We start from the raw sequence: 57,252 nt of genomic DNA on the forward strand, positions 1-57,252 counted from the left end.
TACAGCGCGAAGGCGTGCTCAGCCGACAGGCCTTCGACCTCGGCCTGATCTGGCACTACCCTCCCGATACCCGCGACCCCACTCACAGACGGCGAGATCCCCGAGCAGGCGAAGTCACGCCCACGCCTTCTCATGCCGAGATTGGTGCATCCGATCACGCCCAGGAGCGTGCGTAGACAGACGAGGCATGAAGGTGCCATGCTCTCAGTGGATCTCGAACCAACGGCGTTCGTAGAGTCGCGTGGCCTTACCTATCGGTCAACGGGTCCCCCCGTTTGCAGGCTGGTGACGATTTGTCGACTCCGGGCCTCGACCCCGTCGAAGTTCCGCCTGGATGCAATCACAATCTTGAGATCAATTAGGGCGTCGGAGTCTGCGCCAGCCTCGGCCAACCATTCAGCACGCTGGAGCCGTGCTGCCATCTTCTGCTCCGTCGCGATGTCGTCCATTGCCAGGATGGAGATAATGTCCTCATAGGCGCGCCCTTGGTCTCCTTGTTTCCACCATGCCTGAGCTCGCCGGACGAGTGCGATGAACCGCCGGTTGTACGTTGTCTCTGCCAAATCAAGTACGGCGGTGCGGTCTGCGATAGCGGAATCGGTATCGTCTTCGGCGTCGAAGACGTCGGCTCGGTTGTTAAGCGCGCACGCGCGAACTTCGTCCGTCGCGGACGCTGTCTCGATGACCGCGGCAAAGTCTGCCATAGCGCTGCGGCGGTCGTTAAGCTTCAGCCAGGTTATACCGCGGTTGTTTAATATGCTGAAGCGAACCTCCCAGCCAGGCTTGCAGGCCGCTAGCGCGTCCGTGTAGAGCATGTTGGCGCGGTCGGTGCTGCCCTCGTTGAGGACGAGGTTGGCAAGCCGGAAACGTGCGGTCGCCGAAATTTCCTCGAGCGCCTGCATGGGGTTGGATTGGCGCGCGGAATCAAGGCGGGAGAAGATCCAAACGAGGGTGGGGTGCTCGCTACGCTGGAGGAGCGGAATAATATTTACCGCCATGCGTGCGCAGAACATTGGCGAGGCAGTCCAGTCGCCCGCGTCCAGCAAATCTATCAGCTGGGGGTGGTCCTTGTGGTCACCGGCAGCGCGTTCGACGAAGGCACGATACGCCTCTTCGTCTGCTCGCCACGCCAAGCGCAGCAGTGCCCCTGTTGCGAGTTGTTCAACGCCTGTAGTGGCAAGCCGGTCGAGTACATATAGCTCGCCCAGAATATCGGGCCGGAGTCCGTTCAAGAGATCGTCAAGCGATACCGGATGAAAGTCGCTGTATACATCCGGCAGTAGTCCCACTGGCGGGTGGGGGGTATGCATGATTTGGGCGTAGGCGTCGGCTGTAACGCCGCCTAGTGCCGTAGCGAAAGTGCGTACGTTGCGCACGTGCAGAGCGTTCACTGAGTTGGTGACGGTTTGAGCTGTCTGGCCCTCTGCACGTGCGATCAGGCGTCGCAGCGCCGCGTCTCGGTCCGTACTGACGTCCTTTTCGTCCAACCAGTCCATCGTGGCGACCAGCACGAATAGGGGACGGCGCGCAGGATCGATTTTCTCCAAATGGTCGGCAATATCTTCGACGTTCGTCGACGAAAGCGTAGACCCGGCTCGCTCCGCGACGACCTTGACTAGTTTTCGGATCTCTGGGCGGGACAAGCCGCCGAGCTCCCGCTGCAGGGCGTAGTTGCAGGCCTGGATTTGGAAGGACTCCTCCATGCGGTGGGTACGCTGCACCCTATTCCACCACGGGCCGTCGGCACGGCGTTCCAAGATAAGCACACGTACGGGTGCGCTCAGGGCGCGCCTGCTGAGGCGAAAGAGCGCATCGGAGAGCCATTCGCTCCTTTCCGCTGCGTAGTCGACCACGACGAGGGTGGGTCGAGTTGGCTGGATATTTTCGAGGGCGCTCTCTTGGTCCTCGCGCAGGAATCCCGCGTGCCAGCTTGTCGACACCGCGCGGCAGAGCTCGATGGCCAGGCGGCTCTTGCCCGCGCCAGCGGGGCCAGTCCACAACCACCACGAGAAGGCTGATTCCGACTCCAGGAAGGACCGCAATTCCAAAAGCTCGCGGTCGCGACCGACACGCGTGATGGCTGTATTGGCGAAGGCGAGCAGAGAATCGACAGAATCGAGTTCTGGCATGTCAAGCCGAAGGGGCGAGCGGGAGGCCTGACCATCGTTTCGAAGCGTCAGGTGGCATTGGGGCCACAGATCGGCGACAGCCTGATCTATAGCGGTCAGGTCCAGCTCGGTGTAACCGGCCTGGACTTGGCGAGCGATCCAGTTCGCCCCGGCTTCAATGTCCTTGTCCTCTGCAGGTAGTCCGATGGCGCGCATCTGTGCTGCAAGCGCGGCGTGCAGTCGAGGAACCGGGTAACCAGCATCGAACCGGAGAACCTTGAGTAACTCCAGCAACTCGGCTTCGCTCAGGCCGGTGGCCTCTGCCCACCGACGACGGGCCATCCCTTGCGCCGAATTTGGCCCTCCCTCACTGGCTCCGGGCATTAGCAGCATGGTCCGAGCGTCGCATCGAGATACCAACGGATCACTCGAATCCAGACTCCGGTTAGTGATCAGTGCCAGTTCGACAGGAGCGCCATCCGCGGTCAACCGCCGCCACGCCTCAGCAATCTTTCCCAAAACAGACGGGCCGCCGGAGTTGCTCGGTCGGAGCAGGTAGTCGGTGCCGACGGAGGTTCTCGCATCGACCGCGTATTTGATCTGGCTGTACGAGTGGGGCGGCTCCCGCCGGCACCGCACAACATCGTCCAGATTGCCGGCTCCGGCGACCTCCACTCCGACTGCGGTAACGGGGTTTTCCGAGCCGTCCGCTCGATCGGTGAGCGCAGCCACGCAGGCCTCCCAGGCGTGCAGCCACTGATACTTGTCACCCGCGATCCGCACACCGGTCCTAGTAGGTGGCCGCAACAAACCCATGGAAGTATTATTCCGCAACACGAGGCCACCAGACGCTGTCTGTGCAAGCCAAAGGCTGCCTCGTGACCGCCAGCGAATGTGCTCTCATGCCGCCGACCGGGCGCGGCGGGGAAGCCTTGCCGTCTCACGCGCCGTGTCGGTCGTGCCATGCAGCCCTCACCGCTTATCCGGCAGGCTTACCCGTCGTGGTTCGGGGTGTCGAGGAGCAGCAGGAACCGGGCCTTGGCGTTGCTGTCCGCGAGCGTGAGCGTTTCGTCCAGAGCCGCCTGTGCGGCCATCGTCGCTGGTGATGTGGACGTGTGGCGGTGTTCCCAGCCGGAAACCGTCACGGGCACCACCCCAAGGTATCGGGCAAAGTCGTGGACGGTCATCCGGAGCTCCTCACGTAGCGCGCGGGTCCCCTGTCCGGTCCACCGGCCGACGACCACCGTCCCACACCCGCAGTCACCCGTCGCCACGTGAGTGGCCCAGGTGGCGGTCACGCCAGCGCGCCACTGGCGTTCATCGCCCCGCGCCTGCGCCTGCTGGGTGTGGAAGTCCCGTACCAACGCAGCCATCTGATCGAACGCCGTCAGCAACGCCCCTCGAGCGTCGACCGCCCGGTCGACGTCCTGCCAGAACTGGCGAACGCTGGCGTCTCGGCCGATCGAGCTGGTCGAGCTGGCCAAGGAGGGGTCTACGTACGCGCGGCGCGGCCCGCACGACGACGTCGTAGCGCAGAACGATGCGGGCACGGAGCTTATGGGTGTCGGCACCCTGGCGGAGATCGCCCGGGAGCTGGTCAAGTCGATGCAGTCGTCGATCACGGTGGGCTGGTTCTCCCGCGAGCCGGTACACGCCAAGCTCCGCAGCCACATCCGCCGGCTGCTGGCCCGACCGGACCACTACCGCGCCACCGTCGACCTGGTCGTCCGCCAGATGGAGACCTTCACCAACGAGTGGGCCGGCAGGTAAGTCTCGGAGGAATGGCAAGCACTACAGGATCGCGAGGCGGGCTGTATCAGACGATCAGATCTGGACGTGCGATCTCGAAGGCACAGCCCCAGGAGAGAGTGAGGCCAGCCCCGCCATGGCCGTAGTTGTGGACCACCTTCACGTCACCAAGCTGCTCTTCTTCGACCCGGACGTACGGCCGGGTGGGGCGTAGTCCCACCCGGTGCTCGACGACCCGCGCGTTACGCAGGCGAGGCTCGACGTCGGCACAGCGGGCAACGATCGCTGCGGCCGTCTCCGGATCGGGTTCCCGGCTCCACTCACCGGGCTGGGCGGTGCCGCCGAGAACGAGAGTCTCGCCCTGAGGATAGAAGTGCAGCAGGTCCGGTGAGAGCCCGGTGTCCTCGGAGAAGAACTCGGTGATGCCGGGATTCTCGACCACAACGAGCTGCCCGCGGACCGGAGTCAGGTCGGGGTCGGGGTCGGGTACGAGATCACGGGCACCCATCCCGGAGCAGTTGACGATCACCGGGGCCACACCAACGGCCTCACCAAGCGAGCGAACCCGGCGGATCACGATCTCGCCGCCGGCCGCCTCCAGCCGCCCACGCAGGTACCCGAGGTAGACCGGCATATCGACCAACGGGGCGGTGTACCGCCACCCGGTGGCGAAGCCGTCTGGCAGCTCACCGGGCTCGCACATCCGGAACCCGTCGAGCTGGCTGCCCCACTCGGGCGGTTCGACAGGCGTGCGGGACGCCTCGATCCCGGAGACCAGCCGCACCCCGGCCGCCGGGTCGGTGGCGAGGTGCCGCAGCACGTCCAGCGTCTGAGCGCTCCACACCCGTACCCGGTCGACGGGCTCGACAAGGTACGGACCCCACATCGCCCCGGCAGCGTACGAGGTGGTCCGCTCGGATGGCTCGGCTGCCCAGATCTTCACCCGCAGTCCGGCTTCGGCGAGGCACACGGCGGTGGTGAGGCCGGATACGCCGGCGCCGATGATCAGGGCGTCGAGATCGGTACGGCTCATCGGTCGACCGTAGTGTCAGGCCGGTTGGCGCGCGAGCGCGTTCTCAAGGTCGGGGAGCAGGTCGGCGACGCTCTGGTTCCGCTTCCGTCGCCGCAGTTCCTGGGCAAGCGTGATAAGCAGGGCGGTACTGCGAGGCGAACGGACCCGGTCGAGCCGCGGCAGGGCCATCCGGGTCACCGCGCAGGCGTCGTCGAGTTTGCCGTGAGCGGTGTAGCCGAGCGCGAGCCAGGCACCTTCGTAGAGGGCACGGCGTTGGTAGGGGACGTCCGGCCGGCGGGCGTGGGCCCCGGTGCGCAGGAGTGCCTCGCCCTTGCGGAGCAGGGCCCGCCCGTCGGCTCCCCTGCCGCTGGCCACCACCTGGCGGCCGGCGAGGATCATCGCGTAGCCGGCCTGGCAGTCGAGGTGGTTCGGGGTCAGGTAGTACATCCACTCCGGGTCGCGGTCGGGATGCCGCTTCGCGAGCTGGTCGCGGGACTCTGCCCAGGTTCGTTCGCACTGCTCGACGTGTCCGGCGGCGGCGTGGGCGTATGCGAGGCGGGACAGCACGGAGGCCTGGACGCTCGCGGGGGACCGGCCTGCGACCCGGCGGGCGGCGCTGCCGAGGCGCAGGCCGTCGTCGGCGTCGCCGAGTGAGGCAGCCTGGAAGGAAAGGTCGGCCAGGATGTGCGCTTCCATGGCCCGGTATCCGGCGTCATGGGCGGCGCGTAGGCCGGTGAAGAAGTAGCGCTGGGCGAGACCCTGCTGTCCGGCGTCGAACGCCTTCCAGCCGGCGAGTTGGGCGAGGTCGGCGAGGGCGACCAGAAGTCGGCGGGTGGTCGCGTCGGTGTGGCCGCCGTCGCGGAGTACGAGCAGGACCGCACGGACTTGGGCGCCGACGTAGCCGAGGCCGGACGCGCCGCCGCGCTCGTCGTCGAGCAATTGAAGGCGCGGCACGCTGGCTTCGATCTGGTCGACGAGCGGGTCGTCGGGTGTCGCGGTCGGGAGCGCGGCCCCGTCGGCCGGTAGGTGTACGCCGAGGTAAATGTTCACGGCCTGGGTGAGGGCGGCCCCGGAGACGGAGAGGAACATTCTCCGATCCACCAGTCCTCCCAACAGCCAGTCCTCGGCGACCAGCATGGTGCTCGCGAGTGTCCACGGCCCGTCCATGCCGGTGCTGGCCGCCATGACCAGCGTGCCATCCGCGCTGTCGGGCTGCCCAGGCCAGAGGTCCCCTGCGGTCACGATGCGGCCGAGGCGGCGGGAGATGACGTACGCGGTCAGCGCCGGCAGCGGCGGGCGGGGGATGCCGCCCGCGTCGCGCCAGTGGTAGGGCGCGGTTTCGGCGAGCGTGCCAGCCCCGAAGAGGCGGTTGATCTCCCGCGCGAGGGTACGCGGGGTGAGGCCCGCTTCGGTCATGTGCGCGGCGAGGGTCTGGTTGGTGCGGTCGGGTGGCAATCCCATCGACTCCTCCGCAGGGGCAACCGACAGTACCGCGACAGTGCCGGATCGTGTTGACCGCTTCGGCCCACGGAATTGACGCTCTTGACGGTTCCATCCACTGCCCGTGCGGTATCGGTTCGCGGTCTGCTGAATGCGTCCCCGCCGGCGCACCGCCAGCAGGGCTGCGCCGGCGGGTGAATCCCCGACGGGCGAGCGGAGGACCTGATGCGTACTTCGGCGATGACCCAGACCAAACCGCCATGGGACTGGGAGTTCGACTGGCACCTGACGAACCGCTGCAACTTCTTCTGCGAGTACTGCCACCCGCAGATCCGCTACGTGCTCAACCGCAAGCACCTTGACGAGCCGACCCCTGAGCTGGTGGTCCGGCGCTTCGACGAGCTGGGCAAGGTCTGCCTGGTGCACATGTCCGGTGGCGAACCGTTCATGTTCCCCGGCTTCGTCGAGCTGTGCCGGGGGCTGGCCGGCAACCACTTCATCAGCATCAACACCAACCTCGCCTCGGACGATGTGGCGGAGTTCGCCGAGCGTGTCCCGGCCGGCCGGGTGGCGAAGATCGTCGCCGCGATCCACCAGCCCGAACGCGAGCTCCGCGGGCTGGAACTCGACGCCTACGCCCGCAACTACCTGATCCTGCGGCGCGGCGGGTTCGACGTGACCGCCCTGTACGTGCTCTACCCGCCGCTGCTCGGTCGGTTCGCCGCCGACCTGGACCGGCTGCGCGAACTGGGTGTGGACCACGTCCGGGCCAAGGTGTTCAAAGGTGTGTACGAGGGCGTCCGCTACCCGGAGGGCTACACCGACGAGCAGAAGGCCCTGGTGTTGGCGAACTCCGGCGAGTACGTCTTCAACCGGCCCTACCTCGACGGGATGCTCTCCTTCCGGGGCCAGGCATGCACCGCCGGTGTCACCTCATTCAAGGTCACCGTCACCGGTGACGTGCGTCGGTGCGCCTCCGTGCCCACCGGCTACGGAAACCTCTACGACGGCACCTTCCAGCCTGCGGACGTGAACGAGCCGTGTCCCGCCAAGCGGGTGCTGGTCCTGTCGCAGTGCCTGTCCTACCTCGTCTATCCTCCGGTCCGCCCCGAACAGGGCGTCGACCCGGACGACCTCTGACCCGAAGGGCATCCCCATGCGAATCTCGATCCGTCACGCCTGCGTCGACCCCGACGACCAGCCGTTCGACGTCGCCGAACGGAAGGGAGTCGGCCACCCGGACAGCCTCGCCGACCTGGTCGCCGACGCCTTCTCCCAGCGCTACTCGTCCTGGTGCCTGCGCGAGTTCGGTGCCATCCCCAACCACTGGGTCGACAAGGTGAACCTCGTCGGTGCCGCCGCCGACGTGCGCTTCGGTGGCTTCGACATCCTCAAGCCCGCCGACTGCTACCTCTTCGGGAAGATCACCGACCAGGTCGGTGCCACGCAGGTGCCGATCGAGGAGATCTTCCGAGGGGTCGTTCTCGAGATCCTCCCGGCCGCGCTCGGCGATCGCCGCATCCTCGAACACCTCCGCCTGCACATCAACAACACGCGCGGCACCGCCGTCGACCACGACCGGAGGTTCTACCGCCCGGACGCGGCACCGGACATCAACACCGTGCTCGCGACCGAGTCCGTCGCCAACGACACCGTCGTCTGCGTCGGCACCAGCCGGCGCAGCCTCGCCGCCGATCTCGCGATACGACTGGAACGCCGGCTCACCGCCGAAGCGTTCCGGCAGGCCGTGCCGGCTGCCGGGACCGACGTGAAGGTCATGGTGGTCCGGATCGGCTCGGCGCTGGAGGTCACGGCCGCCGTGCCGTTCCATCCCGAGCTGGTCGGTTCCTGGCCGGTGTACCGGGCCTCGCTCGCCGAGGCGCAGAACGTCGTGTCCGCCGAGCTGAAGTCGCTGCTCGACCAGGAGCCCCGAGCCCGGCACGTCACCGGCCTGTCGCTGCATCTCAACACCAAGGACGTCCCCGGTCGCGGCTACCTGGCACCGTTCGGTACCTCTCTCGGTAAGGGTGACTGTGGCGCGGTCGGGCGCGGCAACCGGTACAGCGGGGTCATCGAGCCGCTCCGCCCGGCGAGCGGTGAAGCGCCGGCCGGCAAGAACCCGGTGCACCACGCTGGCAAGATCTACACCGCGCTCGCCGCCGAGGCCGCCGAGCGGGTGCTGGCCGAAACCTCGGTGTACGCCGAGGTCACGATCGCCGCCCGCAACGGTGGCCAGCTCGACGCGCCCGCCCACGTCCTGGTCTCGGTGGACCGCGAGGTCGACGCGCTCACCGTGACCGAGATCGAGGAGGTGGTGCGAGGCGCCGTCGCCGGTGCCCCGACCTTCGTCGCCCGGTTCATCGCCACCGAGCCGCTGGCCCGGTTCCGGGACGGGGTGCCGCTGTGACGCGCAAGGTCCTGTCCAGGGTGCACCAGCGGCACATCGCCGCCCTCCTCGACCAGCCTGCGGTCATCGACGCGGAGGGGCTACGTATCGGCTCGCAGTACGTGATGTTCTTCGCCGAAGCCGACCTGATGGGCGAGCACGTAGCCCACCTCACCGAGGGTTTCAGCCGTCCCGACGTGCTGGAGGTGGGACTCGGCCTGGGTGTGTTCGCCGCGCAGCTGTCGAAGCGTGAGGTCGGCTCGTACACCGCGATCGAACCGCATCCGGGCGTGGCCCTGGCCGCTCGCATGCGGCTGGTCGAAGCCTTCGACACACCCATGCGGGTGCACGTCGACCCGTGGCAGCTCGTGAGGCTACCAACCAGTGCCTTCGACGCGATCATGTACGACACCTGGCCACCGGACGGCCATGCCGACCTGGACTTCGCCGAGTTTGTCGCCAACCTCGCGATTCCCTGCCTGCGCCCCGGTGGCCGGTTCAGCTTCTTCCACAGCGGCACCGCGATCAGCCCGGCCCGCCGCGCGGTCCTCGACCGGCACTTCGCGGAGTGGACCGCCCACCCGCACACCATGCCGGCCGAGCAGACCCCACTGCACTGGACCAAACCCAGCCGCGACTTCCTGATTCCGATCGCCACGAAGGGCGGTGCCCGATGACTCCCCCGATCGCGCCGGCGGTCACCGCGCAGCAGATCGACCGGTTCGCCTCGCACGGGTACCTCGTCCTGCCGGACCTGATTCCGCCCGCCACCATCCAGGACCTCCGCGTCGAGGCCGACGAGATTCTCGGTGGTCGGCTCGCCCGGATGGTGGCTTCCAGGACGCTCGACCCGCGCGTCACCTGGTGGCGCCTCGCCAGCGGCAAGCCGTACGTCCTCAAGGTCAAGCCCGTGGTCGACCTGTCCCCGACCGCCACGACGGTGGCCGACGACCATGCGCTGCGCGCTGTCGTCGCCGACCTGCTCGGTGCGCCCCCGACGCTGATGGACAACAAACTGATGTACAAGCAGACCGTCGACATCGCCGGAGGCTGGGCGGCGCTGCCGGTGCTCGGTGAGGAGGTCCGCAAGCACACCGACGCCGCCTACTACGCGACACGCGGCTACCCACGGGTGCTCACCGTCGCCGTCTGCCTCGACCCCTGCACCGAGAAGGCCGGCGCGCTGCGGGTATGGCCCGGCAGCCACCGGCGCACCATCGAGATGATCCCGACGGACAACCAGGGGCCCGTCGTACCGGACGCCGCCGCGCCCGACACGGCGGCCGTGTCACTGGTCGCCGCGCCCGGCACGGTACTGGTCTGGGACGCCGCCCTGGTCCACGCCAGCGGACCCAACACCTCCGGTCACCCACGCCGGCTGCTCGTGCTCGGGTACAGCCCCGCCCGGCCGGAACGCGGGGCACCGCGATGAAGATCCTCATGCTCGGTGGCACCCGGTTCGTGGGCCGGCACATCGTGGAGGAATGCCTCCGGCGTGGAGACGACGTCACCGTGCTCTACCGGGGCCGGTCACCGTCACCCTTCGCCGGGATCAGCCGCCACGTCCTCACCGACCGGCGCGCACCAACCATCGAAGCAGCCGCCGTCCTCGCCGAACCCTGGGACGCTGTCATCGACACCAGCGCCCGCGACGTCGACGACCTGCGACCGGTCCTGCCCCTGCTCGATGGCATCGGCCGGTACCTGTTCGTCTCCAGTTGCGGGGTCTACCGCAGGACACTCGGCCGGCACGGCCTGACCGAGCGGGCACCCACCATCGCGGCTGACGTCTCCCACCCGGTACGCGCCTCCGCCACCCGCAAGCTCCGCTGCGAGCGGTACCTCCGGCGTCGTCTCAACCGGACCGACGTACCGCTGCTCACCGCCCGCCTCGGCCTAGTCATCGGCCGGTACGACGACAGCGAACGCCTCGCCTACTGGCTCGAACGCGCCCTGCGCGGCGGCGACGTTCTCGTCCCGATGGACGACCGCCAGGCCATCCAACTCATCGATGCCCTCGATGTCGCCCGGTTCCTGCGCGACGCCATCGACCGGCGACGTACCGGCGTCGTCAACGTCGCCGGTGCCCGCACCACCGCCCAAACCCTGGTGGACACGGTCCTGACCAGCGCCGGCCGAGCCGTTGCCCCCTGTCGCGTCGGCGAAGAGTTCGCCCTCGCCCATCGCCTCCAACCGTGGACCGAGATCCCGCTGTGGCTGCCCGCCAGCAGCCCCGAACTGGCTCTCATGTCGGTCGACAACAGCCGTGCCACCGACGCCGGTCTCACCCTCCGCCCCCTTGCCGACAGCATCACCGACGCACTCGGTTGGCAGGCGCTACGGCGCAGTTGGTCACAGCGGTGGCTCGATCATGCCCGTGAGCAGGACCTGATCAAGCGGTGGAGGGGATGACCGCGATGCTGCCCTACACCCAACCAGCGCCGTACCACTCACAGTGGGGCGAGGACCGCTGGCTCGCCGAGAACTACCACCTCCCGGCGCACGGAGTATTCGTCGACGTCGGCGCTGGTGACGGCGTACGCGGCAGCAACAGCCTCTACTTCGAAAACCGGGGCTGGCGCGGACTCTGCGTGGACGCCGACCCCCGCAACCACCAACGCCTCCGGGACCGCTGCTGTGCCGTGGACACCTGCGCCGTGTCCGCCACCCCCGGACTCTGGCCGTTCGGCATGTACGCCCACAAGCCGTCGTGGTCCGGCCTGCAGCGGCGCGGCACCGACTACCAGGAGATCCTCGTCGCCTGCCGGCCTCTGGAAGACCTCCTCGGCCAGTGGTGCATCGAGCAAATCGACCTGCTCAGCATCGACGTCGAGGGCACCGAACTCGACGTCTGGGACTCCTTCGACCACACCCGGCACCGGCCGAGCGTCGTCATCGTCGAGTTCGACGACGAGCACGCCGACCGGCACCGCCACACGATCCACCGCCACCTCGGCCCGGACACCTATGAACTCGTCCACGAGACACCAGCGAACCTGATCCTGCAGCGGACAGACCGACCCTGGCGGCAACGCCGATGACCCACCCCGGCATGTCGATCACCCAACTGCTACCCGACGGCAAGCTGATCGTCCTCTGCGGACGCGCCGACGACGCGGCAGCCTGGCAGGACCTGCTCGGCCCGGCCCGGTGTCTCGCCATCGCCCTGGACGACGCACCGTCCGAGGTCCGGCCCCGGACACTACGCGGCGCGTCCGACCACCTCGCGTGGCAGCACCACACGATCGGCGGGCTCGACGGCTCCGGCTGGCTCGCCGAAGCGGCGGACGCCTTCGACCCCGACCACACTGCGACACTCGTTATGCCCGACCCGCTCGATCCGCCGAGGGCCGGGACCCGGCGACGGTTCGGCGTCAGGCAGCCCGCGTGGCGGCTGTTCGAGGACAAGACCGTGGTCGACACGCTGTGGGACGCCGCCGGGGTGCCCCGGGCACCGTCGGTCGTCGGTGACGGCACCGCTCACCTCGCCGTGCTGGGTGCGATGGTGGACCAGGGCACCGGAGTCGTCTGTTCCTGCCAGCCCAGGGGTGCCGGTCCGTCCGCCGGCGGTGATGGCATCTGGTGGTGGCGCGAAGGCCCACCACCGACGACCATCCCCACCGCCGGATCCGGAACCTGGCGGGTCCGGTTGATGCCGCTCCTCGAAGGGATCCCGGTACGCCTGCACGGGCTGGCCCTCACCACCAGGAGCACCCCGTTCCCGCCCATGGAACTCGTGACGCTGCCCCGCCCCGGGCAGGGGACCTTCCTCTGCGCCGGTGCCGTTCCCCTGCTCGACGATGCCGCCGATCTCGTCACCCATACCGAGCGGATCGGGGTTGGGCTACGTGAACGCCTCGGCTACCGCGGCGGCTTCTCCGTCGACGGCATCCTCACCTCCAGCGGGTTCCAGCCCACCGACTTCAACGCTCGGCTCACATCGGCCATGGAAGCGGCACCATCTGACCGTCGGGTCCTGCTGCACGTGGTCAACCTGCTCGCCCGGGAAGGAAACGAGCCCGACGTCGGCGCGGTCGAGCAACTCGCGGAGGAGGTCTTCTCCATCGGCACCAGCTGCACGATCTTCGGCGCGACCACGCACTCCGACGAGAGGGCCTCCCGGACGGCGTCGGTCCGCTGGGATGGTGACCGACTGGTCCCTGCCCCCAGCGGCCCGACAGACGGACGGCTCGTCATCACCCCGTCGCCGCGCGGCTGGCTGCTCACCGCGACCCTTGCCACCGCCCGGCTCCCGGACGGTGGCCGGGTCGGACCACGGGCACCCGAGATCTTCCGGGTCAGCGACGAGGTCCTCGGCACCGACTTCGGACACCTCGTACCGCCATTCGACACCACGCCAGACGCCTGTCTGCCGGAAGCACGGCTCAGCCCCGAGCCAGCAAGCAGGTAGCCGGGCCGGGCTCGGGTGTGGTCCGGGGTGATGGCTACATGCGGTCCGGGGTGGTGATGCCCAGCAGGTACAGGCCTCGGTGCAGGACCCGGGCGGTGAGGTCGCACAGGGCCAGCCGGCTGTCGCGTACCTCGCCGGTGGCACGCAGAACCGGGCAGTGCTCGTAGAACCCGCTGAAGGTGGCGGCGAGAGTGTGCAGGTAGCCGGCGAGCCGGTGGAACTCCAGGGTCTGCTCGACGACGGTGACGACGGTGCCGAAGTTGACCAGTTCGAGGGCGAGGGCGTGCTCGGCCGGGTGCCCGATCGAGATCGGTCCTGCGGTGAACTGCTCGATGCCGGAGCGGCGGAAGATGGACCGGATCCGGGCGTGGGCGTACTGAAGGTACGGGGCGGTGTTGCCGTCGAGGGAGAGCATCCGCTGCCAGTCGAAGACGTAGTCCTTGATCCGGTCGGTGGAGAGGTCGGCGTACTTGACGGCACCGATGCCGACCGCGCGGGCGACGTCGGCGACGGCCGCTTCGGGCAGGTCGGGGTTCTTCTGCCGGGCCAGGTCGGCGGCCCTGGTCACGGCCTCGTCGAGCAGTCCGACGAGCTTGATCGAGCCGCCGGCCCGGCTGCGCAGCATCCTGCCGTCCGGGCCGAGTATCGAGCCGAAGCCGATGTGTTCGGCCACTGCGGGCGGGCTCAGCCAGCCGGCCTGCCGGGCGACCGCGTACACCATCTCGAAGTGCTGACGTTGTGGCAGCCCCACCACGTAGAGCAGCCGGGTCGCGCCGAGGTCCCGGGTCCGGTGCCGGATCGCCGCGAGGTCGGTGGCAGCGTAGCCGTATCCGCCGTCGCGCTTGCGCACGATGATCGGCAGCGGCTGCCCGTCACGGCCGGTGAAGCCTTCCGGGAAGACGCAGGCGGCGTCACCGCTGTCCCGCAGCAACCCGAGCCGGTCCAGTTCCCCGGTCACCGGGGCGAGCATGTCGTTGTAGTAGCTCTCGCCGTAGAAGTCCCTCTCGGTGAGCAGGACGTCGAGCTGGTCGTAGACGGTCAGGAAGTACTTCTCCGACTCGGCGACCAGCAGCCGCCACAACCGCAGGGTCAGCTCGTCGCCGCCCTGTAGGGCGACCACCCGCCGCCGGGCCCGTTCCTTGAACGTGTCGTCGGCGTCGAACTTCGCCCTGGCCGCCTTGTAGAACGAGTCCAGGTCACCGACGGACAACTCGTGGGCCGCCTCCGCCTCGCCCAGGTCGAGCAGGTGCTCGATGAGCATCCCGAAGGGAGTGCCCCAGTCGCCCAGGTGATTGGCCTTGATCACCCGGTGCCCGAGCCACTCCAGCAGCCGGACGGCAGCGTCACCGATCACGGTCGACCGAAGGTGCCCGACGTGCATCTCCTTGGCGACGTTCGGCGCCGAGTAGTCGACGACCACCGTCTCGGGAGCGGCGCTCACCGCGACGCCGAGCCGGGTGTCGGCGGCCATCCTCGACAGGAGTATGCCGAGAGCCGGGTCGGCGACGGTCAGGTTGATGAAACCCGGACCGGACACCTCCACAGCCGAACAGAGGTCCGCGAGCTCCACCCGGCCGAGGACCTCGGTCGCGATGTCCCGGGGCGGGCGGCCGAGCCGACGTGCCAGGGACAGGGCGGCGTCGGACTGGTAGTCGGCGTGCTGCGACCGCCGTACGACCGGGTCGACGGGCTCGCCGGCCACGGCTGAGAACGCCTGCGCCAGCCGGTCGGCCAGCAACTTTTCAAGATCCATGAAGTGCGCCAATCTCGCTCCGATCCGCCTCGGGCAAGGAGGCGGATCTTCCGGGAAGTGCTCGGGGAGCGGATCGATCGACGACCAGGTTGACCGGCGGATCGATCCGCCGGTCGCGAAGGGGTCAGCTCAGGCGGTCGAGGGCGGCTCGCAGGCGAGCCAGGGTTCGCTCACGTCCGAGAATCTCGATCGACTCGAACAGCGGCAGCCCGACGGTACGGCCGGTCACCGCGACCCGTACCGGAGCCTGGGCCTTGCCGAGCTTGAGCCCGCGCTCTGCGCCGATCGTCTCCAGCGTCGACTTGAGCACCTCGGTCTGCCACTCGCACGTCTCGTACGCCTCGACCACCGCGGCCAGCAGCACCGAGGCCTCGGCTTTCATGGCCTTCGCCCAGGCTGCCTCATCGGTGACCGGCTCGTCGAGGAACAGGAAGTCGACCATCGGCACGATCTCGGAGAGCACCGCGATCCGGGTCTGCGCCAGTTCGGCGACCGCAGCGAACACGTCAGCGTCGTACGCCTCCGGCCGCCAGGGCGCGGCCTCCGCACTCAACCAGGGCTGACACGCCTCGACGAACGCCTCCACCGACAGCGCCCGGATGTAGTCACCGTTGAAGGCCCGCAGCTTCTTCACGTCGAAGAACGCCGGAGAGGGGTTGACGTCCTCCAGGCGGAACTCCGCCACGATGTCGTCCCAGGGCAGGATCTCGCGGTCACCGGACGGTGCCCACCCGAGCAGCATCAGGTAGTTCCGCATCGCCCCGGCGAGGTACCCCTCGGCGCGGAAGTCCTCCAGGGCCACCCGGTCCCGACGCTTGGACAGCTTCTGCCGCTTCTCGTTGACCAGGATCGGCGCGTGCACCCACACCGGGGGCTCAGCGCCCAGCGCCTCCCACAGCAGTTGCTGCTTCGGTGCGTTCGGCAGGTGCTCCTCCGCCCGGATCACGTGGGTGATGCCCATGACCATGTCGTCGACCACGTTCGCCAGCAGGAACACCGGCGACCCGTCGCCACGGGCGATCACGAAGTCCTCGATCAACTTGTTGTCGAAGGTCGGCTTTCCGCGTACCAGGTCGACGATCACCGTCGAGCCGTCGTCCGGCGTACGGAAGCGCAGCGCACGACCTTCCCCGGCGCTCTGGGCACGGTCCCGACAGAAGCCGTCGTAGCCCTTGTGCTCGCTGCCCGTACGCGCGATGACCTGGTCCCGGGTGCAGTCGCAGAAGTAGGCGCGACCGGCGGCGAGAAGCCGGTCGATGGCCTCGCGGTGCTGCGGGGCATAGTCGGACTGGAACAGCGGACCCTCGTACTCGCTCGGGCCGATGCCGAGCCACTCCATCGCATCGAGGATGCCCTGCACCCACTCCGGGCGGTTCCGCGCCGCGTCCGTGTCCTCGATCCGCAGCACCATCGTTCCGCCCGACTGTCGGGCCAGCACCCAGTTGAACAGGACAGACCGGGCATTGCCCACGTGGAACATGCCTGTCGGGGAGGGTGCGAAGCGGACGCGGAGATCGAAGCTGGTCACGGATAGCAGGCTACCGAACAACCGATGGTCAGCCTCACCGATATCCGGGCCGGAGCTTCCGAGGCGAGACGGGGTGCCCCCGATCTGCGCAGACCTGCTGTGAACGAGGTGCTCGAAGAGACAGTCGCGCCTACGCGGAATGGCGCGCACCCGACTACGTATTCGGCCTGAGCCTCGACGACTACCCGAGCGAGTACCGAGCGTGGCGCAGCGAACGCCTTCGTTATCCGGATTCAGCTCTCCATGGTGGGGAGAGCCTGACCACGCTACGGCAACGCGCGATGGAAGCCGTATCGCGCGCCCACGAGGCCGCCCAGCAGGGCGTACCCCTCATCGTGTCGCACCGCGTCTTCATCGGCGCCGTAGCCGCCTGAACGGTGCCCGCAGCCCGCAAGACACGTTCCAGGCAGCCCGCGACTTCAGACTCGGGCCGGCGATGGTCTGGCCAGCCTGCCCTATACGGAGAGCAGGGCCTCCTCGTTGGAGATGATGAAATCTTTCAGCGCATCCGGCTTGAGATTCACCGCAGGTAGCTTGTCGATCGTCACCCGGTCGAGCTGGTAGCCACCACGCGACGGATCAACGAACTCCTCCCCCGTCCGGGCGTCCTCGTTCAGCTGACGTAGCCGACAGGCGAAGAAGTGCTGGACGGAAACGCCCTCACCAGCGGGGGTGGTGAACAGGAACACCTGGGCGAACCGGTCCGCCCCAGCACCGAGTTCTTCGTGCAACTCGCGGCGAAGCGCCGCCTCCAGGGAGACATCCGTCGACTCCAGGCCACCACCCGGCGTCGTCCAGTACGGTGCCTGGCCAGGCTTGATCCGCTTGATCAGCACGAGGCGGTCGTCCTCATCGAGAAGAACGGCCCGCACCGACCTACGTACGATCTGACGCACGACTTGCCCCTATCCGCGCCCGGAATCACTACCAGTAGGTACCTGTCGCATCCCTGGAGGCACAACGAGCTACCTGATCCAAGCCGCACCCACCGACGCGGCGCGCCAGGCAGTCGATCCATCTCTCCACCGACACGCCACCCGTCCACCGAAAGCCCGAACGGTCCAACGGCTCCCGAGCACCCACCGAGCAACCGACCACCGACGCGGAAACGAGAAAGGCTCCGACCCGGGAGTATCCCCAGGTCAGAGCCTTGCTGCTGGTGCGCCGCCAGGGACTCGAACCCCGAACCCGCGGATTAAGAGTCCGCTGCTCTGCCAGTTGAGCTAGCGGCGCTCGTTGGCAACGGGGAGAACACTAGCACGGCCCGTGAACCGCGTTCCAATCCGATCCCCCGGTCGTACCTTCGGCCGAGCTTGCCGGACATTTGGCGAGAAGGGTGCACAAGGCTTGGGACGGGTTGTTGCGGGTGTGCTCGCGTACGGCACGATGTCCGCCAGGTGCGCGAGACAGGGGTGGGGATGGTCAGGTTCACGCGGGCCGGGGCGTTGCTGGGCGTTCTGGGCCTGGTGGCGTCGTTGGCGCTGTCGGGGTGCGGTGACGAGCCGGGAGGCGCCACGTTCGTGGAGGGCGGGCAGCCGGGGGTGACGGGTTCGGCGACGCCGGTGCCGCCGGACGGGCCGAGTGGGCCGCCGCTGGTGGTCACTCCGGCGAACGGTACGAAGGACCGGCCGGTCAGCGCGGAGATCGGGGCGAAGCTGCCGGACGGCGCCACGGTGTCGCAGGTCACGCTGACCACGGCCGACGGCAAGAAGGTCAAGGGGAAGCTGCGCAAGGACGGTTCGTCCTGGGTGCCGTCGGCGCCGTTGAAGTGGTCGACCAGCTACACCGCCACGGTCACCGCGACCCGGCCGGACGGCACCCTGGGCGAGGGCAGCAGCACGTTCACCACGATGGCCAAGCCCGGCTCGATGATCACTTCCGGGTTGTACCTGTTCGACGACCGGACGTACGGGGTGGCGATGCCGGTGGTGGCGGAGTTCCACCCGGGCATCCCGAAGAAGGACCGGGCGAAGGTGCAGCAGCGGATGTTCGTGCAGACCGATCCGCCGCAGCCGGGCGCCTGGCACTGGGTGGCCGAGGGCACCCAGGCGTACTACCGGGCGCCGGAGTACTGGCAGCCGGGCACCAAGATCTCGGTACGTATCGCGTTGGCCGGCATTCCGCTGAGCAACGGCCGGTACGGCAACGTCGACCGTACCGCCACTGCCAAGATCGGATCGGCCTTCGAGATGAAGGTGACGAACTCCGACAAGCAGATGCGGGTGTACGAGGGCGGGAAGCTGATCAAGACGCTGCCGGTGAGCCTGGGCAAGAAGAAGACCCCCTCCTCCAGCGGCACGCTCGTGGTGATGGAGAAGAAGGAGGCGACCGTCTTCGACACGATGGACGACCCGGATCCGGAGAACCGCTATGTCACCGACATCCAGTTCGCCCAGCGACTCACCTGGGGTGGCGAGTACATCCACGCGGCGCCCTGGTCGGAGCACGTGCAGGGGCGGGAGAACGTCTCGCACGGCTGCGTGAACGTCTCGATGGCGAACGCCAAGTGGCTCTTCCAGCGTACGAAGATCGGCGACCCGATCACCATCACCGGCACCGAACGCAAACTGAGGGCCGGTAACGGGTGGACGCCGTGGGATCTGAGCTGGGCGGACTTCGTCAAGGGCAGCGCGCTGCCGGTTCCGGACGGTGGTGCCGGTCCGGCCCTGTGACCGGGCCAGATATGTCACTATCCGGACATCCCCGCGCCACGTGTTTCGGTTCACCTTCCGCAACGGGTACGTGAGCCGGTGCGTCAGAGTGTGGACGGGTAGCGAACCACGACTGTGAGGACACCATGCGAGTTCGGGACCAGCGCAACCGGCGGCGGGGGGTGCTCGCCGCGGGAATGCTCGCCGCGGCGTTGGTGCTGACCTCCGCCTGCACCGGCGGTAAGGGCGGCGACAACGCGCCGGGTTGGCAGGGTGGGGCGGACCAGCCGGCCGCCAAGGCGTCGGTGAGCATCAGCGAGCCGGCCGCCGACGCGAAGAACGTGCCGGCCGCCACGGCGATCACCTTCGCCGCCGAACAGTCCGAGGAGACCACGGTCGAGTTGACCGACGCCAAGGGTGAGCCGGTCGAGGGCGAACTCACGGCGGACGGCAGCTGGTTGCCGTCGAAGGCGTTGACGTACGGCGAGTCGTACACCGCCACCGTCACCGCCACCGGCGACGACGGCCGCCCGGTGAGTGCGACCAGCTCGTTCACGGTGATGAAGCAGCCGAGCAAGCAGGTACGGATCACCAGTTACCTCGGCGACGACCAGACCGTCGGGGTGGCCATGCCGCTGATCGTCAAGTTCGGCCGGGCCATCCCCGAGCAGCACCGGGCCGAGCTGGAGCGGCGGATGACGGTGACGTCGACGCCCGTCCAGGAGGGCGTCTGGCACTGGGTGAGCGCCACCGAGGTCCGCTACCGGCCGAAGGAGTTCTGGCAGGCCGGCAGCAAGGTGTCGTACCGGGTGCAGGCGGGCGGGTTGCCGCTGGGCGACGGCTGGTACGGCCGGGCCGACCTGACCGTGGACATCAAGATCGGCCCCAAGTTGGTGATGACCGTCGACAACAGCACCAAGCGGATGGTGGTCACCCGCGACGGCGAGACGATCAAGACGATTCCGGTGAGCCTGGGCAAGAAGAGCACCCCGTCGTCGAGCGGCACGATGGTGGTGATGGAGAAGCTGCGCAAGACGGTCTTCGACACGTACGACGAGCTGGGCCCGGAGGACGGCTACCGCACGAAGATCGACTACGCCCAGCGGTTGACCTACGGCGGCGAGTTCATCCACGCCGCTCCCTGGTCGGAGGGGCAGCAGGGCACCACCAACGTCTCGCACGGCTGCGTGAACGTCTCGATGGCCAACGGCGCCTGGCTGTTCGAGAACACCCGGGTCGGCGACCCGATCGTGGTCAAGGGCACCGAACGCAAGCTGCAACTCGGCAACGGCTGGACCGACTGGAACGTCAGCTGGGACGAGTACGTCAAGGGCAGCGCTCTGCCGTACGAGCAACCAGCGACGGACGACGCGGCCGACCCCGACGCCACCGCCGTCCCCTGATGCCGCCGCGGGCCGCCACCGCGTCCGTGCCGATGGAGCCGGTCAGTCACTGCTTCTCGGCACCGGGCCCGGTGGCGGGTGCCCACGCGCCCCTGGTGTTCACCGGGCCGGGGACGGATCCCCTCCCCGACTGATCCGCAGGGTAAGCACATCGGTGCGGACCGTGATGTGGCCGTGGAAGAGAGCCGCGTCATCCGTCCCGTAGCCGATCTGGGTGCCGGTGATCAGAGGGTGCCCGGCCGCCACGCCGAGCCGGGCGGTCGACTCCTCGTCGGCGAGGACCGCGGTGAGTTCGATCTCGGCCCTGCGTACCGGCATGCCGGTCGCGCTGGCGAGAAACTCGAACATGTCCAGGTCGATGCTGACCAACCCGGACGGGTCGAGGTCGCGGCCGTCGAAACGCAGCGGCAGGTGGTCACGGATCCAGGCCGCCGCGACGCCGTCCACGGCGAAGAGCCGGTCGACCCGCCAGACCGTCGAGTCCGGTTCCAGCCCGAGCAGCTTCGCGCAGTCGGCCGGGCACTTCGCCCGGCTGACCGCGGCGTCCTGAAGCGTCGGGCGGTGGCCCGAGGCGGTGATCCGGTCGCGCAGCGCCGTGACGTCGCCGATCGACACCGGCACCCGTTCGGCGCTGTCGTGCACGAAGGTACCGATCCCCCAGGTACGGGTCACCACGCCCTCGGCGACGAGTTGGCCGAGCACCTCGCGTACGGTGGCCCGGCTGACCTCCAACCGGTCGGCCAGGTCCCGCTCGTTGGGCAACTTGTCGCCCGAGCGGAACTCACTGCCGATCAGCCCGCGTAGCCGGCCGTGCGCGGTTTGTAGCGCGGTCTCGCGCCGAGCCATCCGCCCTCACCTCTTCGTTCCCCGCCGCGGTAGACGGTGTAGGGAGTGTAGTTCCTCGCTGCCGTTCTGGCCGATGGCAGAAGGCCACTACCAGACCTGTTCGAGTACCCGTAGGGTGTTGCCGCCGACGACCTTGGCGATCTCGTCGTCGGAGTAGTCGTGCTTGACCAGCCAGCCGACGATGTTTCCGAACGCCTCGCCCGGGTTCTCCAGCCCGGACACGTACTCCACCCGCGGGTGCTCCGGCCGGTTGCCGGCATCGTGGGCGTAGTTGCCGGCGTAGGTGTTGTGCACCCCTACGTGGTCGCCGAACATGGTGTCCGGGCCGAACGTGACGTGGTCGATGCCGACCAGCTCCACGCAGTAGGTGAAGTGGTCCATCACCGACTCGATCGAATGGTGCTTGTGCGCCTCGGAGAGGGTGGTGTGCGGAGCAGCCTCGATGCCGATCACGCCACCCCGCTCGGCGCAGGCCCGGATCACCTCGTCCGGCTTCATCCGGGAGGTGTTCCAGACCGAACGGGCACCGGCGTGGGTGATGAACACCGGCACCCGACTGGCCTCGATCACATCCAGCGAGGTCTGATCGCCGGAGTGCGAGACGTCGATGGCGATACCGAGCTTGTTCATCCGGTCCACCGCACGCCGCCCGAAGTGGGTCAACCCACCGTCGTGCCGCTCGGACAGGCCACCGCCGAGCATGTTGGCCTGGCTGTACGCGATGCCGAGTTGGCGCACGCCGAAGCCGTAGAGGATGTCGATGCGGTCCAGCTCGTTCTCGATCGGGCTGCTGCACTCCAGGCCGGCGACCAGGGCCAGCCGGCCGTCCCGCTTCGCGGTGTGGATGTCGGCCAGCGACGTGGCCAGGAAGACGTGGTCCTGCTTGTAGAGGTCACTCATCCGCATTCCGAGGGCGTAGATGAGATCGTTCCACTTCCAGCCGTTCTCACTGGTCACGCAGGAGGCGCCGGCCATGAAGTTGTCGAAGATCGCGGTCAGGCCGGAACGGGCCAGGCCCTCGTAGCCGGTGCGCTGACGCGCGGTGCGGTTGTAGGCGCGCAGTTCACGCACGTCCTCGGGCAGGACCACGGGGTGTTCGTGCAGCGAGATCGCGATGTGCTCGGTGATCAGCCGGGTCACCCGTCGACGCTGAGCGTCGGTCAGTCCGAGGTCGTGCTCCGGTACCCGACCAGTCTCCTTGGCCAGCGTGAACACCCGGTAGTCCGAGTGCGGCTCCAGGTACGAGTAGGACCTGTGGCCCTGGTACCGCGGGGCGGGTTCTAACAGCAAGACACCTTCTCCTTCGGGACGGTCGCCGGCCCTCACGCGGCCAGCGGGTAGTGGCAGGCAACCGGGTGCTGACCGGCGGCCAGCGGCGGTTCGGCGGTGGCACAGGTATCGGTGGCCTGCCAACAGCGGGTCCGGAACCGGCAACCAGACGGCGGGTCCACCGGGCTGGGTGGGTCACCGGCCAGCAGAATCCGCTGTCGCTGCCGCCGGCCGGCCGGATCGGGCACTGGCACGGCGGAGAGCAGAGCCCTGGTGTACGGGTGCCGGGGCGACTCGTAGAGGTCGATCTCCGGACCGGTCTCCACCAGTTTGCCGAGGTACATCACGGCGACCCGGTCGGAGATGTGGCGGACCACCGACAGGTCGTGGGCGATGAAGACGTACGCCACGCCCAACTCCTCCTGCAGCCGTTCCAGCAGGTTCACCACCTGGGCCTGGACCGACACGTCCAGGGCGGAGACCGGCTCGTCGCAGACGATCACGTCGGGGTTGAGCGCCAGCGCCCGGGCGATGCCGATGCGTTGGCGCTGGCCGCCGGAGAACTGGTGCGGGTAGCGGTTCAGGTGCAGGCTGGGATCGAGACCGACCAGGTCGAGGAGTTCCTTGATCCGCTCGATCCGCCGCCGGCGGTCCAGCACGTCGGGGTGGATCTCGAAGGGCTGGAGCAGGATCTCCCGGATGGTCCGGCGGGGGTTCAGCGAGGTGTAGGGATCCTGGAGCACGATCTGGATCCGCCGGCGCAGCGCCCGCAGTTCCCGCCCCCTGGCCCGGTGCACCACGGCGCTGCCGAAGCGCACGGCGCCCGAGGTGGGCTGTTCCAGGCCGACCAGCATTCGGGCCAGCGTGCTCTTGCCGCAGCCGGACTCCCCCACCACGCCGAGCGTCTCGCCCCGACGCAGGTCGAAGGAGACCCCGTCGACGGCCTTGACCACGCCGCCGGAGAGGAACGGGATCCGCCCCTTGACCGGAAAGTGTCTGGTCAGGTTCTCGACCCGTAGCACCACGTCATCGCTGGGTGGCACCGAGCACCTCCTCGTGGTGGTGGCAGGCGCTGGCCCGGTTGGCCGGCAGTACCCGAAGCGGTGGCCGGCTCGCCAGGCACTCGTCGGTGGCCCGGGGGCAGCGCAGGTGGAAGGGGCAGCCGGTGGGCAGCCGGGCCGGATTCGGTGGGGCTCCCGGGATCGCGTAGAGCTGCTCGTCGCGCCGGTCCACCCGGGGCATCGAGGCGAGCAGCCCTTCGGTGTAGGGGTGGGCCGGTCCGGCGAAGATCTGTTCGACGGTGCCGCGTTCGACGATCCGGCCGGCGTACATCACCGCCACGTCGTCGGCGACCTCGGCCACCACCCCCAGGTCGTGGGTGATCAGCAGCAGGCCCATTCCGCTGTCCCGCTGGATCTCCGCCAGCAGCTCCATCACCTGCGCCTGCACGGTCACGTCTAGGGCGGTGGTGGGTTCGTCGGCGATCAGCAGGTCCGGTTCCAGGGAGATGGCCAGCGCGATCATGATGCGCTGGCGCATGCCGCCGGAGAACTGGTGCGGGTATTCCCGGATCCGGTCCTTGGCCGCCGGGATGCGTACCCGGTCGACCAACTCGATCGCCCGGCGTCGGGCGTCGGACCGGGACATGCCCCGGCGGACCCGCAGCACCTCCGCGATCTGGTGGCCAACGGTGAAGACCGGGTTGAGCGCGGCCATCGCGTCTTGGAAGACCATGCCGATCTCCTCGCCGCTGATCCGGTCGCGCTGTTTGCGCCCGAGGGTGAGCAGCTCCCGACCGTGCAGCCGGACCGAACCGGTGACCGTGGCGGGCGGTACGTCGAGGATGCCCATCACCGCCTGGGCGGTGACGCTCTTGCCGGAGCCGGACTCGCCGAGGATCGCCAGGGTCTGTCGGGGGTCGACACCGAGCGACACTCCGTTGACCGCGTTGACCGGTCCGCTCGGGCCGGGGAACGCGACCTTCAGGTCGGCGATCTCCAACAGGGTCATCGCAGTACTCCGACTCGGCTGAGGAACTCGCGTACCACCTGCTGGAACAGCTCGGGTTCCTCCAGTTGCGGCGAGTGGCCGGAGTTCTCGAAGACCACCAGTTCGCCGTGGGGTACCAGGTCCGCGATGGCCTGCGAGGCCGCCACCGGAGTACGCCAGTCGTGACGGCCCACGGTGACCAGGGTCGGACAGGTGATCGACGGCAGCTTCGGCTTGAGGTCGTAGCGGGGCATGTTCTGGCCGAAGGCCGCGTTGTGGGTCCGGTAGTGGAAGCGGGTGGTGGCCAGTCGTGCCTCGTCCTTGGCCGGGTCGTGATGGTGGTCGTAGAGCGGCAGGATGGCCCGCCAGTACTCACGCAGCTGCTCGTTGCTCTCGAACCGGCCGGTGCCGATCCGGTCGATGACCCACTCGGGGATGACCGAACGGTCGGTGTTGCGGGCCCGCTCGACCGCCAGGTGGTCGTGGGCGGTGTCCGCGGCGGTGTCGCGCAGCACCAGCGCGCTGACCCGGTCCGGGTGGGCGATGGCGTACTCCAGGGCAATGAATCCGCCGTACGAGCCACCGGCCATGACGATCTTCTCGTAGCCGAAGTGCTCCCGGATGGCGTCCACGTCGGCCACCCACTGTTCGTGGGTGAACGGCTCGTCGTCGCTGGACTCCCCGGAGCCACGGGCGTCGAAGACGATGACCCGCATCCGGTCGGAGAAGGGGCCGAAGGAACGCTTCGGCTCGCTGCGTGAGCCCAGCCCGGGCGCGCCGTGGTGCACGATCATCGCCGGCCCGGCCTCGGGGCCGAACGCCTCGACGACGAGTTCCGCTCCGTTGATCTTCACCGGACCCCCTCGATGACGTTGGATACCAGGTCGCGCGGGTACCGGGTGAGCCGACGCGGCCCGCTCTCCTGCACCAGGACGGTGTCGGAGATGCGGTAGCCGGCATGGCCAGGAACGTAGACGCCGGGTTCGCTCGAGAGCAGCATCCCGGGGGCGAGCACGGTGTCGTCGCCGTCCTCGACCCACGGCGCCTCGTGGTTCTGCAACCCGATGCCGTGCCCCTGCCGGTGCCGGATGTAGTCGCCCAGTCCCTGCTCCCGCAGCACATCCAGACAGATCTTGTTGACCTCGGCGCAGCTCCGCCCGGCGGTCATCGCCTGGGTACCGACCTCCTGCGCCTGCCGGTCGGCTTCGTAGTAGCGCACCTGCTCGGCAGTGGGCTCACCGATGACGAAGGTGCGCTCGCTCTCCACGAAGCGGCTGGCCACCGCCGCGCCGAGGGAGAGGATCAGGGTGTCGCCGGGCTGTACCCGCCGACGGGTCGGCAGGCCGTGCGGCAGCGCCGAGTTCGGACCGGCGTAGACCAGCCCCCCGGCCAGCTTGGTGGTGTAGACGACCAGGTCGTACTCGGCGTACATCCGGTCGGTGCCGTAGCCGATGACGTGCCGGGCGATCTCGTCCTCCCTGGGCAGTGGACCGCCAGAGGTCAGCGCCTCCTCGATCAACGCCCGACCGGCGGCGAGCATCTCGTCGCAGATGCGGGCGGCTGCCTCGTGGAACGGAATCTCCTCGGGGAACTTGCGCAGCCGCAGCTTCGCCACCGCGTCGGTGGTGACCAACTCGGTACCGCCGATGGCCCGGGACAGGGCCCGGTAGGTGGCCAGGGAGACCCCGGCGCTCACACCGATGCGACGCCCCGCGCCACCGGGGCGGGACAGCGCGGCGGCCAGGGTCTCCTCGGCGCTGACCACACCCGGGTACTCGAAGTAGCTGACCGTCGGCAGCGTCACGCCCTGCTGCGCGGCGTACTCCTCGTCGAGCCGGGGAATGACCAGCAGCGGCTCGCCGTCACGCGGCATCCACAGGTAGACCGGTCGCTCGGTGGCGATGTAGAAGAAGCCGCTGAGGAAGGCGACATCCGGCGGCGAGGTGGCCAGGAAACCGTCCAGGCCGCGCTCGTCGAGCGCCTCGCCCAGCCGGGTACGGACACTGCTGTAGAAGCTCTCGGGCAGTCGCACTGGTCAGCCTCCATTGCGGCGGGGGTCACGGTTGTCGTTGAACCGCATACCGGCGAGGGTCGCGGCGAGCACCAGCAGCAGGATCGCCAGGGACGGGAAGAGGGTCTGCCACCAGGCGATCGCGATCGTGCCGCTGCGCTGGGCATTGAGCAGGATCCGTCCCCAGGACCAGGCGTCCGGGTCACCGAGGCCGAGGAAGCTCAGGCCCGCCTCGGAGATCACCGCGCGGGAGGCGGTGAGCAGCACGCTGACGATCATCAGCGAGACGACGGCGGGCAGGATCTCGCGGGTGACGATCCGCCAGCCGGTGGCGCCGAGCACGCGAGCCCCGTCGATGTAGGGCATCGCGCTGATCACCAGCCCCTGCGAGCGGATCAGTCGGGCGACCTCGGGCCAGGCGAAGAAGCCGATGATCAGGGTCAGGGTCCAGACGCTCGGACTCACCACCGCGGCCAGCATGATCATCAGAGGCAGGGTGGGCAGCGCCAGCATCACGTCGGTGACCACGGTGGCGACCGCGTCGACCGGGCGGAAGTACGCCGCCGTCAGGCCGATCGTGGTGCCCAGCACGATCGCGATCAGCGAAGCCGCCAGGCCGATCACCAAACTCGTCCGGGCACCCCAGACCACCTGGGCGAAGACGTCCTGCCCAAGGTCATCGGTGCCGAACCAGTGCGCTCCGGACGGCGATTGCAGCACCTCCGGGCCGGCGCCGGTGGGCTCGTCGGCGATCAGCGGTGCGAAGACCGCCATCAGCACCATCACGAGCAGCACCAGCACCGACAGCGCCACGATGGGCTGCCGCAGGTAGCCGGACCAGGAGGACCGCTTCGGCGCAGCCGGCACCGGCGGCAGCGCCTGCTCGGTCAGCACGGGGGCGCTCACGCCACCCTCCCTTCGTTGATGGGGCACCGCCGCGCGGCGCTCCTCGCGCTCACAGCCGGATCCTGGGATTGAGGACCGCGTAGAGCATGTCGGTCAACGCGTTGGCGAAGACCACGGTGACCGCGAGCATGATGAAGGCGCCCTGGATCACCGGGTAGTCCTGCTGGCCGACCGCCTCGTAGATCAGCCGGCCGACCCCGGGATAGGCGAAGACCGTCTCGGTCAGCACCGCACCGCCGACCAGGGTGCCCAGTTGCAGACCCATCAGGGTCAGCGCCGGCAGGATCGCGTTGCGTAGACCGTGCTTCCAGACCCGCCGCCGGGCCGACAGGCCGCGGGCCTGGGCGGCCCGGATGTAGTCCTCACCGAGCACCTCGATCATGTTTGTCCGCAGGGTCAGCGCGTACGGGCCGAGCTGCACCAGGACCAGTGACAACACCGGCAGTACCAGGTGGTGGGCCAGACTCAGATAGGCCGCCGTCCCCCGGGTGTCCGGGTCGATCGCCCCGCCGATCGGGAACCAGCCGAGCTGGGCCCCGAAGAACACCAGCAACAGGATGGCGACGCTGGGCACGAAGAGCGCGTTGGCGCTGATGCCGAAGCCCTGCAACGCGCGGTCGAGCCACTTGCCACGGTTCACCGCGGCGGTCACGCCGATCGGGATACCGACGGCGACGGTGAGCACGAACGCACAGCCGGCCAGCAGCAACGTCCAGGGCAGACGGTCGAGGATGATGTCGGTGACCGGCTGGATCTGCCGGAACGAGATCCCCAGGTTGCCCTGGATCAACTCGCGCAGGTACGACACGTACTGCTCCCACAGCGGACGGTCCAAGCCGTACGTCTTGAGCAGTGCCGCCTGCATCTCCGGCGTCATGTCACCCTCGACCATGAGGGTCGTGGGGTCCCCCGGCAGCAGCCGGAGCAGGAAGAACGTCGAGGTGATCGCGATCCACACGGTCAGGACGGCCTTCAGTGCTCGGCTGAGCACGAAACGCACCACGGGGGACCCCTCCTTTCCCTCTGGTTGGGGCTACTTGACCGGCGTGACGTGGGCCAGCGAGTACGCGGTGACCATGCCGAGCAGATCCGACGGCGACGGGATGAAGCCGGTGAACTTGCTGGCGTTGTAGGCGAACTGGAAGTTCTCCACGTACAGCGGGGTCAGGTACGCCTGCTCGTGCACGACCCGGTCGATGTTCTTGATCTTGGCCTTGAACGCCTCGGGATCGGTGGTGCTGGCCGCGTCGTTGATCAGCGCGTCCATCTCCGGGGACTCGAGCAGGTTGTAGTTGATGCCGCCCGGGTTGCTGGACAGGTAGGTGCTACGCAGCTGGTCCATCGGGTTGTCGAACACGCCCCACTGCGAGGCGTCGATGTCGTACTCGCCGTTGCGGGTGCGGGTGAGGAAGGTGTTCCGCTCCACGCACTCGTTCTCCAGCTTGATGCCGGCCTGGGCCGCGCTCTCCCGGAAGAGCTGCACCACCCGGGTGATGTTCGCGTTGGACTGGTCACACGTCACGCCGAAGGACAGCTCGTCGAAGAAGCCGTCGTTGTTGGCGTCCCGGTAACCCGCCGCGCTGAGCTTGGCCTTCGCTCCCTCGGGATCGAACGGGTACGGCTCGATCCCGGTGTTGTCGTACTCAGAGAAGATCGGCGAGATCGGACCGGCCATCTGCTGGCCGTCCCCCTGGAGCACGGCCGAGATGATCGCCTTGGTGTCGACCGACATCGACAGCGCCTGCCGGACCGCCTGGTCGGCCAGGTGCTCGTTCTTCATGTTGTAGGTCAGGTGCGCGAAGCCGAGCGCGCCGACCTTCGCCAGCTTGATCTTGTCGTCGTTCTCGAAGGTCTTCGCCGCCGAGACCGGTACCGGGGTACCCATCAGGTCGATGTCGCCGTTGCGCAGCGCCAGCATCATCGTGTTCACGTCCGGGTAGACCCGGTACTCGACCTGGCTGACCGCGGCCTTGCCCTCCGGCGCGAGCGGGTAGTGCTCGTTGCGCTTCATCACGTAGCGCTGGCCCTTGGTCATGCTCTCCAGCACGAACGGCCCGGCGCCGACCCAGTTCGAGTCGTTCGGGAACTTAGACAGGTCGCCGGCCGGCTCGAAGACGTGCTTGGGCACGATCGGCATCCAGAAGCCGACGCCTTCGGCGAACGGCGCGTACGGCTGGGAGAGCTTGAACGTGACCGTGGTCGGGTCCGGCGCCTCGACCGACTCCACCCAGGTCAGCTTCGCGGCGACGTTGCCGAGCTTGTACTCCATGATCTTCTCGGCGCTGAACTTGACGTCGTCGGCGACCACTGGCTTGCCGTCGGTCCACCTGAAGTCGTCGCGCAGGACGAAGACGGCGGTCTTGCCGTCGTCCTCGTAGCGGTACTCCTTGGCCAGCTCCGGAGCCTTCTGCGCGTTCTCGTCGATCCGCAGCAGGTGCGGGTACATCGCGTTGAGAATCCACGAGTCGGTCTTACTGAGCGACTGGAGCGGGTTGAAGTTGCTGACGTCGGTGGTGGTGCCGATCCGCAGCACCGCGTCCGACGACGTGCCACCGGAGGACGAGTTGTCCTCGTTCAGACCGCAGCCGGAGACACCGAGCGCGGCCACCACGCCGAGCGCCACAGCCAGCCGCCATCGACCCTTCACTGCCATTTTCACCAAACCTCCCGAAGAACCCGGATGATGTTGCCGCCGATGACCTTGGCGATCTCGTCGTCGGAGTAACCGTGCGTGACCAACCACCCGACGATGTTGCTGAAGCACTCCGCCGGGTTCTCCATGCCGCTCACGTACGGAACGCGAGGGTGGTCCACCACCCCGTGCGCCTTCCCGATCGCCAGGTGCTGGGTAAAGCTGTCGTGCAGCCCGACGTGGTCACCGAAGTTGGTGTCCGGGCCGAACGCCACATGGTCGATGCCGACCAGCTCCACGCAGTAGGTGAAGTGGTCCATCACCGACTCGATCGAATGGTGCTTGTGCGCCTCGGAGAGGGTGGTGTGCGGAGCAGCCTCGATGCCGATCACGCCACCCCGCTCGGCGCAGGCCCGGATCACCTCGTCCGGCTTCATCCGAGGGGTGTTCCAGACCGAACGGGCACCGGCGTGGGTGATGAACACCGCCACCCGACTGGCCTCGATCACATCCAGCGAGGTCTGATCGCCGGAGTGCGAGACATCGATGGCGATACCGAGCTTGTTCATCCGGTCCACCGCACGCCGCCCGAAGTGGGTCAACCCACCGTCGCGGTCCTCGGAGAGACCGGATCCGAGCATGTTGGCCTGGCTGTACGCGATGCCCATCTGGCGCACGCCGAAGCCGTAGAGGATGTCGATCCGGTCCAGCTCGTTCTCGATCATCGTGGCCGCCTCCAGGCCTGCCACCAGGGCGATCTGGCCGTTGCGCTTGGCCTCGAAGATCTGTTCCAGCGTGGTCGCCACCACCACGTGGTCCTGCTTGGCGATGTCGGCGAAGCGCAGGCCGATGTCGTAGACGACGTCGTCCCACTTCCAGGCGTGTTCACTGGTCACGCAACCGGTGCCGTTCATGAAGTTGTCGAAGACCGCGGTCATGCCGGAGCGGGCCAGGCCCTCGAAGCCGAACGAGTTGCGTCCGGTGCGGTTGTAGTCGCGCAGCTGCGTCACATCGGCCGGCAGGATCTTGGGGTGCTCGTGCAGCGAGATGGCCATGTGTTCGCGGAGCAGCCGGGTGACCCGGTCGCGCTGGTCGTTGCTGAGGCCCAGGTCGTGTTCGGGAACTCGACCGAGCTGGGGTGCCAGCTCGAAGACCTTGTAGTCGACGTGCGGCGTCAAGTAGTCGAAGGACTGGTATCCGGCGTAACGGGGGGCGGGGTCCTGCACTCGTCAACTCACCTCGTCCAGATCAGAGGCATGAGGAAAGAGGTCCGACCTCATGCCTCCTGGCAAGGTACCGAGAGGAGCTCGACTTTAGGAACACCCGTGACCCGACCGTTATCCGAGCACGGCCACATTCCCGCAGGTCAGGATGGGTCGCTCGGGAACCGCGCCGGTCGACGGAAGGGGGCACCCCGAACAACCGAGGCCCGATGCCCCGAACGGAGGAAGCCGCTCCGCAGCACCGAGGAGATACTCGGTGGTCAGACCACTAGCGGCCCGCGCCAAGGCCCTCGGCCGAGTCGAGACAGAGTCCGGGCAGCGGCGGTGCGGCAGGAGAACAGGCACCGGGCCGCGACTGGCGGAGAAACGAAGTCAGGCCCCCTGGACAGGGGGCCTGACTTGGTGGAATCGACTCCACCTGAGGGGTGACTGATGGGAATTGAACCCACGACAACCGGGACCACAACCCGGTGCTCTGCCAACTGAGCTACAGCCACCATGCCGCCGCGCCGGTCGAGTGCACCGGCGGGGTGCTGAGAAATAATACCCCCACCCCGGCCGGTCTCGTCCACCGGGTTGGCGGCGACCTACCGGGGACGTTCAGAGGCCCGCCGCGATGGCCTTGGCGCTCTCCACGTCGGGGCCGGGCAGCGGGACGAAGATGGTACGGCGGTAGTACTCCAGCTCCCGGATGCTCTCCCGGATGTCGGCCAGGGCGCGGTGCGCCAGGCCCTTCTGCGGCTGGCCGAAGTAAACCCGGGGGTACCAGCGGCGGCAGAGTTCCTTGATCGAGGAGACGTCGATCATGCGGTAGTGCAGGTGGGCGTCGAGGCGGGGCATGTCCCGGGCGATGAAGCCGCGGTCGGTGGCGATCGAGTTGCCGCAGAGCGGGGCGGTGCGGGGATCCTTGACGTGCCGGCTGACGTAGTCGAGCACCAGATCCTCGGCCTCGGCCAGGGTGACCGTGGAGCGTCGTACCTCTTCGGTGAGCCCGGACTTGCCGTGCATCGTGCGGACGATCTCCGGCATGGCGTCCAGCGCCGCGTCATCCGCGTGGATCACCACGTCCACACCGTCACCGAGCACGTTGAGGTCGGGATCGGTGACCAGCGCGGCGACCTCGATCAGCTTGTCGCTGCCGAGGTCGAGCCCGGTCATCTCACAGTCGATCCAGACGAGAAGATCAGCCACTGGAACAGCCTACGCGCAGCCCATGCCCCGTGGCTGCGCGCCGTCGGCGCAACTGACCGCTAGGGTTTTCCCGTGCCCGCCGAACCCGCCACACCGCACGCCCTCGACGTCGAGGACGACCCTGGTAGCCGCCGGGCACGCCGGGTGCTCGGTGCGCTCGTACTGGCGTCGGTGCTGCCGGCGCTCTACCGACCCGGGATGGTGCACAACTTCTTCGACCTGAAGATCTACATGTCGGCCATGGACTGGTGGATCGCCGGTAACCCGCTCTACGACTACGTGCAGCCCGATCGGGTGCAGGGCGAGCTGTACTTCACCTACCCCCCGTTCTCCGCGTTGCTGCTGTTGCCGTTCGCGGAGTTGCGCCTCGGCGCCACCGTAGCGATCTTCACCGGGCTGACCCTGCTGGGCGTGGTGGTCAGCACGAAGTGGCTGCTCGACCCGGTGATCCGCCGGCACCGGCTGCCCTACGTGTTCACGCTGGTGGTGGGGGCGCTGCTGGTCCTCGGGGTGGAGAGCACCCGGGAGACCATCACCTTCGGTCAGATCAACATGCTGCTGGTGGTGCTGATCCTGGCCGACCTGCTGTTCGCCGTACCGCGTAATAGCCGGTGGGCCGGCGTGGGCATCGGGTTGGCCGCGGCGCTCAAGCTGTTCCCGGGCATCTTCGTGATCTATCTGCTGGCGACCCGGCGGTGGCGGGCGGCGGTGGTGGCGAGCGCGACGGCCGCCGGGGCGACGTTACTGGCCGCGGCGGTGGCCCCCGGGGACTCGTGGCGGTTCTGGACCCACGAGCTGTGGGCGACCGACCGGGTGGGCCGCACCGACTACACCGGCAACCAGTCGTTGTTCGGCCTGTTGAGTCGGCTGAGCGCGCCGGAGGAGCCGAGTCGGCTGGTCTGGCTGCCGTTGGTCGCGGCCGTCGTCGGGTACGGGCTGTGGCGGGCGGTGCGGGCCGCACAGGCCGGTGACGCACTCACCGGGTTGACCCTGACCGGCCTGGTGGCCGCGCTGATCAGCCCGATCACCTGGACGCACCACATCTACTGGTTCATTCCGGCGGTGGTGATCCTGGTCGACGCGGTGCTGAGCACGGATCCGCGCACGGTGGAGGGGGTGCGCCGGCGCCGTCGGCTCGGTGCCGCCGCCGTGGGCACTTCCGCGATCATCGTGTACGGGGTGGTGACCTTCTACGACTGGGGAATCGCCCCGTCGCCCACCGACACGCCGTGGGAGTTCCTGCTCCGCAACGCGTACGTGCTGCTCTGCCTGGTGTTGCTGGTCGTGCTGCCGGTACGGACCCGGGTCGACGTCCGGGCGACGGAGTCGCGTGAACCGGACACTCTTCCCGAAGCTCAGCTTCCCCGGTAATCTTCTCAATCAGCCCATCTTCTCCGATGGCCACCGAATCCCCCGGTGAGCGGGCGGCCCTCCGTGTCGGCAGCACGGAGGGCCGCCCCATCCGGGCATCCCCGGTTCAGCCGGGTGGGGCGGGCGGGCGGAGCGGGTGCTGCGGCGCGGGAAGGTCGGCGAGGGTTTCCGGGCGGGGCACCGGAGCGATCGCCGCTCGGGCACCAGCGGGTACCACACTGCCCACCGCCACCAGCTGCCGCTCGGCGAACGGGTCCGGCGGCGGGGCGCCCAGGCCACTGAGCGAGCTGATCCCGAGCCGGCCGGCGAGCACCGGCACCTGGTCCGGTTCGACCACGAAGACCACCTCGCGGGGACGGGCCGGGCGGAGCAGGAGCAGCGCGGCGACGACCACCAGCAACACGCCGCCGGTGAGCGAACCCCAGGCGGCCGGTGCGATCCAGCCGGTCCGCAGTTCGGCGTGCAGGTCCAGGGACAGGTCGGCACCGCCGTCGGGGCGCATCAGCACCAGGCTCAACCGCTGGCCCGCCAACTCCTCGGACGTCCAGTCCAGGGTCCCGTTCCCGGCGCGTACCCAGAAGGTCTGTGCCCCGGGGCCGGCGGGGACGGTCGCGGCGCCGCCCTCGGCGGGGGTGACGTGCGCCAGCCGGACCGGCAGCGGGCCACGGGCCAGCGCCATCCGCTCGACCACGGCGTGCGGCGCGCCCGCCAGCCAGCGCCGCACCTCGTCGGCCGGAGCCAGCCCCACGAACGCCGGGCCGTCGGGGGTGCGGGCGTCCAGCCGCAGCCGGGCCTGCCCGGCACGGGCGAACGGCACCTCCTGCCGCACCAGCCCGTCGAGGTCGGTGACCACCACCGCGTGCCCGGTGGTCTGCACGGTCTCGAACCGCGCGGTGAACCCGCCGCCCGGGTCGGCATGGTTGTTCAGCAGGCCGAGCCCGGCGGCGCCGAGCAGTGCGGTGGTGCCGACGGCGAGCAGCAGCATCCCGGCCAGCGTCCACACGAAACGCATCCGCCCTGTCCCCCTCCGTAGCCAGATACCCGGCCGACCTTACCTAGGACGAACGGCTGATCTGCGGATATCCGGGCTGGGACGCGGAAGAGACCGGTGACTCAGCCGGCCGCCGTCGGCTCATCCCCCGGTGCCGGCCCGTCGCCCGGTGCCGGCCCGTCGGTCGCCCGGCGGGTCCGGGCGAACGCCAGCCCGCCGAGCACCAGCCCACCGAGCCCGGCCACCAGGCCGGCGACGCCGAGACCGACCGCCAGCCCGCTGCCGCCCTCGTCCCCGTCGCTGCTCGGCGCGGCGGCGGCGTCGGCGGTGGGCGTCTCGGCCGGCGCCGGCGCCTGCCCGGCAGCGGTGAGGGTGAGCACCGGCGCCGGGGCACTCGGCTCCTCGCCACCCGGCTCGGGCGGATCGATCCAGCGCACCACACCGCCGTCGGAGTAGGTCTGCAACGCCTTGAAGACCATCTGCTCCACCTCGGGCAGCGGCCCCATGGAGACCGGGAACTCCTGGAAGGTGCCCGGGGCGATGGCCGCCGTGTCGTTGCCGGCCGTCCAGGTGATCTTCGAGATCACCTCGGAGATCTCCGCGCCGTGCACCTGCACCGGCGGGTCGACCTGACGCTTCTCCACCGCCACCGTCCAGCCGGGCACCGGCATGGTGGACACCGAGCCGACCGGGGCGTCCTCCGGCAGGAAGATCTCCAGCTTGGTGGTCGAGGCCTCGTCACTCTCGTTCGGCACCCGGAAAGCGAAGCGGCCGTAGCCACCCTGTTCGGCCTCGCTCGGGTTGATCGAGACGTGCGCCGACGCGGGCGCCGCGAAACCGAACACGGCCGTGGCGACGGTGCCGAGCGTCAGGGCGACGACGGCGCCTACGGTACGCCGGTGACGGATCATCGGTGGAACCTCTCTATCGGATCGGCACGGTGGCGGTCACCGTGGCCTGGTCGATCTCGGTGGTACGGGCGGTCACCCGCAACTGCCACTCCCCCGCCGCAGGCAGGTTGATCTCTCCGGTGGCGTGGTTGTCGGTGAGCGGCAGCAGTGGCACGTCGATCGCCTCGATCCCGGCCGACGGGAGCGCGACGGTGGCCTTCCACTCCGCGACCGGCAGCGGCCGGTTGTCGAGGGTGTACGCGTAGAAGTGCACCGTGTTGTTGCCGCGCCGGGCGGGGGACAGCTCGATCTGCATCGAGTAGAGCGAACTCTGCGTGGTGGTGGTGAAGTAGTCGGTCTCGGTCGCCACGTCGGTGGCGGCGGTGCGGGCCGGCGGGGTCTGCACCAGCACCGCCGAGACGGCGAGTACGACCGCGGTGACCGCCAACTCCACCCAGATCGCCCGGCGTACCGGTGCCGGCCGGCTGGCCGCGACCCGCTTGCGTACCAGCTGCCGGGAGTACGCGGCCACGGCGATCACCAGCGCGAACAGGCCGACCTTGGCCAGCACCAGCCGACCGTACGTGGTGTTCACCAGGGCCGTCGGGGTGGCCACCTCGATCAGCGCCTGGACGATGCCGGCGAGCAGCAGCGCCGAGACCGCCAGGGCCGCCCAGCGGGACCAGATCGGCAGGATCGCGCCCAACTCCCGCTCGTCGGCCCGGGGCAGCAGGAACACGGCGAGCATCACCAGGCCACCCAGCCACACCGCCATGGCGCCCAGGTGCACCGCGTCGACGACCACCGACACGGCCGGTGCGGGCGAGGCCGCCGGGTGCCCGGCCAGCGGCCAGGTGAGCAGCGTCGCCCCGCCCAGCACCCCGAGGATCACCAGATCGGTACGCCCCACCGAGCCGGCCAGCAGCGGCCGGAGCAGGAACACAGCGGCGGCCAGCAGACCCAGCCGGACCAGGTGGGCGGCCCCGAAGGTGCTGCCCAGAACCAGGCTCAGCCCGGCGCCGGTGATGTCGAACGGCCCGCCGCCGTTGGTGTACGGCACCTGCAGCAGGGTCACCGCGATGGTGGCCACCGCGACCAGTCCGAGGCCGACCCAGGCCACCCGGGCCGGTCCGGTCCGGGACAGCCGGCGCGGCCAGAGCAGGGCGAGCACCAGCGCCGGGCCGATCAACAGCAGCAGTCCCGCGTAGCCGACGAACTTGCCGACCTTGATCGCGTTGCTGACCACCGGGTCGGCCCGACCGTCGTCGGTGTCCACCGGCGGCTCGGAGGGCGCGCCGACGGAGTAGGTGAACGCGCCGGAGACCGGGTGGCTGTCGGCGGAGATCACCCGGTAGGTGACCAGGTAGGTGCCGTTGCCCGCGGACGGGTCGACGGGGATGTTGACCACGGTGTCGGTGAAGGTGGGCTCGCCCCGGTCGGCCCGGGATCCGTCCGGTGCGATGACCCGGATCCGGTCGGGCACCTTCCGTACCTGCTCGGTGAAGGTGAGCACCACCTCGCTCGGCGCGGTCGGCACCACAGACGAGGCGGCCGGGCTGCTGCTGGACAGCACGGCGTGGGCGCTGGCCGGAGCCGCCGGGGCGAGCAGCAGGGCGACGACGGTCACCAGCAGACCGGCGGCGGCGGTCAGCCGGGCGAATCGGCGACGAGGGGCGACAGTCATGGTGGCCATGCTCGCCGATTCGGGGCCGAGGGTCATACGCGGGTAGTCGGCCGGCGCGCCGGGAAAGTTCCCGGCGTGTCGCACCGCATGGAAGGGCCGAAGGGCCCTGCTGCTCAGCGCATTGCCGCGTAACCTGGTTTGTCGTGATCCCCGCCCCGCGCGACACCTCCGCCGACGACACCGTCGGCGACTCCGACGCCGCCGACGACACCGTCGCCGGATCCGGCGCGGCCGGCGAGGATGCCCCACCGTCGGCGGCGGTCCCCGATCCGGCCACCGCGTGCGCGCTGGCCGCCCGCGACGGCGACCCGGCCGCACAGGCCGACTTCGTCCGGGCCACCCAGGCCGAGGTGTGGCGGTTCACGGCGGCGCTTGTCGATCCGGACAGCGCCGACGACCTGACCCAGGAGACGTACCTGCGGGCGTTTCGCGCCCTGCCCGCCTTCGCCGGCCGGTCGACCGCCCGGACCTGGTTGCTCGGCATCGCCCGGCGCACCTGCGCCGATCACCTGCGCACCGTGGTCCGGCGGCGTCGGCTCGCGCAACGGCTGACCGCCGACGCGTACACCGACGGCCCGTACCCGGACCCGGCCGGGCAGTACGGCGCGGCCGACCTGGTCGGCCGGCTGCCCGCCGAGCGACGCGGGGCCTTCGTGCTCACCCAGTTGCTGGGCCTGTCGTACGCCGAGGCGGCCGCCGTGGAGGGGGTGCCGGTCGGCACCATCCGGTCCCGGGTGGCCCGCGCCCGCAACGACCTGGTGGCCGCCGTCGACGAGGCGTTGACCGGGTGAACAGGAGACTGCTCCGCTGGCTCGGGCTCGCGGTCCGGCTCGGGCTGGCCGCCGTCTGGCTGTACGCGGGCGCCTCGAAGGTCGGCGACCTGGCCGCCTCCGGCCGCTCGGTGCACGCCTACCAGGTGCTGCCGTACGACGTGTCGGTGGTGGTCGGGGCGGTGCTGCCCTTCGTCGAGCTGGCGCTCGGCGTACTGCTGCTGCTCGGGCTGGCCACCCGACTGGTCGCCGGGCTCTCCGCGGCGCTGCTGCTGGTCTTCGTCGCCGGCATCGTGTCGGCCTGGGCGCGCGGGCTGGCGATCGACTGTGGCTGCTTCGGCACCGGCGGCGAACTGCCGGCCGGGCAGCGTCCCAGCTATCTCCCGGAGATCCTCCGGGACCTGGGCTTCCTGGCCTTGGCCGGGTTCCTGCTGATCTGGCCCCGCACGGCCGTCTCGGTGGACGGCGCGCTGACGGGCGAACCGGTGGAGGACGACGATGAGTAGTCGCAAGGGGCGCAAGGACGCGGCCCGGGTGGTCCGGGAGCAGTTGGCCCGGGAGCAGCGACGTAAGCGCACCCTGTGGATCTCGATCGGGGCGGTGGCGGTACTGGTGGTCGCCGGCCTGATCGGTTGGAGCGCCTGGTCCAGCCAGGGCTCCCGGGACTTCACCGCGCCGCCCGGTGCCACCGGCGACGGCACCGGCATCGTCGTCGGCACCGGACCGGTGACCGTCGACATCTACGAGGACTACCTCTGCCCGGCCTGCAAGCAGTTCGAGCAGACCAGTGGCGGCACCATCGACCAGCTGATCAGCGAGGGCAAGATCCGCGCGGTGTACCACCCGGTGGCCTACCTGAACCGCTTCTCCAGCACCGAGTACTCGACCCGCTCGTCGGCCGCGTCCGGTTGCGCCGCCGAGGGCGGGAAGTTCACCGAGTTCGGCAAGGCGCTCTTCGCCCAGCAGCCGCCGGAGAACGGCGCCGGGCTGAGTGACGACCAGCTGATCGACATCGGCGCCGAGGTCGGGCTGAACCGGGACAGCTTCGGCAGCTGCGTACGGGACGGGAAGTACAAGCCGTGGACCGCGCACGTCAGCGCCGAAGCCACCCGCGCCAACGTCACCGGCACGCCGACCGTCCTGGTCAACGGCGAGCAGGTGCGCGAGTGGACGCCGGAGAACATCACCGCCGCGGTGGAGGCGGCCGGGCGGTGATCCAGTCCCTGCTCACCCGGGCCGGGCTGCTGCTCGCCGGTACGGTCACCGCGCTGTCGGCCACCGCCGCGCCCGCCCTGGCGCACGGCGCCGACGCGCCGAACGGCACCGACTACCGGGTCGAGGTCACCGCCGTGGCCCCGGACCGCCCGCAGCTTCGGGTCCGGGTGGTCGAGGCGGGCGCCCGGCTGGAGCTGACCAACACCGGTGCCGACCCGGTCGAGGTGATGGGCTACTCGGGTGAGCCCTACCTGCGGGTCGGCCCGGACGGGGTGTACGAGAACACCCGCTCCCCGGCGACGTACCTGAACCGCACGATCGTCGGCGAGACCGTGCTGCCGGCCGAGGCGGATCCGGCCGCCGCGCCGCGGTGGCGGCGCGTCGACGGCGGGCCGACCGCCCGCTGGCACGACCAGCGGGCGTTGTGGCGTGAGGGTGGCCCGCCCGCCCAGGTCCGCGCCGCACCCGACCGAGAGCATCGGGTACGCGACTGGGTGGTGCCGCTGCGGGACGTGACCGGTCCGGCGGAGATCCGCGGCACCCTGGACTGGGTGCCGCCGCCGGACGCGTACCGCTGGTGGGTGCTGGTCACCCTCGGCGCGCTCGCGGTGGGTGCGGTCGGGCTGCTGCCGGCGGCCTCGCTGCCCGGCCGGCGGGCGCTGGTCGGGTTGGGTGGGCTGCTGGCCGTCGGCGGGGTGGCGGCCGTGCTGCTCGCCGCCGGTCGGGTCCGTGACGCCGGTGCCGAGGGCGTCCCCGGCCTGCTGTTCGGGTTGCTGACCGGCCCGCTGTGGACGTTGCTGGCCGGGCTCGGGGCGATCGCCGCCGCCGGGTGGGCGGTACGCCGCCGACCGGGTGCCGACTTCAGGATCGCGCTGGCCGGGGCCTGCCTGGCGCTGTTCGCCGGGTTGACCAACGCCGCCGTCCTGGCGCGGGCCGTGGTGCCGGTGCCGTGGCCGCCGACGCTCGCCCGGCTGCTGGTCGTCGTGGTCGCGGTCGCGGGCGCGGGCGCACTCGCCGCCGCCGTGCTGCGCCTGCACGCCACCGGGCGCGCGATCACCCCCGCTCCCGCCGACTCGGCCACTCCCGCCGGCTCGACTGCTTCCGCCGGCTCGGCTACTTCCGGACCGGGCTGAACGGGTACGGCAGTTCGAGGCGGTGTCGGGCGAGCAGTTCCTCGTCGCCGAAGAGCTGCCCGGTCGGCCCGTCGGCCACGATCCGACCACCGTCGAGGATCACCGAGCGGTCGCAGAGTTCGAACGCGTACGGCAGGTCGTGGGTGACCATCAGCAGGGTCACCGGCAGGGTACGCAGGATGGCGGCGAGTTCCCGGCGGGCCGCCGGGTCGAGGTTCGACGACGGCTCGTCGAGCACCAGGATCTCCGGACGCATGGCGAGCACCGTCGCCACCGCCACCCGGCGACGCTGCCCGAAGGACAGGTGGTGCGGGGCGCGGTCACGGTGCTCGGCCATGCCCACCGCGGTCAGCGCCTCGTCGACCCGGGCGGCGAGTTCCGGCCCGCGCAGCCCGAGGTTCGCCGGCCCGAACGCCACGTCCTCGGCGACGGTCGGCAGGAAGAGCTGGTCGTCCGGGTCCTGGAAGACGATCCCGACCCGTCGGCGGATCTCGGCCAGCCGCGCCCGGTCCGTGGTCACCGGCAGGCCACCGACGGCGATGCTGCCCTCGGTGGCGGCGAGGATGCCGTTGAGGTGCAGCACCAGGGTGGTCTTGCCGGCACCGTTCGGGCCGAGCAGGGCGACCCGCTCGCCCTGGGCCACCGTCAGGTCCACCCCGTGCAGGGCGACGTGACCGTCCGGGTACGCGTACCGGACGCCACGGACGTCGAGGCTGGCAGCGGTCGGCGACACGCCCTGAATCATGTCAGCACGACGGCGGTGGCGGCGACGGTGGCCGCCAGCACCGGCACGGTGGCGGCGAGTAGCCACTGCCCGGCGGTGGCCGCGCCCGCGCCCTGCCACACCGGCGGCATCCGGCCGGTGTAGCCGCGCGACACCATCGCGAGGTAGACCCGCTCCCCCCGCTCGAAGGCGCGCAGGAACAGCGCGCCGACCCCGGCGGCGAAGCCGCCGAGCTGCCACAGGAAGCGCGGGTCGTCACCGCGGGAGATCCGGGCGACCCGCATCCGCCGGGCCTCGCCCACCAGCACGTCCAGGTAGCGCAGCATGAAGGTGGCGATCTGCGTGACGATCTGCGGGCAGCGCAACCGGTCCAGCCCGACGATCAGGTCGCGGGTGGTGGTGGTCGCGGCCAGCAGCAGCGACGCCCAGACACCGAGGGTGCCCTTGGCCAGGATGTTCCACGCGCCGTAGAGCCCTTCGACGGACAGGCTCAGGCCGAGCAGGTCGGTCCGCTCGCCCGCGCCGAGAAACGGCAGCGCGAACGCGAAGAGCACGAACGGCAGCTCGATCGCCGACCGGGTGAGCAACCAGCGGGGGCCGACCCGGGCCAGCGCCGCCACCACCACGACCAGCAGGGCGTACGCCCCGAAGGCCCAGAACGCCACGCGGGGGGTGGCGACCACGGCGACGGTGAAGGCCACCATCGCCGCGATCTTCACCTCCGGCGGGAGCCGGTGCACGGGGGAGTCGGCCTCCCGGTAGAGCACGTGGACGTGCCCGGCACCCACCGGGACTACCCCTGACTCGACGCGGGGGTGCCGCGCCGACGCACCAGCCAGAAGGCGCCGCCGGCCACCCCGAAGGTCAGCAGTACGCCCAGCACACCGGAGAGGCCGGTGGAGAGGAAGTCGTTGTCGATGCCGGCGATGCCGTAGTCGGCCAGCGGCCCACCGATCTCGTGTTCCTTCTCCTGCTGCGCCGGACAACTACCGCCGATGATCTCGCCGTCGGCGTCGAGGGTGCAGCCCTGCCGTAGCGACGAGTCCAGCCCGTCCGGGTGCGGCGAGGCGAAGTTGCTCACCACGCCGGCCAGCAGCAGGGCGACGAGCAGCCCACCGGCGAGGAAGCCCCAGAGTCGTCGGTTCACCGGACACCTCCGACGGTCGGGACGGTCGCCGGCTGGGCCGGCTTGAGAGCGCGCAGCGCGTACACCAGGTCGGGACGGACCCGGGCCACGGTGACCACCGTGGTGGCGGTGATCAGGCCCTCGCCGATGCCGATGAACAGGTGGGAGACGGCCATGGTCCCGGCCAGCCCGGCCAGGTTGCCGCCGAGGTCGGCGGTGCCGCCGAGCCAGTACTGCAACACGAAGCCCATCGCCGCGACCACCACGCTGACCAGCGCGGCGACGAAGGCCGTCACCGCCAGCCCGGCGGTGGTACGCGGCAGTACCCGCAGCAGCAGGGCGATCAGCAGGTACGCCACGGCCACGCCGAGCACGGCCATGTTGGTGATGCTGAGGCCGAGCATGGCCACCCCGCCGTCGCCGAAGACCAGCGCCTGTACCACCAGCACCACGGCGATGCAGAGCGCGCCGACCCAGGGGCCGACCAGCATGGCGGCGATCGCCCCGCCCAGCAGGTGGCCGCTGACCCCGGCGGTGAAGATCGGGAAGTTGAGCATCTGCACGGCGAAAACGAAGGCGGCGACGAGACCGGCCATGGGGGCCAGCCGGTCGTCCAGGTCCAGCCGACCACGCTGGACGCAGAGCGCCATCGCGGCCAGTGCGATCACCGCGAACAGCGCGGCGACGGGACCGTTGATGATCCCGTTCGAGATGTGCATCGCCAGGGTTTCCACGTGACCTCCCACGTGACGGCGGGCCCACGCCGCGCCGGCAGGGTGAGCGTATTTCTCGCCCACGCTGTTGCCAATACCTTGCAACAGCATGCTCTTGGTCACATCGACCGGATCCCGGTCGGGCGCGGCGCCCGGCGGGGCCGGGCCGGGCCGGCGGTACTGTCGTGCCATGACCGCACCCGCTCGCCTCTCCCCCGGTGACCCGGCGCCCGAGTTCACCCTCCCCACCGACACCGGCGGGCAGCTCACCCTGGCCGAACTGCGTGGCCGCAAGGTCATCCTGTACGCCTACCCGGCGGCGATGACGCCCGGCTGCACCAAGCAGGCCTGCGACTTCCGCGACTCGCTCGCCTCGCTCCAGGCCGCCGGCTACGAGGTGGTCGGCATCTCCCCGGACAAGCCGGAGAAGCTGGCCAAGTTCCGCGACCGCGACGCGATCACCTTCCCGCTGGTCGCCGACGCCGACAAGGCGGTGCTGACCGCGTACGGCGCCTACGGCGAGAAGCAGTCGTACGGCCGCACGGTCACCGGCGTGATCCGTTCCACGTTCGTGATCGACGAGAACGGCAAGATCGAGCGGGCGCTCTACAACGTCAAGGCCACCGGCCACGTCGCCAAGCTGCGCCGCGACCTCGGCCTGGACTGAGCCGCACCCGTCGCGCGCCCCGGCCGGCGGCTTGCCAGCGCCTGGCCGAGCCGCAACTGACCCGGCTCACCCGGCGGCGCGCCCTGTCGAGCTGATAGCACGGACGGATCGGCGCGGCACCACCACCGGCCTGGCGCGCACCAGACCCCGATCGGCTCCGGCACCCGCCTTCCCGGTGCCGTTGTTGGTGCTGCGGTTGCCGCACCCTGCGGACCGGTAGGCGACAGCGCAGACGGTTCAGCTCGACAGGACGCAGGTAGGGACCGGCCGGGTCCAGCCACACGGTGCCCGGCATCCGCCGGCCCGGGCCGAGTCCCTTCCGTGGGGTGAGCCGCACCGGGCACCCGAGCGGATCGGTAGGGCGGTGGAGGGCTCGACACCTGGCGGGGGCGAAGCCATAGACTCTGAGGGCCGGCGGGAGTGGCGTAACGGCAGCCGCGGTAGGTTTAGGTCCTATTGTCCGAAAGGACGTGGGGGTTCGAATCCCCCCTCCCGCACCACACAATCCCTTGTCAGGCGCATCACGATCTCGGGCGCCGGGCGACCCGCCCGGCGCGGATGGCGCCGTGAGCCTGCGCTTCGTCCTCGACCCCGAACTGACCCCCGAGCTACGCGAGCGGATCATCGCGCTCTGGGTCGACGTCACCAATGCCGGGGGCGCGGTCGGCTTCGTGGCACCGGTCACCGCCGACGACGTACGGACGATCGCCGACCCGACGCTGGCGGAGATCGCGGACGGTCCGGACCGGCTACTCCGGCATTGCGGCCCCGGGGTCACCCGCAGCTCGGCGGCGCCGCGACGGGCGCGGCCGACGCGGAGGCCGCGCCGTCCTCGGCCGCCAGCGCGGCGACCTCGGTGGGCTCCGGCACCGAGTTCGACGGGGACAATGTCGGGCCGGTGGCCGGCTTCGGCCGGGCCGAGGGCGAACGCGGGGCGGCCGGCGAGGGTGCCGCGGACGACGTGGCCGAGCCGCCCGAGGCGGCACCGTACATCCGCACCGCGCTGCGCTGGACCTGGCCGGGGGCGATCCTGATGCCGGTGGCGGTGACCCGGTGGCCACGGCTGTCGGTGACCCGGATCTGGTACGGGCCGGGGCCCGCCCCGGAGTCGATCAGCCAGTAGTTGTAGCTCTCCCGGACGGCCGCGCGCCATCCGCCCGAGCCGCCCTGGCGTACCTCGACCGAACGCAGCGGGTTGCCGTGCCCGGCGACCAGCACCGCGAACCACCACTGCGACGCGCCCTCCTTGATCCGGAAGGTGAGCGGGCCGACCAGCGGCGGGTCGACCACCAGCCGGTAGCTGACCTCGACGATCCCCCGCACCGGGTCGGCGATCCGGGCGAACGCCTCCCTGGAGAGGTCGAGGTGACCGGGTCCGCACTCCGGGCACTGGTCCATGACCATGACCCGCACCTTGCCCTTCGGCCCGGTCACGTCGAGATACCCGCCGCAGGCGGCGCCGTCGGCGTACTCCTGCGGGCCGAGCGCCACGTAGAGGCGGTCGGCGGGCGCGGCCGGATTGGAGCAGTTGCCGCCGGCACCCGCCGAGTCGTAGAAGGTCGCCTTGCCCTGTTTCGTGACCCCGGCTGCCGGTGGCGCGGCGACCGGCCGGACCGGTGCGGCACAGGCGGGTGCGGCGCCCGAGCGCAGGACGAGCATCAGCCCGAGGATCGTGGCCAGCACGGCCACGGCCCCGCCGGCCAGCCACCGGCCCGGAAGGGAACGCTGAGCTGCTGTCCGCACGGCGGGGCCGTCGATACCGTCGGTCACGCGGTCCGATGCTGCCGGACGGCGCCGCACCGGACAAGCCACCTAAGCCAAAGCTAAGACGAGATCAACCCGACGTGGCACGGACCGTGCGCCCAGCGAGCCGGGCCGGTCGTCCGGTCGATCAGTCGGCCGGCCGCACCGGGTCGCCGACCGTCAGCCGGCCGGATTCCAACGGCACGAGGTTCAGTCCGAACAGGAGCTTCCGGTCGACGTTGCGGTGCCGGGCGAGGGTACGCAACGGCTCCCGGCCGCGTACCCCCGTCTGCTGGTCGGTGGTGGTGACCAGGCAGCGGGCCGACGGGTTGGCGGCGCGGAACGCCACGCCACCGATCCGCACCGGTCGCCCCTCCCACCCGTCCTCGGCCCACGCGGGTGCCCCGTCGACCACCAGGTTCGGCCGGAACCGGTCCATCGGGACCGGGTCCGCGCCGGCCGCACGCAGCCAGTCGCCGAGCGCGGCCAGCGAGGCGGTGCTGGTCAGCAGCACCGGGTACGCGTCGGCGAAGCTGACCCGGTCGCCCGGATCGTGCTTCCTGCTGCCCGCTTCGACGTGCCGGGCCGGCTCGGCGAGCCAGACCAGCCGGACCGACCGGTCCAGCAGCGCGCCGAGCCAGGCGTCGGCGGCCGGCCCGGCGGGCAGCGCGTCGACCCGTAGCAGCCGGCGGCGGAAGGTGCGTACCGGCACCGGTGCGGCACCGACCGGCTCGGCCACCAGCAGGTCAGGCTGCCCGTCGGCGCTCAACAGCAGGCCGCCGGGGCGCGGGTACGCCCGCAACCGGGCCAGCGTGGTGGCCTCCCGCTGGGTGACGCCCACCCCGTCGGCGTCCACCACCATCCAGCGCCGGTCACCGTCGAGGCCCCACGGCGCCACCGCGGAGTGGTCGTGGCGCAGACCGCGACCACCCTTCACCGGGTACGTGTCGATCTCGCTCAGCCGCACCCGGTCACCATGCCACGCCGATGCCGTCCCCCGGGTACCAGTGGTCGGCCGGGGTCTCCCGGTAGGCGAGGAACCGGCGGCCGGTGCGCTCGGCGTGCCGGGCCAGCACGTTGGTGTGGGTGACGTTGTCCGTCAGCAGCATCGCCCCCGGAGCCAGCTTCGACTCGATCGCGTCGAACTCGCGCTTCTCGTACGCCCGGCTGTGGTCGCTGTCGTGCAGGAACAGGTCCACCGGCCGGTCCAGCGCGGTGATCGACTCGACCGAGTCGCCGATGACCAGGTCGATCGCCTCCGACCAGGGGGCGACCCGGGCGAGGTAGCCGGCCTCCGGGTTGATGTCGATGGAGCTGACCCGGCCCGGGTGTCCCTCGGCGGCGTTGCGCAGCAGCGCGGCGGCCAGTACGCAGCTGCCCAGCCCCTTGTCCACACCGGTCTCCACGACGTGCGCGGGCCGGCGGGCCCGGACGATCGCGTACCAGCCGATCCGGCGGGCGTAGCGGACCTGTTTGTCGGCCAGACCGCGGCGGGCGGCACCGGCGGTGGCCGTAGCGACGTGCCGGCGCAGCGCGTCGTCCGACTCGATCTCGTCCAGGTAGCCGCGGACCTGCTGGACCGGCAGTTCACAGACCACGCTGACGAACCAGGCGAGGTGGCTGCGACTGAGCTTGGTCAGCTCGTAGGTGTAGTTGTGGTGTTCGCGCGAGGCGACCAGCCAGCGGGCCGAGATGCGTAGCACCTTGGCGTCGTGGCGAGCGACCGCGACCAGGCGTTTGGGGAAGGCGGCGACGGGGGCGAGGGGGGTACGGGCGATGGCCCGGCGCAGCTTGACGGCGTCCACTGCGCGGTTCTACCAGACCAACCGAAACACCGGGGTAACAAACCGGAATGGATCGTTCCGCGTACGTCGACAAATGTCCGACCGGTCGGTCCCGATTCGCCCGAACTCGGAAACGCGAACGGAATGAAAGGGGTATGCGAGAGCCTTGCCACAATCAGTAGCATCCCTCCATGCACCAAAACCACGGGGATTCCGAGCCCGACACCGTGTTCTACGACCGGCCACCGGCGGCACCGTCCTCGATGGACGCGCAGTCCGCACCGGAGCCGGTGGCCGAGGAACCGAAGCGTCGTCGGCCGCGTTGGCGGCGGATCGCCCTCGTCAGCTTCCTGGTGCTGGCGCTGATCGGGGGCGGCGGGCTGGTCGCCGGTGGCCTGTACTACCGATCCGTGGAATCCGACATCGACCGGGTCGACGCCTTCGACGGCATTCCGGCGGAGTCCCGCCCGGAGGTCGTGGCGACCGGCGCCATGAACATCATGCTGTTGGGCAGCGACTCCCGCGACCCGGACAACACCTCGGGCTCGCGTACCGACACCATCATCCTGGCCCACCTCCCGGCCGACCGGTCGAGCGCCCAGCTCATCTCGATCCCCCGGGACACCTGGGTCAACGTGCCGCGCTCCGCACAGGGACGGGGCGGCCGGGACGCGAAGATCAACGCGGCGTACGCCTGGGGTGGGGTGCCGCTGATGGTGCAGACGGTCGAGAAGTTCACCGGCGTCCGGGTCGACCACGTCACGATTGTCGACTTCTCCGGCTTCAAGGAGATCGTGGATGCCCTCGGCGGTGTCGAGATCGATGTCGAGAAGGGATTCACCTCACGGCACTCGCTGACACCGGACGGTCGACGGGAGTTCACCGCCGGTCGGCAGACGATGGACGGAGCCGCCGCCCTCGACTTCGCCCGTGAGCGGTATGCCTTCGCCGACGGTGACTTCGCCCGGATCAGGCACCAACAGCAGGTCATCAAGGCGATCCTGGACAAGGCCGCCTCGGGTGGCACGCTGACCAGCCCCACCCGGCTGAACTCGTTCGTGCGGGCGACCGCCGACTCGGTGGCCGTGGACGAGTCGATGTCCTTGGTGGACTTCGCGATGGAGTTGCGTCACCTGCGCGGCGGCAACCTGACCTTCCTCACCTGCCCCACCAAGGGCACCGGCATGATCGGCAACGAGAGTGTGGTGCTGGCCGACAAGCCGAAGGCCGACAAGCTCTTCGACGCGGTACGCCTGGACACGGTGCCGGAGATCCTGGCCGCCGCAAAGTAGGAACTCGATCGGGCTCGCCGACTATGGTGACCGGCTCCGCCCGACCGTATCCTGCGGTCACCCTCAGCCATGTTGCGCGGCCGAGGGGGCTCACGGGGGGAGCGCAGACCATGACGAGCCAGCCGGCAACCGGTCATCCCGGGGCGCAGCTCGGCGGACTGGTGCCGCAAGCCGCGCCGCAGGAGACCCGAGCCGAGGTCGGGACGACGGCGGTACTGCCGTACGCGAGATCCCGGGCGTCGTCACGCACGCGCCGGCTCCGTGCCTGGATGCTGACGCTCCCCATCGACGTCGCCGCGCTGACCACACCGTTACTGCTGACCCAGACGTACTGGCGCGGAATGCTTGCCTACGCCGTGCTGGCCGTGGCGACCTTCTGGTCCGGCGGGCTCTACCGGCCGCGCCGACACCTGAGCATCCTCGACGAACTGCCGGCCCTCGGCGGCCGGTTGCTGACCTCCGCGGCGGTGGTCGCCATCATCGCCGCACAGCGGCACTCCTCTGTGGAGTACGTGAGCGGCTTCATGCGCGACGTCGCGCTCTCGGCGGGGCTGGTCGTCGTCGGGCGGACGGTCAGTCGTGCGCTGATCGTCCTCGTCCGCAAGCACCGCTGGGTGGAGCACAACGCCATCATCGTCGGCAGCGGACCGACCGGCCTCGAACTGGCCCGGCTGTTGCGCCGTCATCCGCGCTACGGCCTGCGCTTCGTCGGCTGTGTGGACGCGACCTCGCGGCAGAAGACCGGGGTCCTGCCGCTCAGCGGCAACCTCGACGATCTCGAACATCTGGTGCGGCTGCTGGAGTGCGAGGTACTGGTCGTCGCCGACCCGGACTGCTCCGAGTCCACCCTGATGGAGACCGTGTTGCGTCCGCGCAGCGCCCGCTGCGACCTCTGGGCGGTGCCCGGCCTGTGGGGCTCGCGTTCGCAGGGCGGCTACTCCGACCACATCGGAGCCATTCCGATCGTCAAGATCGGTGACGTCACGTTCTCCGGTCCGAGGTGGGCCATCAAGCGCGCCTCCGACATGGTCTTCGCCACGGTCGCGCTGGTGGTACTGAGCCCGGTGCTACTGCTCTGTGCCATCGCCACCTTCCTCGCCGGCGGTCGGGGTGTCCTCTTCCGGCAGGAACGGGTCGGCCGGTACGGCAGACCGTTCAAGGTCATCAAATTCCGCACGATGCGTCCCCTGGACGAGCAGGAGTCACAGACCAGATGGTCCATCGCGGACGAGGGCCGGGTCGGGCCGGTCGGTAGGTTCATGCGCCGCACCTCGCTGGACGAACTACCCCAACTGTGGAACATCCTGTGCGGTGACATGAGCGTGGTCGGTCCCCGGCCGGAACGGCCGCACTTCGTGGAGAAGTTCTCGGCGGAGTACCCGAACTACGCGGCCCGGCACCGGGTCCCCGTCGGGTTGACCGGGCTCGCGCAGGTCAGCGGATTGCGCGGGGACACACCGATCTCCGACCGGGCCCGGTTCGACAACTACTACATCGAGAACTGGTCGCTCTGGCTCGACATCAAGGTCGTGCTGCGTACGGTCGGGGAGGTGCTCCGCGGCAGCGGTCGCTGACCCGGACGGCGCCGGCGGTCAGCCGCCGGCCCTCCGCCTCGTCACGTCGGCGATCGCCGCGGACCAGTGGTGGGCGAAGCGTGCCAGGCTGTTCTCCGCCCGGACGAAGGCGGTGACCTCGGCGACCGCCTGGTGTCGCGACGGCAGGAGGGTCAAGGCCCGGGTGAACTCGTCCAGGTCACCCGGGGACGCGGTGAGGTCGCGATAGGACGGCACCGCGCGGACGAGAGTGTGGACATAGCCCACCCGGCTCGCCAGCACGGGCGTACCGCTGGCAATCGCCTCCAGGATGCCCAGCGAGCACGCCTCGTAGTCACTCGGCGCCAACACGCAGTCCGCCGCCCGTATCCAGGTTCTCAGCTCGGTCGGCGCGAGCACACCGAGGCTGGTCGCGCCGTCGACGCGACCCGAGCCGGCGGTCAGCAACCGGTAGCCGGCGCGCGACGCGGCAGCCACCGCGATGTCGGGTCGCTTGCGCGCCTCCGCCCGCCCGATGAAGAGCGCCAGCCGTTCGCTCGCGCCGATCCGCAACCGCTCGCGGGCGACCCCACGGTCGCCGGTGTCGAACATCGTGGTGTCGATCCCGTTCGGAATCACGCGGTGGACCCGAAGCCGGTACCAGCGCGCCACCTCTGCCGCCGTCGGCTCGGAGACCGCGACCCGGTACGCGTCGACGCCCGCCCAGACCTCCTTGGCCGCCCCCTTGACCAGGAACTGCGTCTTCCAGGGCAGGGAGTAGTCGTTGGTCCGGGTACCGAGCCGAACGTGGTCGACCCAACAGCCGTGATAGACGTGGATGCGCGGCGTACCGGTGCGCCGGCTGACCATCCCGTTCGTGATCGCGAGGTCGTACGAGAGCTTGCCGACGTCGGCCGCGCCGATCACCGTGGCGACGCCGCCGAGTCCGTCGACGACGTCGCTGAGCGTGTGGCAGAACCGTTCGACCCCGCCCGAGTTGCTGGTCGGATCCGGGCTGACGATCACGACTCTCATCGTCGGGCCCACCCGGTGAGGCGCCGTCGGGCGGCCCGGGCCAGTGGCGTCATCCTCCGGACGAACAGCGACACCTGCTCGGGCACCGGCCGACGGATCAGGCCCTGCTCGCGCAACCAGGCGCCGTGCTTGCGCAGGAAGTACCAGTTGTTGCGGAGCACCGAGTGCTCGTACCGGAGCTTGGACTGCCGATCGATGCCACCGCCACGCCGGGAACGCACGTAGGTGTAGCCCCGGTCCGTCACCAGGACCCGGTGGCCCGCGCGGGCCGCCGACACGTACAGGTCCGTCTCCTCCCGGTAGAAGTTGCCGGTGTACGCCTCGTCGTACCTGACGACGTCGAAGACGGCGCGCCGGAACAGCGCGTTGGCGGGCATCCACACGCATGGCGCCCAAGCCGTTTCGGGGAAGATCCCGGGCTGATCGAGTCGCGGCCCGCCGGGCGATCTCGGTGCCCGCGCGACCGACTCTGCCACGTCCTGCACCGTGTCGAGATTGAACCACGGCACGCCGACGACGTCCGCGCCCGCCTCGTCGGCGACCCGCAGGAGTTCGACGAGGAGGTCCGTGCTGGGAACGTCGTCGTCGTCGATGATGAACAGCCACTCCGAGGTGGTGGCGTCGATGCCCATGTTCTTGGCCTTCGGCGGTCCCACGTTGCGGTCGTTGACGAGGACGTGGAGCCGAGCGTCCTGGTCGGCGAGGCGCCGCAGCCGGTCGGCCGTGTCGTCGGCGCTGCCGTCGACCACGAAGACCACTTCCCGCACGTACGGTTGCGCCAGCGCCCACCGGGCCCTGGCCTCGGCGAGTTGACCACGGTTACGGGTGGGCACCACCACCGACACCATGGCCCCGCTCGGACGCTCCGCCTCGTCCCGTGTCGGCGCTGCTGTCACCATGACCTCCGAACCGGCCTACCGGACGCCGCGCCGGAGCCCCGCCTGGCCGACGAGGATGCCGGCCATGATGCCGGTCACCAGCGGCCACCGGCTCGTCTCGGACAGGAACGGCGCGGTCATCAGGCACGGCGGCGCGATCAGACAGAACGCGGCGCTGACCCGGCTCACCAGGTCACTGTCGGGATCGCGCAGCCGAGCCAACGCCACCAGGCCGGCGACCACGAAGAAGAGCACGACGAGCAGTGGCGCCAGCGGGCCGTAGCGCAGCCAGTCCTGCAACAGCTGGTTGTGCACGTAGATCCGCTCGGCCTGGTCGGCGGCCACGCCCGGGAGCTGCGGGGCGAGCGGCCCGATGCCGGTCCAGGGGTTTGCTCGTACCTGCTCCCAACCGATGCGAAGGTCGTCGAGATGCCCACTGGTCGAGGCCGCCTGGTGCTCGGCGCTCGCCGGCCCGGGAGCGGGGCGGGGCGCGGCGCCGGGAGCCTCGGCCGACCCGGGCGAGGAGACCTGCCCGGTCGGCTGTGGCGGCTCGCTCTGCCCGGTCGGCTGTGGCGCCGCCCTCTGCCCGGTCGGCGCACCGGTTGCCGCCGGCTCGCTGGTCGCCGGGGATCCGCTCGCTGCCGGCGGTGGGCTCGCCGACGGCGCATTGGGGTCGGCCGACGCGGGCCCCGGGTCGGTCGGGTCGGCCGGCGCAGGCGCCGGATCGGTCTGGGCGGGCCCCGGATCGGTCGGCGCGGGCGCCGGTTCGGTCTGGGCGTTATCGCCACCGGCGAGTTCGAAGCTACCCGCGCTGCGCAGACCGACATCCCCGGCCAGACCCGGCGCGGCGAACACCACCGCCGCCACCACAACGCCCACGAACGCGAGCTGCTGGAAGGTCCGCCGCCAACGGGCCCCGGACAGTACGAGGGCGACGATGACGACGACCAGGGCCGCGAGCCAGACGCTGCGGCGGAAGCTGACGACGACCAGCAGCGGTGCCGCGACCGCGACGGTCAGGTGCCGCCAGTCCCAGCGCCATCCGGCGTACCCGAGCATGCCGAGGGAGACCGCCGCCGCGATCGCGGGCAGCGCGGAGTCGTAGTAGACGAAGTAGGCGCTGAGTCGCTCGTCGGCGATCTCGCCCAGCGCGATGGCGACCGCTGCCGCGACGAGCAGCAGGGTCAGGGCCGCGCCGACCGTCGGCATCAGCGACTTCCGGTCGTCCGGTAGCCACCGCAGGCTCATCCCGATGACGAGCCCCAGCAGCAGTAGGACGAAGGGTCGGGCGTTCTGGTTGACCGCCGAGAAGACCGACTGCCCGTGCAGCAGACCGACCCCGGTGGCCACGGCGACGAGCCCCGCGGCGATCCCGATCAGCATGCCGCCCGGGGAACGGAGCTGAGGCCGCTGCGCCGGCCACCACCGGGCGACAGCCGCGAGCGCGGCCGTCAGCGCGAGCGGCAGGACGGCCGGGATCTTCCCCGTGCTGATCAGCAGCTGGTGCCCCAGCGTGGTCAGCTCCCCGAAGCGCCCGTTGGGCTTGATCTCCTGGGCGAGCACAGCCACCAGCACGATCCCCGTCACGGGCAGGCGAAGCACCAGCAGCGGCAGCGCCACCGCGAGGACGATCCCGACGGGTGCCGGCAGCGCCCAGGCGAGGTACGCGGCGGAGAACACCGCCATCGCCCACGACGCCCAGCCGAGCGGATGCCGCGCGGTGGCGGTCAACGGGCGTAGCGCCTGCCGGAGTAGGTCCGACCCGCGCCCCGTGTCGTCGGCCGCCGCGGGTCGACCGGCCGGTTGCTCGGGCGTGTGCGGTTCGGTGTCGGTGGCCGAACCAGTCGACGGTCCACTGGAACCCATCGCCCCTCTGGAACCCATCGCCGCCCTTGCCCCGTGACCGGATCCACCGGCCCGCGCGGCCCGGAACCCACTGACAACTCTGCCGGCCGGTGCCGTGACGGTCGCCGGACGACCACAATCGAGGCGCCGGGTGACCGGAGATCCGTGCTCTGTGGTGGGTCGAACGTCACGGCGCTACGGCCGTGGCACACAGTATCAGGCCCGACGGCGACGAACAGGGCCCGAAGTTTCGCCCGGCGCAGCCCACCGGCACCGGGTTTCAGTACTATGCCCGCGAAGCGTCCCGACTTCCGAGGGGCCGCCGCGCCAAGGTCTTCCGACGAGGTCGTCGACACCACCGGAGCCGAGATGATCACCCGCCGCGGACTGTTCGCCGTCGCCGGTGGCATGGTCCTGGCCGGTGACGCCCCACGCCGCAGGCGGGTCGTACTGCCGGCGCCCTCCGGCGGCGACGACACCGACGCCCTCAACACCGCCCTCCGGGGCGGCGCGGGTGGTCTCGTCCACGGTCGCCCGGGGGCCCACTACCAGGTCAGCGCGCCACTCCTGGTGCACAGCGGGACGACCCTGGTGATGATGGAGTGCACGGTCACGTTGACCACGGGCAGCCGCTGCAACCTGCTCACCAACCCGGCGGCCGTCGATGGCGGTCGAGACCGGAACGTCACCGTCATCGGCGGCACCTGGATCCGTGCCGTGGATGTCGGCGGCAGCGGCACGGAGCTGCACACGCTGCTGTTCCGGCGGGTGGACCACCTGGTGCTGCAACGACTGACCGTACGGACCTCCGGCGACAAGTACGCGATCTCGCTGGGCGACGTCACCGACACCACCGTCAGCCACATCCGGTTCGACGTGCGCTCCGACGGCGTCCACCTCCAGGGGCCCGCCCGCCGGACCCGGATCGCCACGATCCGGGGTAGCACGGGCGACGACACGATCGCCGTCACCCCGCGCGACTGGCAGTCGTACGACGACGTCTCGGGGCCGGTCGCCGACACGGTCATCGAGGACATCGACGTCACCTCGGCCGCGACGCTGGTCAAGGTGCTCGGCGGATCACCGGAGACCGCGGCGCTGCGCACCACCGTCCGTGGGGTGGCCGGCCTCGCGCACAACAACGTCATCTGGACCGGCGACGACACCGCGGAATGGCGTACCACCGGTGGTCACGTGGACGATCTGGTGGTGGAGGGGGTCTCCGCGACCACCGTCCCCGGCCGACACGTGGTGTACGTCAACGGCTCGAACGTCGGCCGCCTGCGCATCCGGGGGTTGACCTTCGCCGACCCGGCCGCGGACGGCGCGCTGGTTCGGGTCTCGCCGCTGGCCGCCGCGGCCTTCCCGGAGCTGACCGTGGAGGGCGTCCACGCGGCGCATCTCGGTGCCGGACCGGTCGTACGCGTCGATCCCACCGCCCGGGTCCAGCGACTCCGGGTCGACCGGCTGACGGTCGCCGCGTCCGCCCCCGGCGCCGCGGTCCTCCAGGTCGCCGGAACGGTGGACGAGCTGACCGTGCAGCGGGTCAGCGCCACCACGACCGGCGACAGCTACCTGCTGGAGCTGCCGCACTGGGCGACGGGAGCCACGGTGCGGCAGGCGAGCATCTCCGACACGGGGGTCGCCGGTCGGGGTGGCGGGCTGGTCGCCGCCACCGCGGCCACCCATGTCCTGCCACAGGTGGCCTTCAACAACGTGCGGACGACGAACAAGTCGTGGTTGGCGGACCTGAACACCCGCACCGAACTGCTGGTGTCCCGCGTGACCGTCGAGGACACCACCGGCGGTGTGGCGAAGGTACGCCGGTCGGGTGCGACCGTGATCCGGGGCGACACGCTGCGGACCGCGCCCGGCTCGGCGGGGGTGTCGATCGGCGCGGGCGGCTCGGTGACCTCGTACCTGGTGGACCTGGCGGTGGACGTCAGCCGGCTGGTCCGGTCCGACGGCAGCACGGCCACCAACACCAACGCCGAGCTGCCGTGCGGCGTCGGACCGGTGGTGTGCGCCGGCCTGACGTGGCGGCACCTGCACACCGGCGCCAGCTACTGATCGCCCCGGCGGGGCGGCCCGCCGGTCAGAGCGCCCGGCGGGACAGCACCCGTCTGAGATCGGCCACGGTGAGCGCCCGGGTGAGCAGCACCGCCGCAGCGAACAAGCCGCCGGCCAGCGCCGCCTCGACCGGCCAGGGCAACCGGACCAGCCAGAGCAGAGCGACCGTGGCTGCTCCGGCGAGGAACACGCTCGCCAGCTCGCGCACGGGCAGCCGCGCCGTCATCGCCCGGGCCGCCAGCAGGCACGTCCCGACGCCGATGATCAGTTCGGTGCCGGCGGCGACCGCCGCCGCGCCGGTCGCTCCCCACCGGGCGCACGCCCAGAACTGGGCCGCGAGGTTGGCCACCGCCATCGAGACGGTCAGCACCGCGATCGGCCGGACCAGCCCGAGCGCGGAGCAGATGGTCGTGCCGACGTAGCCGAGCGTGACGCCGACGAAAGCCACGGCAAGCAGGATCAGCGGCCGGACCGCCGGGGCGTAGTCGTCGCCGTAGAGGTAGCCGACGAGGGCGGGCGCGAGCGCGATCAGCAGGACCGCCGTGCCGGCACCGATCACCACCCCGGTACGCGTGGCCAGGCTGAGGATCAGCTCCCGACGGTGTGCGTTCATGGCGAGGCTGGTCGCCACGATCGGCAGCAGCGGAGCCACCAGCATGGCCGGCCCGAGTTGCGCGACGTCCAGGAACTTGTAGGCGGCCGAGTAGTAGCCGACCTCGGCGGCACCCTGCAGGTGGAACAGCACCACCGAGCCGAGACGGTAGTAGACCATCACCGCCAGCGAACTGACCGCCAACGGCCAGCTCAGCGCGAAGATCCGGCCCGCCTCCGCCCAGGACGGTCGGCCGAGCGGCACCAGCCGTCGGTTGATCAGCACGCCGATGCCGGTCTGCACCGTGACGACGGCGACGAAGAGCCAGGCGAGCAGGACGACCTCGCCGCCGGTACGGACGATGACGACGACGGCGACCAGCCAGAGGACACCCTGGACGAGGGCGAGGACGGCCGACACCTCGGGACGGAAGCGGGCGGTCGCGCCAGCGGTGAGGATGGCGGCGGCGGAGAGTGGCGTGGCGACCGCGATGACGCTGACGATTCCGCTGGACGCACCGAACGCCCCCTGGGCGGCCAGCACGAGCAGGACGGCGGTCGCCGCCAGCGCCACCAGGGTGCGGATGAGCAGCCCGGTGCCCAGGATGCGGCCCGCCGCGACCTTCTCGCGCGCGATCCGGGAGCTTACCGTGATCGTGGTGCCCATGTCGGCGACCTGCGCCGCCGCCG

51 protein-coding genes, 3 tRNA genes and 2 pseudogenes (1 of these 56 only partly in view) are annotated in these 57,252 nt (G+C 70.1%); 22 read left to right on the forward strand and 34 right to left on the reverse strand.

Annotated features, from left to right (window positions below):
* Positions 1-251 precede the first annotated feature (251 nt).
* Both D2L64_RS18380 and D2L64_RS18385 read right to left on the reverse strand, forming a co-directional pair.
* Entirely contained in the window at positions 252-2,891 is a 2,640-nt protein-coding gene (locus D2L64_RS18380) for a tetratricopeptide repeat protein (protein WP_147376260.1), read from the reverse strand.
* Between the two features lie 209 nt (positions 2,892-3,100).
* Positions 3,101-3,592: a helix-turn-helix domain-containing protein gene (locus D2L64_RS18385; RefSeq protein ID WP_147376261.1), complete on the reverse strand. Its 492-nt coding sequence runs from the start codon at positions 3,590-3,592 to the stop codon at positions 3,101-3,103.
* Between D2L64_RS18385 and D2L64_RS18390 the strand changes: the two genes are divergently transcribed.
* A complete protein-coding gene (locus D2L64_RS18390) occupies positions 3,585-3,878 on the forward strand; it encodes a type I restriction enzyme endonuclease domain-containing protein (RefSeq protein WP_267898684.1) in 294 nt (97 codons plus the stop codon). The two genes, D2L64_RS18385 and D2L64_RS18390, sit on opposite strands and share 8 nt — an antisense overlap.
* 46 nt (positions 3,879-3,924) lie before the next feature.
* Here D2L64_RS18390 and D2L64_RS18395 read toward each other — a convergent pair whose 3' ends face one another.
* Both D2L64_RS18395 and D2L64_RS18400 read right to left on the reverse strand, forming a co-directional pair.
* Positions 3,925-4,890: an FAD-dependent oxidoreductase gene (locus D2L64_RS18395; RefSeq protein WP_119578200.1), complete on the reverse strand. Its 966-nt coding sequence runs from the start codon at positions 4,888-4,890 to the stop codon at positions 3,925-3,927.
* A gap of 15 nt (positions 4,891-4,905) precedes the next feature.
* Positions 4,906-6,330, reverse strand: a complete 1,425-nt coding sequence (locus D2L64_RS18400) for a carph-isopro domain-containing protein (protein WP_119578202.1) — start codon at positions 6,328-6,330, stop codon at positions 4,906-4,908.
* Positions 6,331-6,549: 219 nt separating this feature from the next.
* Between D2L64_RS18400 and D2L64_RS18405 the strand changes: the two genes are divergently transcribed.
* Genes D2L64_RS18405 through D2L64_RS18435 form a run of 7 tightly spaced genes read left to right on the forward strand, consistent with a single transcriptional unit; the run spans position 6,550 to position 13,106 of the window.
* A complete protein-coding gene (locus D2L64_RS18405) occupies positions 6,550-7,449 on the forward strand; it encodes a radical SAM protein (protein WP_119578204.1) in 900 nt (299 codons plus the stop codon).
* A gap of 16 nt (positions 7,450-7,465) precedes the next feature.
* Entirely contained in the window at positions 7,466-8,716 is a 1,251-nt protein-coding gene (locus D2L64_RS18410; protein WP_119578206.1) for a methionine adenosyltransferase, read from the forward strand.
* On the forward strand, positions 8,713-9,372 hold the full coding sequence (locus D2L64_RS18415; protein WP_119578208.1) for a class I SAM-dependent methyltransferase: 660 nt from the start codon (positions 8,713-8,715) through the stop codon (positions 9,370-9,372). Before D2L64_RS18410 ends, D2L64_RS18415 begins: the two co-directional genes overlap by 4 nt.
* Positions 9,369-10,127 (forward strand): phytanoyl-CoA dioxygenase family protein, encoded by a 759-nt coding sequence (locus D2L64_RS18420; RefSeq protein ID WP_119578210.1) that lies wholly within the window; start codon positions 9,369-9,371, stop codon positions 10,125-10,127. Before D2L64_RS18415 ends, D2L64_RS18420 begins: the two co-directional genes overlap by 4 nt.
* Before the next feature lie 8 nt (positions 10,128-10,135).
* The gene (locus D2L64_RS18425; protein ID WP_119578380.1) at positions 10,136-11,107 is read left to right on the forward strand and encodes an NAD-dependent epimerase/dehydratase family protein; all 972 of its coding nucleotides are present in this window, start codon (positions 10,136-10,138) and stop codon (positions 11,105-11,107) included.
* A complete protein-coding gene (locus tag D2L64_RS18430) occupies positions 11,104-11,736 on the forward strand; it encodes an FkbM family methyltransferase (RefSeq protein WP_233559023.1) in 633 nt (210 codons plus the stop codon). The genes D2L64_RS18425 and D2L64_RS18430 overlap by 4 nt, the downstream gene beginning before the upstream one ends.
* Positions 11,737-11,747: 11 nt before the next feature.
* On the forward strand, positions 11,748-13,106 hold the full coding sequence (locus D2L64_RS18435; protein ID WP_233559024.1) for a hypothetical protein: 1,359 nt from the start codon (positions 11,748-11,750) through the stop codon (positions 13,104-13,106).
* A gap of 34 nt (positions 13,107-13,140) precedes the next feature.
* Here D2L64_RS18435 and argS read toward each other — a convergent pair whose 3' ends face one another.
* Complete coding sequence (argS, locus tag D2L64_RS18440; protein WP_119578214.1) at positions 13,141-14,859, reverse strand: arginine--tRNA ligase; 1,719 nt, start codon at positions 14,857-14,859, stop codon at positions 13,141-13,143.
* Positions 14,860-14,983: 124 nt separating this feature from the next.
* A complete protein-coding gene (gene gltX, locus D2L64_RS18445) occupies positions 14,984-16,387 on the reverse strand; it encodes a glutamate--tRNA ligase (RefSeq protein ID WP_119578216.1) in 1,404 nt (467 codons plus the stop codon).
* Here gltX and D2L64_RS18450 point away from each other — a divergent pair.
* The gene (locus D2L64_RS18450; protein ID WP_158603514.1) at positions 16,354-16,761 is read left to right on the forward strand and encodes a histidine phosphatase family protein; all 408 of its coding nucleotides are present in this window, start codon (positions 16,354-16,356) and stop codon (positions 16,759-16,761) included. The genes gltX and D2L64_RS18450 overlap by 34 nt on opposite strands.
* A gap of 81 nt (positions 16,762-16,842) precedes the next feature.
* Here the strand turns inward: D2L64_RS18450 and D2L64_RS18455 are convergent, their stop codons facing one another.
* Entirely contained in the window at positions 16,843-17,283 is a 441-nt protein-coding gene (locus D2L64_RS18455) for an NUDIX hydrolase (protein ID WP_119578218.1), read from the reverse strand.
* Positions 17,284-17,544: 261 nt separating this feature from the next.
* A tRNA-Lys gene (locus tag D2L64_RS18460) sits at positions 17,545-17,620 on the reverse strand.
* Positions 17,621-17,805: 185 nt separating this feature from the next.
* Between D2L64_RS18460 and D2L64_RS18465 the strand changes: the two genes are divergently transcribed.
* Positions 17,806-19,059: a L,D-transpeptidase gene (locus D2L64_RS18465; RefSeq protein ID WP_119578220.1), complete on the forward strand. Its 1,254-nt coding sequence runs from the start codon at positions 17,806-17,808 to the stop codon at positions 19,057-19,059.
* Positions 19,060-19,184: 125 nt separating this feature from the next.
* Positions 19,185-20,441: a L,D-transpeptidase gene (locus tag D2L64_RS18470; RefSeq protein ID WP_119578222.1), complete on the forward strand. Its 1,257-nt coding sequence runs from the start codon at positions 19,185-19,187 to the stop codon at positions 20,439-20,441.
* 99 nt (positions 20,442-20,540) lie between these two features.
* Here D2L64_RS18470 and D2L64_RS18475 read toward each other — a convergent pair whose 3' ends face one another.
* From D2L64_RS18475 to orn, 12 genes are all read right to left on the reverse strand, one after another.
* Complete coding sequence (locus D2L64_RS18475; RefSeq protein ID WP_119578224.1) at positions 20,541-21,287, reverse strand: GntR family transcriptional regulator; 747 nt, start codon at positions 21,285-21,287, stop codon at positions 20,541-20,543.
* An 87-nt stretch (positions 21,288-21,374) separates the two neighbouring features.
* Entirely contained in the window at positions 21,375-22,577 is a 1,203-nt protein-coding gene (locus tag D2L64_RS18480; RefSeq protein ID WP_199714602.1) for a dipeptidase, read from the reverse strand.
* A 32-nt stretch (positions 22,578-22,609) separates the two neighbouring features.
* Entirely contained in the window at positions 22,610-23,599 is a 990-nt protein-coding gene (locus D2L64_RS18485; protein WP_119578226.1) for an ABC transporter ATP-binding protein, read from the reverse strand.
* Positions 23,583-24,566: an ABC transporter ATP-binding protein gene (locus tag D2L64_RS18490; RefSeq protein ID WP_119578229.1), complete on the reverse strand. Its 984-nt coding sequence runs from the start codon at positions 24,564-24,566 to the stop codon at positions 23,583-23,585. Before D2L64_RS18490 ends, D2L64_RS18485 begins: the two co-directional genes overlap by 17 nt.
* Complete coding sequence (locus D2L64_RS18495) at positions 24,563-25,399, reverse strand: alpha/beta fold hydrolase (protein WP_119578231.1); 837 nt, start codon at positions 25,397-25,399, stop codon at positions 24,563-24,565. The genes D2L64_RS18490 and D2L64_RS18495 overlap by 4 nt, the downstream gene beginning before the upstream one ends.
* The gene (locus D2L64_RS18500) at positions 25,396-26,577 is read right to left on the reverse strand and encodes a M24 family metallopeptidase (protein ID WP_119578233.1); all 1,182 of its coding nucleotides are present in this window, start codon (positions 26,575-26,577) and stop codon (positions 25,396-25,398) included. Before D2L64_RS18500 ends, D2L64_RS18495 begins: the two co-directional genes overlap by 4 nt.
* A gap of 3 nt (positions 26,578-26,580) precedes the next feature.
* Positions 26,581-27,462 carry an ABC transporter permease gene (locus D2L64_RS18505; RefSeq protein ID WP_233559025.1) on the reverse strand — a complete coding sequence of 294 codons (882 nt, stop codon included), beginning with the start codon at positions 27,460-27,462 and terminating at the stop codon, positions 26,581-26,583.
* A gap of 49 nt (positions 27,463-27,511) precedes the next feature.
* Positions 27,512-28,465, reverse strand: a complete 954-nt coding sequence (locus D2L64_RS18510) for an ABC transporter permease (protein ID WP_119578235.1) — start codon at positions 28,463-28,465, stop codon at positions 27,512-27,514.
* Between the two features lie 30 nt (positions 28,466-28,495).
* Positions 28,496-30,115: an ABC transporter substrate-binding protein gene (locus D2L64_RS18515; RefSeq protein ID WP_233559026.1), complete on the reverse strand. Its 1,620-nt coding sequence runs from the start codon at positions 30,113-30,115 to the stop codon at positions 28,496-28,498.
* Between the two features lie 2 nt (positions 30,116-30,117).
* Positions 30,118-31,320, reverse strand: a complete 1,203-nt coding sequence (locus D2L64_RS18520) for a dipeptidase (RefSeq protein WP_119578237.1) — start codon at positions 31,318-31,320, stop codon at positions 30,118-30,120.
* A 421-nt stretch (positions 31,321-31,741) separates the two neighbouring features.
* A tRNA-His gene (locus D2L64_RS18525) sits at positions 31,742-31,814 on the reverse strand.
* A gap of 103 nt (positions 31,815-31,917) precedes the next feature.
* Complete coding sequence (gene orn / locus D2L64_RS18530) at positions 31,918-32,508, reverse strand: oligoribonuclease (protein ID WP_119578239.1); 591 nt, start codon at positions 32,506-32,508, stop codon at positions 31,918-31,920.
* Positions 32,509-32,580: 72 nt separating this feature from the next.
* Between orn and D2L64_RS18535 the strand changes: the two genes are divergently transcribed.
* Positions 32,581-33,879, forward strand: coding sequence for a glycosyltransferase family 87 protein (locus D2L64_RS18535; protein ID WP_119578241.1), 1,299 nt, complete (start codon positions 32,581-32,583; stop codon positions 33,877-33,879).
* Positions 33,880-33,985: 106 nt separating this feature from the next.
* Here D2L64_RS18535 and D2L64_RS28540 read toward each other — a convergent pair.
* From D2L64_RS28540 to D2L64_RS18550, 3 genes and pseudogenes are all read right to left on the reverse strand, one after another.
* Positions 33,986-34,366, reverse strand: a pseudogene (locus D2L64_RS28540) (hypothetical protein); the annotation flags it as partial.
* A gap of 626 nt (positions 34,367-34,992) precedes the next feature.
* Entirely contained in the window at positions 34,993-35,781 is a 789-nt protein-coding gene (locus D2L64_RS18545) for a YcnI family copper-binding membrane protein (RefSeq protein ID WP_119578245.1), read from the reverse strand.
* A 13-nt stretch (positions 35,782-35,794) separates the two neighbouring features.
* On the reverse strand, positions 35,795-37,453 hold the full coding sequence (locus D2L64_RS18550; RefSeq protein WP_119578392.1) for a copper resistance CopC/CopD family protein: 1,659 nt from the start codon (positions 37,451-37,453) through the stop codon (positions 35,795-35,797).
* Positions 37,454-37,587: 134 nt separating this feature from the next.
* On the opposite strand from D2L64_RS18550, the gene D2L64_RS18555 reads away from it, so the two are divergent.
* From D2L64_RS18555 to D2L64_RS18570, 4 genes are read left to right on the forward strand one after another with little or no spacing between them, the layout of a single operon-like run.
* Positions 37,588-38,235 carry a sigma-70 family RNA polymerase sigma factor gene (locus D2L64_RS18555; RefSeq protein WP_119578247.1) on the forward strand — a complete coding sequence of 216 codons (648 nt, stop codon included), beginning with the start codon at positions 37,588-37,590 and terminating at the stop codon, positions 38,233-38,235.
* Positions 38,232-38,720 (forward strand): MauE/DoxX family redox-associated membrane protein, encoded by a 489-nt coding sequence (locus D2L64_RS18560; RefSeq protein ID WP_119578249.1) that lies wholly within the window; start codon positions 38,232-38,234, stop codon positions 38,718-38,720. The genes D2L64_RS18555 and D2L64_RS18560 overlap by 4 nt, the downstream gene beginning before the upstream one ends.
* On the forward strand, positions 38,713-39,429 hold the full coding sequence (locus D2L64_RS18565; protein ID WP_119578251.1) for a DsbA family protein: 717 nt from the start codon (positions 38,713-38,715) through the stop codon (positions 39,427-39,429). The genes D2L64_RS18560 and D2L64_RS18565 overlap by 8 nt, the downstream gene beginning before the upstream one ends.
* A complete protein-coding gene (locus tag D2L64_RS18570) occupies positions 39,426-40,562 on the forward strand; it encodes a hypothetical protein (protein WP_233559027.1) in 1,137 nt (378 codons plus the stop codon). Before D2L64_RS18565 ends, D2L64_RS18570 begins: the two co-directional genes overlap by 4 nt.
* Here D2L64_RS18570 and D2L64_RS18575 read toward each other — a convergent pair.
* Genes D2L64_RS18575 through D2L64_RS18590 form a run of 4 tightly spaced genes read right to left on the reverse strand, consistent with a single transcriptional unit; the run spans position 40,543 to position 43,146 of the window.
* On the reverse strand, positions 40,543-41,307 hold the full coding sequence (locus D2L64_RS18575) for an energy-coupling factor ABC transporter ATP-binding protein (RefSeq protein ID WP_119578253.1): 765 nt from the start codon (positions 41,305-41,307) through the stop codon (positions 40,543-40,545). The two genes, D2L64_RS18570 and D2L64_RS18575, sit on opposite strands and share 20 nt — an antisense overlap.
* Positions 41,304-42,074 (reverse strand): cobalt ECF transporter T component CbiQ, encoded by a 771-nt coding sequence (cbiQ, locus tag D2L64_RS18580; protein ID WP_119578255.1) that lies wholly within the window; start codon positions 42,072-42,074, stop codon positions 41,304-41,306. Before cbiQ ends, D2L64_RS18575 begins: the two co-directional genes overlap by 4 nt.
* A gap of 5 nt (positions 42,075-42,079) precedes the next feature.
* A complete protein-coding gene (locus D2L64_RS18585; protein WP_119578257.1) occupies positions 42,080-42,433 on the reverse strand; it encodes a PDGLE domain-containing protein in 354 nt (117 codons plus the stop codon).
* Positions 42,430-43,146 (reverse strand): energy-coupling factor ABC transporter permease, encoded by a 717-nt coding sequence (locus D2L64_RS18590; RefSeq protein WP_119578259.1) that lies wholly within the window; start codon positions 43,144-43,146, stop codon positions 42,430-42,432. The genes D2L64_RS18585 and D2L64_RS18590 overlap by 4 nt, the downstream gene beginning before the upstream one ends.
* A 169-nt stretch (positions 43,147-43,315) precedes the next feature.
* On the opposite strand from D2L64_RS18590, the gene bcp reads away from it, so the two are divergent.
* The 3 genes and pseudogenes from bcp to D2L64_RS18605 all read left to right on the forward strand — a co-directional run.
* On the forward strand, positions 43,316-43,792 hold the full coding sequence (gene bcp, locus D2L64_RS18595; RefSeq protein ID WP_119578261.1) for a thioredoxin-dependent thiol peroxidase: 477 nt from the start codon (positions 43,316-43,318) through the stop codon (positions 43,790-43,792).
* 414 nt (positions 43,793-44,206) lie between these two features.
* A tRNA-Leu gene (locus tag D2L64_RS18600) sits at positions 44,207-44,292 on the forward strand.
* Positions 44,293-44,358: 66 nt separating this feature from the next.
* Positions 44,359-44,547: pseudogene (locus tag D2L64_RS18605) on the forward strand (GNAT family N-acetyltransferase); the annotation flags it as partial.
* 19 nt (positions 44,548-44,566) lie between these two features.
* Here the strand turns inward: D2L64_RS18605 and D2L64_RS18610 are convergent.
* From D2L64_RS18610 to D2L64_RS18620, 3 genes are all read right to left on the reverse strand, one after another.
* Positions 44,567-45,562 carry an expansin EXLX1 family cellulose-binding protein gene (locus D2L64_RS18610; RefSeq protein ID WP_233559028.1) on the reverse strand — a complete coding sequence of 332 codons (996 nt, stop codon included), beginning with the start codon at positions 45,560-45,562 and terminating at the stop codon, positions 44,567-44,569.
* Positions 45,563-45,683: 121 nt separating this feature from the next.
* Positions 45,684-46,502, reverse strand: coding sequence for an MOSC domain-containing protein (locus D2L64_RS18615; protein ID WP_119578263.1), 819 nt, complete (start codon positions 46,500-46,502; stop codon positions 45,684-45,686).
* Between the two features lie 4 nt (positions 46,503-46,506).
* Positions 46,507-47,340: a class I SAM-dependent methyltransferase gene (locus tag D2L64_RS18620; protein ID WP_119578265.1), complete on the reverse strand. Its 834-nt coding sequence runs from the start codon at positions 47,338-47,340 to the stop codon at positions 46,507-46,509.
* A gap of 170 nt (positions 47,341-47,510) precedes the next feature.
* Between D2L64_RS18620 and D2L64_RS18625 the strand changes: the two genes are divergently transcribed.
* Together D2L64_RS18625 and D2L64_RS18630 are read left to right on the forward strand one after the other, a co-directional pair.
* Positions 47,511-48,611 carry an LCP family protein gene (locus D2L64_RS18625; RefSeq protein ID WP_407663133.1) on the forward strand — a complete coding sequence of 367 codons (1,101 nt, stop codon included), beginning with the start codon at positions 47,511-47,513 and terminating at the stop codon, positions 48,609-48,611.
* 269 nt (positions 48,612-48,880) lie between these two features.
* Complete coding sequence (locus D2L64_RS18630; protein ID WP_119578398.1) at positions 48,881-50,185, forward strand: sugar transferase; 1,305 nt, start codon at positions 48,881-48,883, stop codon at positions 50,183-50,185.
* Positions 50,186-50,203: 18 nt separating this feature from the next.
* Here the strand turns inward: D2L64_RS18630 and D2L64_RS18635 are convergent, their stop codons facing one another.
* Genes D2L64_RS18635 through D2L64_RS18645 form a run of 3 tightly spaced genes read right to left on the reverse strand, consistent with a single transcriptional unit; the run spans position 50,204 to position 53,922 of the window.
* Entirely contained in the window at positions 50,204-51,178 is a 975-nt protein-coding gene (locus D2L64_RS18635) for a glycosyltransferase family 4 protein (RefSeq protein ID WP_158603515.1), read from the reverse strand.
* Positions 51,175-52,074, reverse strand: a complete 900-nt coding sequence (locus D2L64_RS18640; protein WP_158603516.1) for a glycosyltransferase family 2 protein — start codon at positions 52,072-52,074, stop codon at positions 51,175-51,177. Before D2L64_RS18640 ends, D2L64_RS18635 begins: the two co-directional genes overlap by 4 nt.
* Before the next feature lie 18 nt (positions 52,075-52,092).
* Positions 52,093-53,922 carry an O-antigen ligase family protein gene (locus tag D2L64_RS18645; protein ID WP_199714604.1) on the reverse strand — a complete coding sequence of 610 codons (1,830 nt, stop codon included), beginning with the start codon at positions 53,920-53,922 and terminating at the stop codon, positions 52,093-52,095.
* 348 nt (positions 53,923-54,270) lie between these two features.
* On the opposite strand from D2L64_RS18645, the gene D2L64_RS18650 reads away from it, so the two are divergent.
* Entirely contained in the window at positions 54,271-55,971 is a 1,701-nt protein-coding gene (locus tag D2L64_RS18650; RefSeq protein ID WP_119578269.1) for a hypothetical protein, read from the forward strand.
* A gap of 25 nt (positions 55,972-55,996) precedes the next feature.
* Here D2L64_RS18650 and D2L64_RS18655 read toward each other — a convergent pair whose 3' ends face one another.
* Positions 55,997-57,252, reverse strand: partial view of a flippase gene (locus D2L64_RS18655; RefSeq protein ID WP_119578271.1) — the 3' portion only. 250 nt of this gene lie beyond the right edge of the window; 1,256 of the gene's 1,506 nt are visible here — the last part of the coding sequence; its start codon lies off the right edge, out of view; the stop codon is at positions 55,997-55,999.

Source organism: Micromonospora radicis, assembly GCF_003583405.1.
GTDB classification, from domain to species: Bacteria; Actinomycetota; Actinomycetes; order Mycobacteriales; family Micromonosporaceae; genus Micromonospora; species Micromonospora radicis.

What these genes read in the sequence shown, in the direction of transcription:
- D2L64_RS18395 (WP_119578200.1), bottom strand. Translation starts at nt 4,890, where the DNA reads ATGAGCCGTACCGATCTCGACGCCCTGATCATCGGCGCCGGCGTATCC.
- D2L64_RS18400 (WP_119578202.1), bottom strand. Translation starts at nt 6,330, where the DNA reads ATGGGATTGCCACCCGACCGCACCAACCAGACCCTCGCCGCGCACATG.
- D2L64_RS18405 (WP_119578204.1), top strand. Translation starts at nt 6,550, where the DNA reads ATGACCCAGACCAAACCGCCATGGGACTGGGAGTTCGACTGGCACCTG.
- D2L64_RS18410 (WP_119578206.1), top strand. Translation starts at nt 7,466, where the DNA reads ATGCGAATCTCGATCCGTCACGCCTGCGTCGACCCCGACGACCAGCCG.
- D2L64_RS18420 (WP_119578210.1), top strand. Translation starts at nt 9,369, where the DNA reads ATGACTCCCCCGATCGCGCCGGCGGTCACCGCGCAGCAGATCGACCGG.
- D2L64_RS18425 (WP_119578380.1), top strand. Translation starts at nt 10,136, where the DNA reads ATGCTCGGTGGCACCCGGTTCGTGGGCCGGCACATCGTGGAGGAATGC.
- D2L64_RS18430 (WP_233559023.1), top strand. Translation starts at nt 11,104, where the DNA reads ATGACCGCGATGCTGCCCTACACCCAACCAGCGCCGTACCACTCACAG.
- D2L64_RS18435 (WP_233559024.1), top strand. Translation starts at nt 11,748, where the DNA reads ATGTCGATCACCCAACTGCTACCCGACGGCAAGCTGATCGTCCTCTGC.
- argS (WP_119578214.1), bottom strand. Translation starts at nt 14,859, where the DNA reads ATGGATCTTGAAAAGTTGCTGGCCGACCGGCTGGCGCAGGCGTTCTCA.
- D2L64_RS18465 (WP_119578220.1), top strand. Translation starts at nt 17,806, where the DNA reads ATGGTCAGGTTCACGCGGGCCGGGGCGTTGCTGGGCGTTCTGGGCCTG.
- D2L64_RS18470 (WP_119578222.1), top strand. Translation starts at nt 19,185, where the DNA reads ATGCGAGTTCGGGACCAGCGCAACCGGCGGCGGGGGGTGCTCGCCGCG.
- D2L64_RS18475 (WP_119578224.1), bottom strand. Translation starts at nt 21,287, where the DNA reads ATGGCTCGGCGCGAGACCGCGCTACAAACCGCGCACGGCCGGCTACGC.
- D2L64_RS18490 (WP_119578229.1), bottom strand. Translation starts at nt 24,566, where the DNA reads ATGACCCTGTTGGAGATCGCCGACCTGAAGGTCGCGTTCCCCGGCCCG.
- D2L64_RS18515 (WP_233559026.1), bottom strand. Translation starts at nt 30,115, where the DNA reads ATGGCAGTGAAGGGTCGATGGCGGCTGGCTGTGGCGCTCGGCGTGGTG.
- D2L64_RS18545 (WP_119578245.1), bottom strand. Translation starts at nt 35,781, where the DNA reads ATGATCCGTCACCGGCGTACCGTAGGCGCCGTCGTCGCCCTGACGCTC.
- D2L64_RS18550 (WP_119578392.1), bottom strand. Translation starts at nt 37,453, where the DNA reads ATGGCCACCATGACTGTCGCCCCTCGTCGCCGATTCGCCCGGCTGACC.
- D2L64_RS18565 (WP_119578251.1), top strand. Translation starts at nt 38,713, where the DNA reads ATGAGTAGTCGCAAGGGGCGCAAGGACGCGGCCCGGGTGGTCCGGGAG.
- D2L64_RS18575 (WP_119578253.1), bottom strand. Translation starts at nt 41,307, where the DNA reads ATGATTCAGGGCGTGTCGCCGACCGCTGCCAGCCTCGACGTCCGTGGC.
- bcp (WP_119578261.1), top strand. Translation starts at nt 43,316, where the DNA reads ATGACCGCACCCGCTCGCCTCTCCCCCGGTGACCCGGCGCCCGAGTTC.
- D2L64_RS18625 (WP_407663133.1), top strand. Translation starts at nt 47,511, where the DNA reads ATGCACCAAAACCACGGGGATTCCGAGCCCGACACCGTGTTCTACGAC.
- D2L64_RS18630 (WP_119578398.1), top strand. Translation starts at nt 48,881, where the DNA reads ATGCTGACGCTCCCCATCGACGTCGCCGCGCTGACCACACCGTTACTG.
- D2L64_RS18635 (WP_158603515.1), bottom strand. Translation starts at nt 51,178, where the DNA reads ATGAGAGTCGTGATCGTCAGCCCGGATCCGACCAGCAACTCGGGCGGG.
- D2L64_RS18645 (WP_199714604.1), bottom strand. Translation starts at nt 53,922, where the DNA reads ATGGGTTCCAGTGGACCGTCGACTGGTTCGGCCACCGACACCGAACCG.
- D2L64_RS18650 (WP_119578269.1), top strand. Translation starts at nt 54,271, where the DNA reads ATGATCACCCGCCGCGGACTGTTCGCCGTCGCCGGTGGCATGGTCCTG.